This window comes from Stenotrophomonas nitritireducens, assembly GCF_050984405.1.
Taxonomy (GTDB): Bacteria; Pseudomonadota; Gammaproteobacteria; order Xanthomonadales; family Xanthomonadaceae; genus Stenotrophomonas; species Stenotrophomonas nitritireducens_B.
Genome location: NZ_CP158790.1, coordinates 2567885 through 2624364, shown reverse-complemented (window position 1 = coordinate 2624364; position 56480 = coordinate 2567885). Strand labels below are relative to the sequence as shown.

The 56480-nt window shown below is 67.1% G+C and carries 50 protein-coding genes and 3 pseudogenes (2 of these 53 running past the window's edge); 18 read left to right on the top strand and 35 right to left on the bottom strand.

Features of this window, described 5'->3' with window-relative positions:
• The 18 genes and pseudogenes from ABTV91_RS11635 to ABTV91_RS11550 form a co-directional block, all read right to left on the bottom strand.
• Positions 1–442 carry the 5' portion of a PilZ domain-containing protein gene (locus ABTV91_RS11635; protein ID WP_433851592.1) on the bottom strand. 143 nt of this gene lie to the left of the window's left edge, so only the first 442 of its 585 coding nucleotides appear in the window; it begins with the start codon at positions 440–442; its stop codon lies beyond the left edge, outside the window.
• The gene (locus ABTV91_RS11630) at positions 439–747 is read right to left on the bottom strand and encodes a hypothetical protein (RefSeq protein ID WP_433851591.1); all 309 of its coding nucleotides are present in this window, start codon (positions 745–747) and stop codon (positions 439–441) included. Before ABTV91_RS11630 ends, ABTV91_RS11635 begins: the two co-directional genes overlap by 4 nt.
• Before the next feature lie 2 nt (positions 748–749).
• Complete coding sequence (fliS, locus tag ABTV91_RS11625; protein ID WP_433851590.1) at positions 750–1169, bottom strand: flagellar export chaperone FliS; 420 nt, start codon at positions 1167–1169, stop codon at positions 750–752.
• A gap of 109 nt (positions 1170–1278) precedes the next feature.
• The gene (gene fliD / locus ABTV91_RS11620) at positions 1279–2640 is read right to left on the bottom strand and encodes a flagellar filament capping protein FliD (protein ID WP_433851589.1); all 1362 of its coding nucleotides are present in this window, start codon (positions 2638–2640) and stop codon (positions 1279–1281) included.
• Positions 2641–2868: 228 nt separating this feature from the next.
• Positions 2869–4086 carry a flagellin gene (locus ABTV91_RS11615; RefSeq protein ID WP_433851588.1) on the bottom strand — a complete coding sequence of 406 codons (1218 nt, stop codon included), beginning with the start codon at positions 4084–4086 and terminating at the stop codon, positions 2869–2871.
• Between the two features lie 315 nt (positions 4087–4401).
• Complete coding sequence (locus tag ABTV91_RS11610) at positions 4402–5619, bottom strand: flagellin (RefSeq protein WP_433851587.1); 1218 nt, start codon at positions 5617–5619, stop codon at positions 4402–4404.
• A gap of 67 nt (positions 5620–5686) precedes the next feature.
• Complete coding sequence (flgL, locus tag ABTV91_RS11605; RefSeq protein ID WP_433851586.1) at positions 5687–6889, bottom strand: flagellar hook-associated protein FlgL; 1203 nt, start codon at positions 6887–6889, stop codon at positions 5687–5689.
• The gene (gene flgK, locus ABTV91_RS11600; protein ID WP_433851585.1) at positions 6889–8772 is read right to left on the bottom strand and encodes a flagellar hook-associated protein FlgK; all 1884 of its coding nucleotides are present in this window, start codon (positions 8770–8772) and stop codon (positions 6889–6891) included. The genes flgL and flgK overlap by 1 nt, the downstream gene beginning before the upstream one ends.
• 11 nt (positions 8773–8783) lie before the next feature.
• Positions 8784–9991: pseudogene (gene flgJ / locus ABTV91_RS11595) on the bottom strand (flagellar assembly peptidoglycan hydrolase FlgJ).
• A 1-nt stretch (position 9992) separates the two neighbouring features.
• Positions 9993–11108: a flagellar basal body P-ring protein FlgI gene (locus ABTV91_RS11590; RefSeq protein WP_433851584.1), complete on the bottom strand. Its 1116-nt coding sequence runs from the start codon at positions 11106–11108 to the stop codon at positions 9993–9995.
• Between the two features lie 8 nt (positions 11109–11116).
• Positions 11117–11809, bottom strand: a complete 693-nt coding sequence (gene flgH, locus ABTV91_RS11585; RefSeq protein ID WP_433851583.1) for a flagellar basal body L-ring protein FlgH — start codon at positions 11807–11809, stop codon at positions 11117–11119.
• Positions 11810–11832: 23 nt separating this feature from the next.
• Positions 11833–12618 carry a flagellar basal-body rod protein FlgG gene (flgG, locus tag ABTV91_RS11580; RefSeq protein ID WP_055769066.1) on the bottom strand — a complete coding sequence of 262 codons (786 nt, stop codon included), beginning with the start codon at positions 12616–12618 and terminating at the stop codon, positions 11833–11835.
• Positions 12619–12718: 100 nt separating this feature from the next.
• On the bottom strand, positions 12719–13468 hold the full coding sequence (locus ABTV91_RS11575; RefSeq protein WP_433851582.1) for a flagellar basal body rod protein FlgF: 750 nt from the start codon (positions 13466–13468) through the stop codon (positions 12719–12721).
• A 128-nt stretch (positions 13469–13596) separates the two neighbouring features.
• The gene (flgE, locus tag ABTV91_RS11570) at positions 13597–14874 is read right to left on the bottom strand and encodes a flagellar hook protein FlgE (RefSeq protein ID WP_433851581.1); all 1278 of its coding nucleotides are present in this window, start codon (positions 14872–14874) and stop codon (positions 13597–13599) included.
• A gap of 38 nt (positions 14875–14912) precedes the next feature.
• Complete coding sequence (locus tag ABTV91_RS11565; protein ID WP_433851580.1) at positions 14913–15587, bottom strand: flagellar hook capping FlgD N-terminal domain-containing protein; 675 nt, start codon at positions 15585–15587, stop codon at positions 14913–14915.
• A 26-nt stretch (positions 15588–15613) separates the two neighbouring features.
• Positions 15614–16021 (bottom strand): flagellar basal body rod protein FlgC, encoded by a 408-nt coding sequence (gene flgC / locus ABTV91_RS11560; protein ID WP_433851579.1) that lies wholly within the window; start codon positions 16019–16021, stop codon positions 15614–15616.
• Between the two features lie 22 nt (positions 16022–16043).
• A complete protein-coding gene (gene flgB, locus ABTV91_RS11555) occupies positions 16044–16442 on the bottom strand; it encodes a flagellar basal body rod protein FlgB (RefSeq protein ID WP_433851578.1) in 399 nt (132 codons plus the stop codon).
• A 231-nt stretch (positions 16443–16673) separates the two neighbouring features.
• On the bottom strand, positions 16674–17618 hold the full coding sequence (locus ABTV91_RS11550; RefSeq protein ID WP_433851577.1) for a chemotaxis protein: 945 nt from the start codon (positions 17616–17618) through the stop codon (positions 16674–16676).
• Positions 17619–17899: 281 nt separating this feature from the next.
• On the opposite strand from ABTV91_RS11550, the gene flgA reads away from it, so the two are divergent.
• From flgA to ABTV91_RS11530, 4 genes are all read left to right on the top strand, one after another.
• The gene (gene flgA / locus ABTV91_RS11545; protein WP_433851576.1) at positions 17900–18544 is read left to right on the top strand and encodes a flagellar basal body P-ring formation chaperone FlgA; all 645 of its coding nucleotides are present in this window, start codon (positions 17900–17902) and stop codon (positions 18542–18544) included.
• 65 nt (positions 18545–18609) lie between these two features.
• Positions 18610–18912: a flagellar biosynthesis anti-sigma factor FlgM gene (gene flgM, locus ABTV91_RS11540; protein WP_433851575.1), complete on the top strand. Its 303-nt coding sequence runs from the start codon at positions 18610–18612 to the stop codon at positions 18910–18912.
• A gap of 2 nt (positions 18913–18914) precedes the next feature.
• Complete coding sequence (locus ABTV91_RS11535; protein WP_433854173.1) at positions 18915–19247, top strand: flagellar protein FlgN; 333 nt, start codon at positions 18915–18917, stop codon at positions 19245–19247.
• Positions 19248–19378: 131 nt separating this feature from the next.
• Positions 19379–20554: an ATP-binding protein gene (locus ABTV91_RS11530; protein WP_433851574.1), complete on the top strand. Its 1176-nt coding sequence runs from the start codon at positions 19379–19381 to the stop codon at positions 20552–20554.
• An 85-nt stretch (positions 20555–20639) separates the two neighbouring features.
• Here ABTV91_RS11530 and ABTV91_RS11525 read toward each other — a convergent pair whose 3' ends face one another.
• Both ABTV91_RS11525 and ABTV91_RS11520 read right to left on the bottom strand, forming a co-directional pair.
• On the bottom strand, positions 20640–22367 hold the full coding sequence (locus tag ABTV91_RS11525; RefSeq protein ID WP_433851573.1) for an EAL domain-containing protein: 1728 nt from the start codon (positions 22365–22367) through the stop codon (positions 20640–20642).
• 2 nt (positions 22368–22369) lie between these two features.
• Positions 22370–23101, bottom strand: a pseudogene (locus ABTV91_RS11520) (sensor histidine kinase); the annotation flags it as partial.
• A gap of 391 nt (positions 23102–23492) precedes the next feature.
• Between ABTV91_RS11520 and ABTV91_RS11515 the strand changes: the two are divergent.
• A pseudogene (locus ABTV91_RS11515) lies at positions 23493–26275 on the top strand (bifunctional diguanylate cyclase/phosphodiesterase).
• 777 nt (positions 26276–27052) lie between these two features.
• Here the strand turns inward: ABTV91_RS11515 and ABTV91_RS11510 are convergent.
• The 6 genes from ABTV91_RS11510 to ABTV91_RS11485 form a co-directional block, all read right to left on the bottom strand.
• Positions 27053–27217, bottom strand: a complete 165-nt coding sequence (locus ABTV91_RS11510) for a hypothetical protein (RefSeq protein WP_433851572.1) — start codon at positions 27215–27217, stop codon at positions 27053–27055.
• Between the two features lie 124 nt (positions 27218–27341).
• Entirely contained in the window at positions 27342–28532 is a 1191-nt protein-coding gene (locus ABTV91_RS11505; protein ID WP_433851571.1) for a methyl-accepting chemotaxis protein, read from the bottom strand.
• Between the two features lie 52 nt (positions 28533–28584).
• Positions 28585–29208 (bottom strand): high frequency lysogenization protein HflD, encoded by a 624-nt coding sequence (gene hflD, locus ABTV91_RS11500; protein ID WP_433851570.1) that lies wholly within the window; start codon positions 29206–29208, stop codon positions 28585–28587.
• Positions 29205–30338 carry a tRNA 2-thiouridine(34) synthase MnmA gene (gene mnmA / locus ABTV91_RS11495; protein WP_433851569.1) on the bottom strand — a complete coding sequence of 378 codons (1134 nt, stop codon included), beginning with the start codon at positions 30336–30338 and terminating at the stop codon, positions 29205–29207. Before mnmA ends, hflD begins: the two co-directional genes overlap by 4 nt.
• A complete protein-coding gene (locus ABTV91_RS11490) occupies positions 30335–30796 on the bottom strand; it encodes an NUDIX hydrolase (RefSeq protein ID WP_433851568.1) in 462 nt (153 codons plus the stop codon). The genes mnmA and ABTV91_RS11490 overlap by 4 nt, the downstream gene beginning before the upstream one ends.
• A gap of 2 nt (positions 30797–30798) precedes the next feature.
• On the bottom strand, positions 30799–31275 hold the full coding sequence (locus tag ABTV91_RS11485; RefSeq protein WP_433851567.1) for a hypothetical protein: 477 nt from the start codon (positions 31273–31275) through the stop codon (positions 30799–30801).
• Positions 31276–31380: 105 nt separating this feature from the next.
• On the opposite strand from ABTV91_RS11485, the gene clpS reads away from it, so the two are divergent.
• Both clpS and clpA read left to right on the top strand, forming a co-directional pair.
• Positions 31381–31701 (top strand): ATP-dependent Clp protease adapter ClpS, encoded by a 321-nt coding sequence (gene clpS, locus ABTV91_RS11480; protein WP_433851566.1) that lies wholly within the window; start codon positions 31381–31383, stop codon positions 31699–31701.
• 336 nt (positions 31702–32037) lie between these two features.
• Positions 32038–34317, top strand: coding sequence for an ATP-dependent Clp protease ATP-binding subunit ClpA (clpA, locus tag ABTV91_RS11475; RefSeq protein WP_433851565.1), 2280 nt, complete (start codon positions 32038–32040; stop codon positions 34315–34317).
• A 199-nt stretch (positions 34318–34516) separates the two neighbouring features.
• Here clpA and infA read toward each other — a convergent pair whose 3' ends face one another.
• From infA to trxB, 5 genes are all read right to left on the bottom strand, one after another.
• A complete protein-coding gene (gene infA, locus ABTV91_RS11470) occupies positions 34517–34735 on the bottom strand; it encodes a translation initiation factor IF-1 (RefSeq protein WP_005409596.1) in 219 nt (72 codons plus the stop codon).
• Between the two features lie 87 nt (positions 34736–34822).
• Positions 34823–35581 (bottom strand): leucyl/phenylalanyl-tRNA--protein transferase, encoded by a 759-nt coding sequence (gene aat / locus ABTV91_RS11465; RefSeq protein WP_433851564.1) that lies wholly within the window; start codon positions 35579–35581, stop codon positions 34823–34825.
• Positions 35578–36717, bottom strand: a complete 1140-nt coding sequence (locus ABTV91_RS11460; protein ID WP_433851563.1) for a GNAT family N-acetyltransferase — start codon at positions 36715–36717, stop codon at positions 35578–35580. The genes aat and ABTV91_RS11460 overlap by 4 nt, the downstream gene beginning before the upstream one ends.
• Positions 36714–37607, bottom strand: a complete 894-nt coding sequence (locus tag ABTV91_RS11455) for a metallophosphoesterase (RefSeq protein WP_433851562.1) — start codon at positions 37605–37607, stop codon at positions 36714–36716. Before ABTV91_RS11455 ends, ABTV91_RS11460 begins: the two co-directional genes overlap by 4 nt.
• A 24-nt stretch (positions 37608–37631) precedes the next feature.
• Positions 37632–38609: a thioredoxin-disulfide reductase gene (trxB, locus tag ABTV91_RS11450; RefSeq protein ID WP_433851561.1), complete on the bottom strand. Its 978-nt coding sequence runs from the start codon at positions 38607–38609 to the stop codon at positions 37632–37634.
• 289 nt (positions 38610–38898) lie between these two features.
• Here trxB and ABTV91_RS11445 point away from each other — a divergent pair, with 289 nt between their 5' ends.
• The 7 genes from ABTV91_RS11445 to ABTV91_RS11415 all read left to right on the top strand — a co-directional run bounded on the left by ABTV91_RS11445 (position 38899) and on the right by ABTV91_RS11415 (position 46710).
• Positions 38899–41253 carry a DNA translocase FtsK gene (locus ABTV91_RS11445; RefSeq protein ID WP_433851560.1) on the top strand — a complete coding sequence of 785 codons (2355 nt, stop codon included), beginning with the start codon at positions 38899–38901 and terminating at the stop codon, positions 41251–41253.
• A 78-nt stretch (positions 41254–41331) separates the two neighbouring features.
• The gene (lolA, locus tag ABTV91_RS11440; protein ID WP_433851559.1) at positions 41332–41982 is read left to right on the top strand and encodes an outer membrane lipoprotein chaperone LolA; all 651 of its coding nucleotides are present in this window, start codon (positions 41332–41334) and stop codon (positions 41980–41982) included.
• A gap of 139 nt (positions 41983–42121) precedes the next feature.
• Positions 42122–43429, top strand: coding sequence for a replication-associated recombination protein A (locus ABTV91_RS11435; RefSeq protein ID WP_433851558.1), 1308 nt, complete (start codon positions 42122–42124; stop codon positions 43427–43429).
• 65 nt (positions 43430–43494) lie between these two features.
• A complete protein-coding gene (gene crcB / locus ABTV91_RS11430; RefSeq protein ID WP_433851557.1) occupies positions 43495–43881 on the top strand; it encodes a fluoride efflux transporter CrcB in 387 nt (128 codons plus the stop codon).
• Between the two features lie 74 nt (positions 43882–43955).
• On the top strand, positions 43956–44975 hold the full coding sequence (locus tag ABTV91_RS11425) for a glucokinase (RefSeq protein WP_433851556.1): 1020 nt from the start codon (positions 43956–43958) through the stop codon (positions 44973–44975).
• Positions 44972–45976 carry a N(4)-(beta-N-acetylglucosaminyl)-L-asparaginase gene (locus ABTV91_RS11420; protein WP_433851555.1) on the top strand — a complete coding sequence of 335 codons (1005 nt, stop codon included), beginning with the start codon at positions 44972–44974 and terminating at the stop codon, positions 45974–45976. The genes ABTV91_RS11425 and ABTV91_RS11420 overlap by 4 nt, the downstream gene beginning before the upstream one ends.
• Positions 45973–46710 (top strand): copper homeostasis protein CutC, encoded by a 738-nt coding sequence (locus ABTV91_RS11415; RefSeq protein ID WP_433851554.1) that lies wholly within the window; start codon positions 45973–45975, stop codon positions 46708–46710. Before ABTV91_RS11420 ends, ABTV91_RS11415 begins: the two co-directional genes overlap by 4 nt.
• Positions 46711–47187: 477 nt before the next feature.
• Here the strand turns inward: ABTV91_RS11415 and ABTV91_RS11410 are convergent, their stop codons facing one another.
• Entirely contained in the window at positions 47188–47445 is a 258-nt protein-coding gene (locus ABTV91_RS11410; protein ID WP_433851553.1) for a hypothetical protein, read from the bottom strand.
• Between the two features lie 164 nt (positions 47446–47609).
• A complete protein-coding gene (locus ABTV91_RS11405) occupies positions 47610–48524 on the bottom strand; it encodes a DNA-binding protein (protein WP_433851552.1) in 915 nt (304 codons plus the stop codon).
• A gap of 104 nt (positions 48525–48628) precedes the next feature.
• Between ABTV91_RS11405 and ABTV91_RS11400 the strand changes: the two genes are divergently transcribed.
• The 4 genes from ABTV91_RS11400 (at position 48629) to ABTV91_RS11385 (ending at position 55426) form a co-directional block, all read left to right on the top strand.
• On the top strand, positions 48629–49714 hold the full coding sequence (locus ABTV91_RS11400; protein WP_433851551.1) for a site-specific integrase: 1086 nt from the start codon (positions 48629–48631) through the stop codon (positions 49712–49714).
• A 262-nt stretch (positions 49715–49976) separates the two neighbouring features.
• The gene (locus tag ABTV91_RS11395; RefSeq protein WP_433851550.1) at positions 49977–51830 is read left to right on the top strand and encodes an ABC-three component system protein; all 1854 of its coding nucleotides are present in this window, start codon (positions 49977–49979) and stop codon (positions 51828–51830) included.
• Positions 51831–51833: 3 nt separating this feature from the next.
• On the top strand, positions 51834–52442 hold the full coding sequence (locus ABTV91_RS11390) for an ABC-three component system middle component 1 (RefSeq protein WP_433851549.1): 609 nt from the start codon (positions 51834–51836) through the stop codon (positions 52440–52442).
• A complete protein-coding gene (locus ABTV91_RS11385) occupies positions 52439–55426 on the top strand; it encodes an AAA family ATPase (protein WP_433851548.1) in 2988 nt (995 codons plus the stop codon). Before ABTV91_RS11390 ends, ABTV91_RS11385 begins: the two co-directional genes overlap by 4 nt.
• Positions 55427–55581: 155 nt before the next feature.
• On the opposite strand, the gene ABTV91_RS11380 is transcribed toward ABTV91_RS11385, so the two are convergent.
• The gene (locus ABTV91_RS11380; RefSeq protein ID WP_433851547.1) at positions 55582–56397 is read right to left on the bottom strand and encodes a hypothetical protein; all 816 of its coding nucleotides are present in this window, start codon (positions 56395–56397) and stop codon (positions 55582–55584) included.
• A 71-nt stretch (positions 56398–56468) separates the two neighbouring features.
• Positions 56469–56480, bottom strand: the 3' portion of a protein-coding gene (locus ABTV91_RS11375) for a hypothetical protein (RefSeq protein WP_433851546.1). The gene runs 708 nt beyond the window's last position; the window shows 12 of its 720 coding nt (coding positions 709–720); the start codon falls outside the window, past its right edge; its stop codon occupies positions 56469–56471.

The window sequence follows — 56480 nt, the reverse complement described above, 5'->3', positions numbered from 1 at the left end:
GCACCTGCACCGGCAGCTCGATATGGTCCGGCAGCCAGTCCGCCGGCTGCAGGCGCACGATGCCGGCGCTGCCCTGGGCGGCGCCGGTGCGCTGCCCCAGTTCCAGCCGCAGGCCGCGGCGCGACCAGCGCACCGGGCGCAGCGGCAATGCCTGCACCGACTGGCGCAGCAGGCGCCCGAGCAGGACCAGCGCCAGGTCCATGCGCGCTTCCAGCCGCTGCAGCTGCGGGTTGCCGTCGCCGCCGCGGTCGTCGCCATCGTCGGTGCCGCGCGAGTCCTCCACCAGCGCCACGCTGCGCAGCAGCATCTCGGTCGCGCCGGCGCGGATAGCGGTGCTGCCGGGCTCGAACGCCGCCGGCAGGGCCACGTCGCAGGACAGGGTGTCCTCGAACAGTTCGGTTTCGGCCGGATGGTGCACGACGCTGGCGCCGGGTGCGTTCATGCCAGCGATTCGGCCTGCTGGTAGGCGTGCACCGCGCGCACGGACTGGCGCCCGGCGCGCAGCCGGGCCGCGGCGATGTCGCGGCGCACCAGCATGTCGGCCATCAACGACTGCTGCAGGGCCAGCAGGTTGCGCAGGCCGTTGGCGGCGGCCTGGACGCCGCAGGCCTCGACGAACTCGCGCAGGCGGCGGTCGTGCCCGGTGGCGATGCGTTCGGCCTCGGCGTGGTCTTCCTGCTCGACCGCGGCGCGCAGCGCCTCCAGGTCGTCGTGCAGCGCCTGCAGGGTGTGGTCGGTATCCATCATGTTCAGGCTCCGGCGACGGCGGGGCGTTGGCGCTGCTCGCCTGGGATCGCGTTCCAGGCCGATTCGATCTCGCCCATGAGCGAGAGCGATTCCTGCAGCGCGGCGACGTCGTTGTTGAGGTTGGCCTCGGTCAGGCGCTGGATGACGTAGTCGTACAGCGCCGACAGGTTGCCGGCGATCTCGCCGCCGGCCTCGTGGTCGAGCGAACCGTTGAGGTGGCCGATGATGGCGCAGGCCTCGCCGATGGACTTGCCCTTCATGGCCTGGTCGCCCTGGGCGAGGAAGGCCTCGGCACGGCGGATGCGCTCGTTGGCGCCTTCGAACAGGAGGGCCACCAGCTTGTGCGGATCGGCATCCACAACCTTGGTGGATACGCCGACCTTGCGGTACTGCTCGGCGTAGTTGCGGCTGGAACCGTACATGGGGAGAGTCTCCTGGGACCTGGCCGGCGCGCGATCCAGGCTGCGTCGGGGATGATGGGGGGATAACCGTGTATCGGCCGTCATGGCCGTTTACTTGAACGAGGGCGGTTTATTTCTGCAGGGCCGCCAGTTGCTGGGCCAGGTAGTTGCTGGTGCCCTGCATCTGCGCGACCAGCGCGTCCATGCTGGTGAACTGCTTGGTGTAGCGCGCCGACACCATCTCCATGCGCGCGTCCAGCGCGTCCAGGTCCTTCTCCAGCTTCTTGATCTGCTTGTTGAGCGCGTCGGTGCGCATGGTCAGCGTGCCGGTGCCGCTGTCCAGGTTGCTCTTCAGGACGGTGGACAGGCCGGTGGAGAGCTTGCCGTCCTTGCCCAGCAGGCTGGCCGCCGCGCCCGGGTTCTCGGCCAGGGTCTTGTCGAAGGTGCTGGCGTTGAAGGTCAGCGTGCCGTCGGTGTTGATGGCCAGTCCCAGCGCCTTCATGTCGACCACGTTGGCGCTGAGCTGCCCGCGCATCTGCTGCTGCATGCCGCGCACCAGCGAATCGCCGGTCAGGGTCGAGGCCTTCTTGTTGGTCGCGTCGTAGGCGCTGGAGTTCTTGAGCAGGCTGACCGAGGCGTTGTAGGCGCTGACGAAGGCCTGCAGGTTGATCTTCAGCGGCGCGTTGTCCTGCGTGACCGTCAGGGTCTTGGTGGTGCCCGCCTCGGCCTTGGTCAGGTTCAGGGTGATGCCGGGGATCAGGTCGCTGATGCTGTTGCTGCTGGATTCGCGCTCGAAGCCGTCCACGCGCACGCGCGCGTTGCTCGCGGCCACGGTCTGGCTCAGGCCGCCTGCGCTGCCGTCCCAGGTCAGGGCGGACAGGCCGCCGTTCCCGCCGCTGGCCGAAATCGTCAGCGCGCCCTTGGTGCCGGCGTTGACCGCGTTCAGCACCAGGTGCTGGCCGTCGTCGGCGGTAATGACGGTGGCGTTCACGCCCTTGCCGTTTGCCGCCTTGTTGATGGCGGCGGCGACATCGGCCAGGGTGCTGTCCGGTGAGATGTCCACGTTCAGGGTCTGGTCGTCCCAGGCGATCGTCAGCCGGCCGTCGCCGACCACGCCGTCGGCGGCGAAGGCGCCGGAGGTGAGTTTCTGCGGCTGCGCCAGGCTCAGCACCTCGACGTCGTAGGTGCCCGCCGCGGCGAGGGTCTTGCCGGTGGCGGCATCGGTCACCACGGTCGCGCCGAAGCCGCTGCCGTCAGGAACCGTGGCCTTGTAGGCGAGGTTGCTGGCGCTCTTGACCAAGGCGTCCAGCGACGACTGCAGGCTGCCCAGCGAGCTCTTGATGCTGCCCAGCGCCGAAAGTTTGGCGGTGGCCGCCGAGCCCTGCGTATTGATGCGGTCCGCGGCCGGCTTGCGCTCGTTGGCGACCAACTGCTTGACGAGGGTCGGAATGTCCAGACCGGAGCCGACAACGGAGAGGGAGGACGTGGCCATTTGGATTCCTTTTGCGCAAAGGGACACCCTTGCAGGCATCCGGATTATCGGCACGCGCCCGGGCTTCTTTAGCGCCGGCGCCGTGGAGATCACGTCCACGGTGCAAGACCCGTGCCGGCCGGCTCGTCCCCGGGCCATCCTGCCGGATGCCGCCCTCCCGAATGAACGAAACCCCCGCCATCGCTGGCGGGGGTTTCGTGGCTTTCCCTTGCGGTGGCGCCGGACGGATCAGCGCAGCAGGCTGAGCACGTTCTGGGTGGCGCTGTTGGCCTGGGCCAGCATGGCGGTACCGGCCTGCTGCAGGATCTGCGTGCGGGTCAGTTCGGCCGTTTCCTTGGCGTAGTCGGTGTCGCGGATGCGGCCGCGCGAAGCCGACAGGTTTTCCGAGGTGGTGGCCAGGTTGGAGATGGTGGAGCTGAAGCGGTTCTGGATCGCACCCATGTCGGCGCGCGAGCTGTTCACCGCGGTCAGGGCCTTGTCGACGATCTCCAGGGCCTGCTGGGCGCCCTTGAACGAGGAGATGTCCAGCTTGCCGGTCACCTGCGAGTCGCTCACGGCGGCGGCGGTCTGGGCGGTGAAGCCCGTGGCGCTGGTGGTGATGCCGGTGCTGGCGGTCGCGGTGCCGGCGGTGAAGCCGCTGACGAACTGGTCGCCCTTCACCGACTGGAAGGTCAGCGCGCCGCTGGCGGCATCGACCTTGGCGTAGACGCCGGTCTGGTCCATCTTGTCGTTGACCGCCGCGGCGATCTTCTTGTTGACGGCCAGCGCGTCGTCGCCGCTGTTGTACTTGACCTCGTCGATGTTGATGGTCTTGGCGGTGGCGCCGGCGGCGGTGCTGGTGACGCTGATGGTCATGCCGGTCACCGAACCGGCCGCGGTCGCGGCGCCGGAGGCGACGGCACCGGCAGCGACGTCGGTGGCGAAGTTCATCTTGCCCAGCGTATCGACGTTGGCGTCGACGATGCTGTTGATGCCGATGGTCTGGCCGGAGTCCGCACCCACCTGGAACAGGGCGCCGGAGAAGCTGCCGTCCAGCAGCTTGGTGCCGTTGAAGCTGGTCTGGTTGGCGACGCGGTCGATTTCCTTCAGCAGCTGGTTGACTTCGGCGTTCAGCGCGTCGCGGTCGCTCTGCGAGTTGGTGGCGTTGGACGACTGCACCGCCAGCTCACGGATGCGCTGCAGGTTGTTGCCGATTTCGACCATCGCGCCTTCGGCGGTCTGGGCCAGCGAGATGCCGTCGTTGGCGTTGCGGGTGGCAACGTCCAGGCCGCGGATCTGGGTGGTGAAGCGCTCGGAGATCGCCAGACCGGCGGCGTCGTCCTTGGCACTGTTGATGCGCATGCCCGAGGACAGGCGCTGGATGCTGGTCGCCAGGCTGGCACCGCTGGTGTTCAGGTTGCGCTGGGCGTTCAGCGACATGATGTTGGTGTTGATGACTTGTGCCATGATTCGGATTCCTGTTTGGCGTTTGATCCGGCAGCTCAACCTGACCGGTACTGAGTGCAGTGGAGGTGGCGTAGGGCGCCGCAGTACCGCTGCTGATACCAATAACGGCAGCACCGCCGGCAGCTTTAGGGCTGTCGGGAAAAACGGCAGGCCCACGGCCCGCCGGTGCCGCCGGGAACGGTCGTCATCAAGGAAACGGCGCGGAAACCCCTGGTTTCCGCGCCGTTGTTTCATCCGCCTCCCGGAACGCACGAGCCCCGGCGGGCCGGGGCTCGTGCGGTATGGCGCGCGCCGGCAAGCGGCGCGGCCCGGGCCTTACTTGAGCAGGTTGAGCACGTTCTGCGGGACCTGGTTGGCCTGGGCCAGCATGGCGGTGCCGGCCTGCTGCAGGATCTGCGTGCGGGTCAGCTCGGCCGTTTCCTTGGCGTAGTCGGCGTCGCGGATGCGGCTGCGCGAGGCGGACAGGTTTTCCGCGGTGGTGGACAGGTTGGCGATGGTGGAGGTGAAGCGGTTCTGGATCGCGCCCATTTCCGCGCGCGAGCCGCTCACCGCGGTCAGCGCCTTGTCCACGATCTCCAGCGCCTGCTGGGAACCGACGAACGAGGAGATGTCCAGGGTGCCGGCCACCTTCTGCTGGTTGACGTCGGCCACGGTCTGGTCGGCCAGGGCGGTGGCGTCGATGGTCACGCCCGTGGCCGCGGTGGCCGCGCCCTTGTTGAAGCCGCTGATGAACTGGTCGGCCTTGATCGCCTGCAGGGTGATCGCGCCGGTGGTGTTGTTGATCTCCGCGTAGACGCCGGACTGGTCCATCTTGTCGTTGATCGCGGCGGCGATCTTGCGGTTGATGGCCAGCGCGTCGTCGCCGCTGTTGTACTTGACCTCGTCGATGGTGATGGTCTTGGCGGTCGCGCCGGCGGCGGTGCCGGTGACGTTGAACTGGATGCCGGTGACCGAGCCGGCGGCGATGGCGGCGCCGGACGCGATGGTGGTGGGGCCGCTGGCGGCGGCGAAGTTCATCGTGCCCAGCGTGTCGATGTTGGTGTCGACGATGCTGTTGATGCCGATGGTCTGGCCGGCGTCGGCGCCGACCTGGAACAGCGCGCCGGCGAAGCTGCCGTCCAGCAGCTTGGTGCCGTTGAAGCTGGTCTGGTTGGAAACGCGGTCGATTTCCTTCAGCAGCTGGTTGACCTCGGCGTTCAGCGCTTCGCGGTCGCTCGGCGAGTTGGAGGCGTTGGACGACTGCACCGCCAGTTCGCGGATGCGCTGCAGGTTGTTGCTGATCTCGACCATCGCGCCTTCGGCGGTCTGCGCCAGCGAGATGCCGTCGTTGGCGTTGCGCACGGCCACGTCCAGGCCGCGGATCTGCGTGGTGAACCGCTCGGAGATCGCCAGGCCGGCGGCGTCGTCCCTGGCGCTGTTGATGCGCAGGCCCGAGGACAGACGCTGGATGCTGGTCGCCAGGCTGGCGCCGCTGGTGTTCAGGTTGCGCTGGGCGTTCAGCGACATGATGTTGGTGTTGATGACTTGTGCCATGGGACTTCTCCGTTGTGTTCGGGGCCTTGCGTGGTATGGGGAAGCAGTGCTTCTGCGTTGGTCTGGATCAGCGGATCATGTTGAACAGCGACATGGACTGCATTTGGGTGAAGATGGTCTGCGCGGCCTGCAGGGCGGCGCCTTCGAGCTTGTATTGGCCGATGGCCTCGGCGTAGTCGAGGTCGCGCAGCTGCGACAGCGAATCCTTCAGGCTGATGGCGTTGGCCTCGCGCAGCGAGGCGGCGTTGTCGATGGCGCTGAGCTGGGCGCCGCCGGATGCGCGCGAATCGATCATCTTTTCCGCGGCGCGGGCCACGTCGCGCAGGCTGGACTGCAGCACGTTCTGCTGCGCGGTACGGCCGGCGAGGGAAGACGTGTCCATCTGCAGCGCGCCGACCAGGCGGTCGATGGTGGAGAACACGTCGCGGTTGCCGGCCTGGCCGACGCTGAATTCGTCGCCGGCCGCCGGCACGCCGCTCATGCGCACGCGCAGGCCTTGGAACACGATGTCGTCGCCTTCGGCGTAGCTGCCGCTTCCGATCGGGTTGCCGCCGCTGTCGAGGATGTCGTAGGTATCCGGGCCGGTGAACTGCACGGTGAAGCTGTCGCCGGTCCAGGCCGCCGTGCCGTCGCGGCTGACGCCGGTCAGCACCGCCTGGCCGGCGTTGCCGGCCGCGGCGCTGCCGTCCACCGTGCCGTCGCCGGTGCGGATGCGCATGAAGATCTCGCTGCCCGGCAGCGCGTCCTGCACGAAGCTGCCCGGCGCGACTTCGACCTGGCGCTGGGTCTGGTCGCCGTTGTAGAGGATGGTGCCGCTGCTGGCCGAGAACGGGGCCACGCCGTCGGCAGTGCCGCCGAACAGGAAGCGACCGTTGCCGTCGGTGCTGTTGGCCAGCGACAGCAGCGATTCGCGGATCGAACGCAGTTCGGCGGAAACGCTCTTGCGGTCCTCGGCCGACAGCGCGGCGCTGTTGGCCTGGATGGTCAGGTCGGAGACGCGCTGCAGCAGTTCGCCGGCCTGGGCCAGCGCGTTCTCCTGCAGGCCAAGGCGGTTCTGCACGGTCGCGGCGTTGGCGCCGAGCTGGTCCAGCTCGGCCAGGACCCGGTCCATGCCCACCGCGGTGCCCGACGCGACCGGGTCGTCCTTGGCGGTGACCATCTTCTGCCCGGTGGCCAGCTGGCGTTCCAGGTGGTTGAGCTTGCTCTGCTTGGAAAGCATGAGGAAGACCGACTGGTCGTACATCATGCTGCTGGAGATACGGTTGTTCATCAGCCCACCGCCCGCAGGATCGATTGGAACATGGTGTCGGCCGTGGAAATCAGCTGCGAGGCGGCCTGGTAGGCCTGCTGCAGGCGGAGCATGTCCGCCGCTTCCTCGTCCAGGTTCACGCCGGAAACCGAGTCGCGCGTGGCCTGCGCGTTCTCGTTGATGACCTGCTGCGCCTGCAGCGAGTAGTCGGCCGCGCGCGCCGCCGCGCCGACCTGGGTGGTCAGGCCGCCGAGCGCGCCGTTGAGGGTGACGGTGCCGCCGTTGAACGCCTTGGCGTCCTCGACCTTGGCCAGGCGCGAGGCATTGCCGTTGTCGCTGGACCCGGCCGGGGTGCGGCTCACGGTGAAGGTGTCGCCGGCGGCCGGCTTGCCGTCCAGCACCAGGCTCCAGCCGTTGGCGCTGATGGTCTGGCCCGGGGTGTAGGCGTAGGGGCCGAGGCCGTCGATGGTGTAGTGGTCGGCGTCGATGAAATCGATGCTGGCCGGGTTGAGCAGGGCGGCGTCGGTCACGTCGGTGACGTCGAGCCTGCCGGCCACGCCGGTGCCGATGTTGCCCATGTCGGCCTTGACCCGCACCGGGTTGGCGGCGGCGATGCGCGACGGATCGGTGATCGCCACCGACAGGCCGTTCACGGCCGCGGCGGTGGGCTGCACCAGGAAGCGGTCGTTCAGCGCCGGCGTGCCGCCGACCACTAGCTCGATGCCGTTGACCACGAACGGATCCAGCGCGGTGCCGCTGCCGGTCATCGGCACCTGCGCGCCGGTATCGGTGCGCGTGGCCACCCAGTTGCTGCCGTCGAAGCGCAGCTGCAGGTTCTGGCCGTCGAGCGCGGCGGTGTCGCCGTAGCTGGCGCTGACGGTGGCGGTGCTGGCGCTGCTGTTGCCGCTGTGCGCGGCCACCTTCGGCGGGGCGAGGGCGAAGAAATCCACGCCCATGTCGCCGTACAGGTCCATGCCCTCGCGGTGGCTTTCGTTGAACGCCTGCGCCAGGCCGACCGCGATGCGGCCGAGTTCGGCCTGCGCCGGGGTCAGCACGGTGTCGCGGAATTCGATCAGGCCGCCGATGCTGCCGCCCAGCGCCTTGCCGTCCAGGGAGATGGTCTGGCCCAGCGTCTTGAGCGCCAGCTGCAGGCGTTCGGGCTGGAACGGGTCGGCCACCGTGGTCACCTGCGAGGCGGTGCTGCCCACCACCAGCGCGTGGCCGCCGGCCGAATACACATTCATGATGCCGCCGTCCTGGATGACGGCGGTGCCCCCGGTGTAGCCCACCAGCTGGGTGATCAGCTGGTCGCGGCGGTCGAGCAGGTCGGGCGCGGCGCGGTTGGCGTCGCTGCCGATGGCGCTGTTGATCTGCGCGATCTCCGCGGCCAGGCGGTTGATCTCGCTGGCGCCGGCGATCAGGCCGTTGTTGACCTCATGGCCGAGCGAATCCAGGTGGCCGGTCAGCTGCTTGAAGCGGTTGACCAGGTCGTTGGCGTTGTCGAGCATGCTGCGCCGGTCGGCGGCGCCGGCGGCGTTGGCCGACAGGCCGCTGACCGAGTCGAAGAAGTTGGACCAGATGCCGTTGAGGTTGGTCGCGCTGTCGGAGAACAGCGCATCCACGCGGTCGGACAAGCCGGAGAGCTGCTTCAGGCGGGCCAGCTCGCCGCTGCTGTCGAGCAGGCGGGAGATCGCCAGCTGGTCGGCGACGCGGCGGATGTCGGTGATCCTGGTGCCGTTGCCGACGTCGCCGTAGCCCACGTCGGTGGGGTTGCGCGTGGCGAAGTCGACCTTCTGCCGGCTGTAGCCGTCGGTCTTGATGTTGGCCACGTTGTGGCTGACGGTCGCCAGCGCCCGCTGGAAGGCGATGAGGGCACTGCTACCGGTGGAAAGAACGCTGGGCATCGGGAACTATCTCAACGACGGGTGAGGCCGGCCAGGCCGGTGGCATTGGCGAATGTCTGGCCGACGCGGGCGCCGGCCTGGCCGATGGCGGCCACGGCGCGCTCGATGGTCGGGCCGGCGGCGATGGCGGCGATCTTGGCCGCGTAGCCAGGATCGGTGGCGTAGCCGGCGCGCTGCAGGCCCAGCGCGAAACCGCGCACGTCGCTGCCGGCCTTGAGCGCGGCCTGGTAGCGGGGGCTGTTCTTGAGCATGCGCACGTAGTCGCCGAAGCTCTCGGCCGCCGAACCGTAGGCGCGGAAGCGCGCGGTCTGGCTCTGGCGCTGCCCGTCGACATATTCATGGGTCGCGGCGGTGGCGCTGTCTCCCTTCCAGCCGGTGGCCTTGATGCCGAACAGGTTGTGGCTGCTGGCGCCGTCCTGGCGACGGATGTGGCGCCGGCCCCAGCCGGTCTCCAGCGCGGCTTGGGCGACCAGCGCCCGCGGATTGACGCCGAGCTCGCGCGCGGCCTTCTCGGCATGCGGCCAGATGCTGGCGACGAAGCCTTCAGGCGTGTGCTTGCCGAGCTGGTCGGCGGCGGCATTGGCGGTAGCCACCTCGGTGGCGGCGCCGGGGTGGCCGGACCGACGCCGCTCCAGCGGTCGTTGGCCATCGCCCAGTCGGCGGCGGGCGGCGCGGCGATGTCGGCGGCCGCGCCGCGGCCGCCGATCGCCTGGTGCAGGCTGCCGCTGTCGCGGCCGGCGATCAGGTCAAGCATCTGTTCTTCCGGCATGGCCGGCACGTCGCCGCCAAAGGCGTCGTAGCTAGCTGCCGGGCTTGCCGGCAGGGGGCTTTCCACGAGACCGGCCTGCCGGGCAAGCCCGGCAGCTACGGGGGACAGGGCTTCGCGGTAGGCCTGCGCGGCCTTCGCCGCCGGCAGCAGCGAGGCATCCAGCGGCGGCTGCGCGTCGGTCTGGCCGCCGCCGCCCAGCTGGCGGGCGATCATCGCCGACAGGCCCAGGCCGCGGCCCTTGGTCATCGCCTCGGCGATGCGCTGGTCGTACATCTCGCGGAACATCTGGTTCTCGCCGGGAAACAGCGAGTCGCCGAAGCTGGCCGCGCGCATGCTCTTGATCAGCATCTGCGCGAACTGGCCCTCGAGCTGGCGCGCGACCTTGTCGATCTTGGCCGGGTCGTTGGCGACGACCGGATTCAGCTCCAGGGACGGGGCGGCGATGCGCATGTCAGATCACCTCCAGCTCGGCGCTCAGCGCGCCGGCCTGCTTGAGGGCTTCCAGGATCGCGATCAGGTCGCCGGGCGCGGCGCCGACTTCGTTCACCGCACGCACGATCTCGTCCAGCGTGGTGCCGCCGTCGAAGCGGAACATGCGGCTGCCTTCGTTGCTGGCGGTGATGGTGGACTGCGGCGCGACCACGGTCTGGCCGCCGCCGAAGGCGTCGGGCTGGCTGACCTGGGTCGATTCGCTGACGGTCACCGTCAGCGAACCGTGCGCGATCGCGGCCGGGCTGACCCGCACCTGCGCGCCGATCACCACGGTGCCGGTACGCGAATTGACCACCACCCGCGCCGGCGCGGTGCCGGGCGAGAGCTCGATGTTCTCGATGCGCGCGAGCAGGCCGATGCGCGCGCCCTGGTCGGTAGGCGCCTGCACCGCCACGGTGACGCCGTCCACGGCGCGCGCGGCGCCCTCGCCGAAGGCGTTGTTCAGCGCCGCGACCATGCGCGCGACGGTGGTGAAATCGTTCTGGTGCAGGTTCAGGGTGATCTCGCCGCTGGCGCCGAACACGTCGGGCAGGGCGCGCTCGACCGTCGCGCCGCCGGGAATGCGGCCCACGCTGGGCACGTTCACCGACACCCGCGAACCGTCCTTGCCCTGCGCGCCGAAGCCGCCGACCACCAGGTTGCCCTGGGCGATGGCGTAGACCTGTCCGTCGGCGCCCTTGAGCGGGGCCATCAGCAGCGAGCCGCCGCGCAGCGAGACCGCGTTGCCGATGGAGGACACGGTGATGTCGATGGTCTGGCCGGGCTTGGCGAACGGCGGCAGCTCGGCGTGGATCGCCACGGCCGCCACGTTCTTCAGCTGCGGGTTGACGTTCGGCGGAATGTTGACGCCCAGTTCGCCGAGCATGTTCTTCAGGCTCTGCACGGTGAACGGCGCCTGGCTGGTGCGGTCGCCGCTGCCGTCCAGGCCGACCACCAGGCCGTAGCCGACCAGCGCGTTGCCGCGCACGCCGCCGACCTGGGCCAGGTCCTTGATGCGCTCGGCGTGGGCGGGCAGGGCGCAGGCGGCCGCCAGCAGCAGGGCGGCGGCGTGGCGCAGGAATGCGGGAATCGTCATGGCCATGCTCAGAACGGCGCCAGCGCCGAATTGAAGAAGCGCCCCAGCCAGCCCATCGCGTTGGACTGCGCCACCGCGCCGCGGCCGCCGTAGGCGATGCGCGCGTCGGCGACCTTGCTGGAGGGAATGGTGTTGTCGGTGGCGATGTCGGCCGAGCGCACGATGCCCTGGATCTGCACCAGTTCGTCGCCCTGGTTCAGGCGCAGGTTCTTCTGGCCCTGCACCACCAGGTTGCCGTTGGGCAGGCGCTGGACCACGGTCACGGTCACGCTGCCCTGCAGGCGGTTGCTCTGGGCGCTGCTGCCCTTGCCGGTGAAGTCGCGTTCGCCGCTGGCGCTGGCGGCCAGCACGTCCTTGCCGCCCAGGGTCACCGGCGCGCCGAACAGGGTCGGCGAGCCGATTTCCATGCTGGATTTCTTGCCGATGGCGGTGTTGGCGCTGGTCGTGGCCGAGGTGCTCTCGACCAGGGTGATGGTCAGCAGGTCGCCGACATCGCGGGCGCGGCGGTCGCCATAGAGGTTCAGGCCCGGGCCGGCGGCGTAGATCGCGCCGGCGGACGGTTCGGCCGAAGGCGCGGCCACCGGCACCACCGGCGCCATGGCCGGGTAGGGGCGTACGTCGCCGGCGACCACGCAGCCGGCCAGCAGCACCAGGCTGCCGGCGACGCAGGAAAGACGGAGGGCGTTGGACAGGCGGGCCATGGCGGGTTCCGGAAGCGGGACGGTCAGACGTTGTTGTTGAGGTAGCCGAGCATCGAATCGGTGGTGGAGATGGCCTTGGCGTTCATCTCGTAGGCGCGCTGGGTTTCGATCATCGACACCAGCTCTTCCACCACGTTGACGTTGCTGCCCTCCAGCGCGCCCTGCACGATGCCGCCCAGGCCGTTGAGGCCGGGGGTGCCGTTCTGCGCGGGGCCGGAGGCGGTGGTCTCCAGGTACAGGTTCTCGCCCTTGGCCTGCAGGCCAGCGGGGTTGATGAAGTCGGTCAGCGTCAGCGAGCCGATCTCGACCGAGGCGGCGTCGCCGGCCATCTTCACGCTGACCGTGCCGTCCGCGCCGATGGTCAGCGACTGCGCGCCCTCGGGGATCTGGATGCCCGGCTGCACCGGGTAGCCGCTGTTGGTGACCAGCTCGCCCTGCGGGCTCATCTGGAAACTGCCGTCGCGGGTATAGGCCGAGCTGCCGTCGGGCAGCATCACCTCGAAGAAGCCGCGGCCGTTGACCATCACGTCCAGGGCGCGGCCGGTCTGCTGCTGGCCGCCCTGCTGGAAGTTCTTGGACGTGGCCACCACGCGCACGCCGGTGCCCAGCTGCAGGCCGGTCGGCAGCTGCGTCTGCGCCGAGGAGGAACCGCCGGGCTGGCGCACCTGCTGGTACAGCAGGTCCTCGAAGCTGGCGCGGTCCTGCTTGAAGCCGGTGGTGTTGGTGTTGGCCAGATTGTTGGAGACGACGGACATGCGCGTCTGCTGCGCATCCAGGCCGGTCTTGGCGACCCACAGTGCCTGATTCATGAGCGGTTCCTCTGCTGCTGGTGCCGGCCCTCAGGGCCTTTGCAGGATGTAATGCATGGGCTGTGCCAGATCCGCGCGCCAATCGGCCGGCGCGGCGGCATCAGCCGTTCAGGCGCAGCAGCGTGTTGGCGCTGCGCGCGTTCTCGTCGCCGTGCTTGATGACCTTGACCTGCATCTCGAACTGGCGCTGCAGCTGGATCATCTGCACCAGCGCGCCGGCGGCGTCGACGTTGCTGGACTCGAGCACGCCGCTGTCCAGCGCCTTGCCCTGGACCTGGGCGAAGGGCTGCTGCGGGTCGCTGTTGCGCATCAGGCCGTCCAGCCCGCGCTGCAGGCGCTCGTCCGGCGCCTGCACCACGCGCAGCCGCCCGACCATGGCCATGGTCTGCGGGCCTTCGCCCAGCGGGATGACCGACAGCGTGCCGTCGTGGCCGATCTCGATGGCCTGGTGCGGCGGCACCGCCACCGGGTTGCCGTTCTCGTCGAGCACGGCGTTGCCTTCGGCGGTGACCAGCTGGCCGTTGGGCGTGAGCGTCAACGCGCCGGCGCGGGTGTAGGCCTCCGACCCGTCGGTCGCCTGCACCGCCAGCCAGCTGCCCGGCTGCAGCGACAGGTCCAGCGCGTTGCTGGTGATCTGCTGCGCGCCGATGCGGCGGTTGAAGCCGGCGTCCACGTGCAGGGCGTCGATGCGCGAGGCGTAGCCCTGGCCCTGGATCGGGAAGGCTTCGGTGTTGGCCAGCGCTTCCTTGAAACCGGGGGTGTCGGCATTGGCCAGGTTGTGCGACACGGTGGCCTGCGCCTGCAGCGAGGCGCGGGCGCCGGTCATGGCGACGTAGAGGGCTTTGTCCATGGGGAACGGGGACCGGGGAAGGGGGAATGACGGAACGCCGTGGGCGGAGGCAGCGGAAGCGGGAGCGGGGCAGGGCGGAAAGCCTCCGCACCGTGTCACTCCCCGTTCCCGCTTCCCCGTTCCCCGCCTTAGCGGATGTTGATCACCGTCTGGGTGATCTGGTCCTGGGTCGAGAGCATCTGCGCGTTGGCCTGGAAGTTGCGCTGCGCGGTGATCATGTTGACCAGCTGCTGGGTCAGGTCGACCGTGGAGGCTTCCAGCGAGCCGGCCTGGATCTGGCCCAGGTCCGAGCTGCCGGGGGAGCCGATGCGCGGCGTGCCGGAGGCGTAGGTCTCGGTCCACAGGTTGTTGCCCTGGCTCAGCAGGCCCTGCGGGTTGTTGAAGTTGGTCAGCGCGACCTGGCCCAGCGCCACGTCCACGCCGTTGGAATAACGCGCGTAGACCACGCCCTGCTCGGAGATGTTGATCTCGTTGAGCTTGCCCGAGGCATAGCCGTCCTGCCCGGTGTTGTACTGGTTGAACTTCTCGCCGTACTGGGTGGAACCGGAGATGTCCAGGTTCATCACCAGCTGGCCGGCGCCGGTGGTCGGGGTGAAGGTGCCCAGGTCGATGCGGCCGTTGGCCGGCGCGGTCAGGGCGCCGCTGTCGGAGAACTGCAGCGTGGTCGGGGTGCCGATGACCGCCGGAACCGGTGGCGTGGCGTTCGGGTTGCCCGGCACGCTGCCGGTGTTGACCGGCACGCCGTCCACGAAGTTGTAGACCTGCCATTCGTTGGGATTGGCGGTCTTGACGAAGTACGAGGTCTGCACATGGCTGACGCCCAGCGAATCGAACACGGTGATGCCGCCGCTGGAGAAGTTGTAGCTGTTGCTGCTGGCCGGATCGAAGGGCGTGATCGTCGGCGCCTCGGCGTTGGCCGGCAGGGTGAAGGAGAGCTCGACCTGGCTGGTCGGGCGCGGTGGGCTGTCGCTGCTGAGCAGGCGCAGGTCGCTCAGGCCGCCGTCGAAGCGGGTGCCGTCGGCGCTGGGCGCGTACACCTGCAGGCGCGCGCCCTGCGGGTTGATCACATAGCCGTTCTTGTCGGCCTGGAAATTGCCGGCGCGCGAGTAGACGCGGCTGCCGTTCATGTTGAGGGTGAAGAAGCCTTCGCCCTCGATGGCCAGGTCCAGGCTGCGCCCGGTCTGGTCGATGTTGCCCTGCGAGAACTGCTGGGCGACGTTGGTCAGGCGCGCGCCCGAGCCGATCGCGTTGCCGAGCAGGCCGTAGCCGGTGGCGTTGAGCACGTTGGCGAACTCGGCGCGCGATTCCTTGAAGCCGACGGTGTTGACGTTGGCGATGTTGTTGGCGGTGACGTTCAGGTCCGCGTTGGCGGCGCTGATGCCCGACAGGGAAGTGTTGAAGCCCATGGCGAAACTCCTTGGGGAATCCGTGGAAGGTGTGGGGCTCAGCTGACGCGGAGCACGTAGTCGAGCGGGGCCGCGCCCAGCCCCTTGAGGTTCAGATAGAGCCCGTCCGAACCGACGGTCACGCTCTCCACTTCGGCCTGCACGTAGGTGCTGAGCTTGGTCTGCTTGCCGCTGTCGTCGGTGTAGGTGGCCGCCAGGGTGTAGGCGCCGGCCGGCATGCGCTTGCCGTTGGCGTCGGTGCCGTCCCACTGGAACGGCACTTCGCCGGCGGCCTCGGCCGGGACGCTCAGCTGGGTGACCTTGTTGCCGTTGGCGTCGGTGACGTCCACGGTGATGGTGCCGGCGCCCGGCGCGGCCAGCGTGCCGCCGGTTTCGCCCTCCTCGCCGAGCAGGAACTTGGTCGACGGCACCAGGACGTCGTGGCCGATCATGGCCGCGCCGCGCAGGATCTGGTCGCCGGCCATCGACTCCTGGAAGCCGCTGACGGTCTTGTTCAGATCGGTGATGCCCTGGACCGTGGACAGCTGCGCCATCTGCGCGACCATCTGGCTGTTGTCCATCGGCTTGAGCGGATCCTGGTGCTGCAGCTGGGTGGTCATCAGGCGCAGGAAATCGGCCTGGTCCAGCGCGTCCTTCTTCTTGGTGTTCTGCGTGGCCGGGGCATTGAGCCCGAGCGCGCCGAACAGGTCGTTATTGGTGTTGATGCTGCTCATGACAGTGCGGTCCCGTGGCGGCCGGCTCAGCGGCCCATGGTCAGGGTGGCCAGGGTCAGTTCCTTGGCGGTGTTGAGCATTTCCACGCCGGCCTGGTAATTGCGCGAGGTGGAAATGAGATTGACCATCTGCGCGACGGGATCGATGTCCGGCGAGTAGATGTAGCCATCGCCGTCGGCCAGCGGATGGTTGGGCTCGTAGCGCTTGAGCGGCGGCGCATCGCTCTGCGAAACCTCCTTGACCTCCACGCGGGTCAGGCGCGGGTCCTCGCGGCTGGTGACCGCCTGGAAGATCGGCTCCAGCGGCTTGTAGGCCGCCTCGGCCGAGCCGGCCACCGTGTCGGCGTTGGACAGGTTGGAGGCGATGGTGCTCATGCGCACCGACTGCGCCTGCAGCGCCGAGCCGGCGATATCGAAAATAGGCAGGTTGCTCATGGGTGTCTCCGTGGCGGCCGGCTTACTGGCCGGTGATCGCGGTCAGCAGGCTGCGCACCTTCGACTCGACGAAACTCAGCGAGGCGCGGTACTCCAGCGCGGCGCGGCCGTAGGCGGCGCGTTCGGCGTCCGGGTCGACGGTGTTGCCGTCGAGGCTGGGCTGCACGCCGGGGCGCAGCACCTGGAACGGATTGAGGCCGTCGCCGCCGATCCGGTAGTGCTGCTCGGCGGTGGTCGCCAGCAGGCCGTTGCCGTCCAGCCCCTGGGCATTGCGCAGGGCGGCGTCGAAGTCCAGGTCGCGCGCCTTGTAGCCGGGCGTGTCGGCGTTGGCCAGGTTGCCGGCGATCAGCTTCATGCGCTGCTCGCGCAACGGCATGGCCTGGGCATGGACGCCCAGATAGTTGGAGATGAGGTTGGGCATGGCGCGCCTCCCGGGGGAACGATGCCCGGGAAGCTGCAAGCGGTGTGCCAGAAGGGCAGGAACGAGGGGGGAGGAACGAGGAACGAGAGACGGCAGAAGCAATCTCTTGTTGGATTGAGATACGCGGCGAAACTCGGAGAGAGGCGGGTTCTACCAGTGCAGGCTGCCCCCGTCAGATGACGGCCGCCCCGCTTTATCTCGTTCCTCGTTCCTCTCCTCTCGTTCCTTGTTTCAAGCCACCTCGGCCACCTGGCGCAGGCGGTGCAGCACGAAGTCGGCCAGTTCGTGCGGGCTGTACTTGGCCACGAAGGCGTTGGCGCCGACGCGTTCGACCATGGCGTTGTTGAAGACGCCGGACAGGGAGGTGTGCAGCAGCACGTACAGCCCGGCCAGCCCGGGGTGCCGGCGGATTTCCGTCGTCAGGGTGTAACCGTCCATGGCCGGCATCTCGATGTCGGAGATGACCATGGCGTAGCGTTCGGCCGGATTCTCGCCGGCGGCGTGGATCTGCAGCAGGTGGTCCAGCGCCTGCTTGCCGTCCGACAGCAGGGTCGCGGTCACGCCCAGCTGGTCCAGCACGCTGCGGATCTGCTGACGGGCCACGCGCGAATCGTCCACCACCAGCACCTGCATCGGCGGCGCGTCGGAAGGCAGCGCCATCGACGGGTCCAGCACCGCCTCCTTGCTCACCTGGGCGATATCGGCCAGCACGCTTTCCACGTCGATGACCTGGATCAGCTCGCCCTGGAAACGGGTGACCGCGGTGAGGTAGCTGGACTCGGCGCCCAGTTCCGGCGGCGGCTGGATGTCCTCCACCGCGATGTTGACGATGCGTTCCACACCGCTGACCAGAAAGCCCTGCACCGAACGGTTGAACTCGGTGACCACCAGATAGCCGGGCGAGGTGTCGGCCTCCGGCTCGCGCTCGGGGTGGCCGATGGCCAGGCCCAGGTCCAGCACCGGCACCGAACGGCCGCGCACGTCGGCCACGCCGGAGAACTGCACCGGCAGGCCGGGGACCAGGAACAGCGGCGGGCGCCGCAGCACTTCCTGGACCTTGAACACGTTGACGCCAAAAAGCTGACGGCCGCCAAGGCGGAACAGCAGCAGGGCCAGTCGGTTGTGGCCGGCCAGCCGGGTGCGCTGGTCGATGCGGTTGAGCAGGTCATGTGACATGCAGCCGGTATCGGCAGGCCGGGGCCAGGACTTGAGGCCCGGGACGACGAACCGTTGGACGCGAATGAAGAACGGGAGATTAAAGAAGAGTCATGGACAAGGATGCGGACCGTCGGCCGGGTTTCCGCCCGGGGAAAAGGCCCGCCCCACGGCCCGGCGCCCGCAGAATGAAACGGACCACGCTCCGCCTTCTCTCGTTTCTCGTTCCTGTTCACGCGTTCCTGCCCCGCTGGCACGCCGCTTGCAGGAAAGGGGTGACCTCATCCATGGCGGAGTCGCCCATGCGCCTGTTGGCCCTGTTGTGTCTGTTGCTGGCGGTTCCTGCCGGGGCCGGCGATTTCCAGTCCCTGGCCTCGATCCGCGCGGCCGCGCTGTCCACGCTGGACCCGGCCACCGACGGTGAGGCCAGCGTCGACGCCGGTCTGCGCCTGCCGGCGTGCCCGGTCGCGCTGCAGGCCCGGGCCACCGGCAACCGCACGGTGGAGGTGGGGTGCCCGCAGGCCGGCGGCTGGAAGCTGTTCGTGCCGGTGACGGTGCGCCGCGAGCAGGACGTGCTGGTGCTGGCCCGCGGCGTCGCCGCTGGAGAAGTGCTGGCCGCGGCCGATATGGGAAGCGTGCGTCGCGACACCGCGCGCATCGCCGGTGCGGTATTGTCCGACCCGAAATCGGCCATCGGCCGGGTGGCGCGGCGTGCGATGGGTGCCGGTACGCTGTTGTCGGCCACCGACCTGGTCGCGCCGCGTATCATCCGTCGCGGAGACAGCGTCGCGCTGGTGTCCCGGCGCGGCGGCGTCGAGGTCCGGGTAGCCGGCAAGGCGCTGGCCGATGCCGGCGAGGCCGAGCGGGTGCCGGTGGAGAACCTCTCCTCGCGGCGGGTGGTGCAGGGCATCGCGACCTCCACCGGCGACGTACTGGTTTCCCGATAGATTCCGCTAAAGATCGCTTCCGGGTTGCCGTTAACCCCTGTGTACCGAATCAGGACTTCCATCACATGAGCCAGAAAATCGACGGCGGGATCACGGCAGGCGCCCAGGTGCGCCCGGTCGCCACGCCCACCAAGGCCGCCCCAGCCGGCGGACCCGAGGCCCGTCCGGTCGAGGCCGCCGACAGCGTGCGCCTGACCGGAGAAGCCACCACCCTGCAGGCCCTGCAGCGCGAACTGTCCACCGCCCCGGCGATCGACACGGCCCGCGTGCAGGCCGTGCGCGAAGCGCTGGAGAACGGCAGCTACCGGATCGACCCGGACGCCATCGCCAGGCGCATGCTGGACCTGGACGAGCAGCTGCACGCATGAAGCTGGCCGTGGCCGACCCCTTGCAGCAGCTGAGCGACGCGCTCGACGGAGAGCGCCAGGCGCTGGTCGAGCACGACGTGCAGGCGCTGGTGGCGGCTACGAGCCTGAAACTGGAGGCGCTGCGCATCCTCGAGGCGCGGCCGCCGCTGGAACACGCCGAACGGCTGCGCGAACTGGCCGAACGCAACCGCGCCAATGGCGCGCTGCTGGCCCGCCGCCGGCGCGAGGTCAGCTGGGCGCTGCGCCAGCTCGGCCGCAGCGAAGCCTCTTCGGCCTACGACGCCAAGGGCCAGGCCCACCTGCTGCACACCCGCAAGCCGCTGGCCGTCGCCTGAGGGCGCACCGCCGCGTTCCGGCGCCGGTGCGCCGATGCATCCGCGGTTATAGTGGACGCCCGTTCCACTGATCCACCGCCCCCGTGGCCGACACCGCTTCCGCTCCGCTCGCGCCCCTTCCGTCGCCCGCCATGCTGCATGCATTGAGCGACCGCATGCGCGACGGCATGCTCCTGTTCAACGACACCGGCGAAGTAGCCCTGGCCAACAGCGCCGTGCGCGAGCTGTTCGGCGCGCAGGGCGGGGACGCGGCCGGACTGGGCCGTCGCCTGGTCGACCTGCTGCCGCCGGTGGCGCTGGCGCAGGCCAGGGAATCGGGCAGCTGGAGCGGCAGCCTGCCGCTGGGCGACCGTGCGGTGATCGTGCACCTCTACCACCACGACGCGGCCGGCGAGCGCGCCTGCCTGGCCCTGTTTCGCCACATCGACGGGCAGGAAGACTACGAGAACGAACTGCAGCGCCGCCATGCCGAACTACGCCAGGCCTACCTGCGCCTCAACGGCGCGCAGGAGAAGCTGCTGCAGTCGGAGAAGATGGCGTCCATCGGCCAGCTTGCCGCGGGCGTGGCCCACGAGATCAACAACCCGATCGGCTACGTGCATTCCAACCTGGGCAGCCTGCAGGAGTACCTGCGCAGCCTGTTCACCGTGATCGAGGCCTACGAACGTGCACTGCGCGCGCCCGATCCGAAGGCGCTGGTCCCGGAGATCGACGACATCCGCGACCGTCTGGACATCGACTTCATCAGCCGCGACCTGCCGCAGTTGATGGCCGAGTCGCGCGAGGGCATCGAGCGGGTGACGCGCATCGTGCGCGACCTGAAGGATTTCTCCTATTCCGGGCGCGACGAGTCATGGAAGCTGGCCGACCTGCACGCGGGCCTGGAATCGACCATCAACATCATCTGGAACGAGCTCAAGTACAAGGTCACCCTGGAGCGCCGCTATGGCGAACTGCCGATGGTCGAGTGCCTGCCGTCGGAACTGAACCAGGTGTACATGAACATGCTGCTCAACGCCGGCCACGCCGTCGCCGAACGCGGCCACATCGTGGTCAGCACTGGCGTGCAGGGCGAGGAGGTGTGGATCGAGTTCCAGGACAACGGTTCGGGCATCTCGCCGGAACTGCGCCAGCGCATCTTCGATCCGTTCTTCACCACCAAGCCGGTGGGCAGCGGCACCGGACTGGGCCTGTCGATCTCCTACGGCATCGTCAACAAGCACCACGGCCGCATCGACCTGGACAGCACGCTGGGCGAAGGCTCGCGCTTCCGCATCGTGCTGCCTGTCCGGCAGCCCAAAAGCTAGGAACTAGTGGAGAGGAACGAGGAACCAGAGAAGGCAAAGGCCGGCTTTGAGGTACCCGCTTTTTGCTTTCTCTGGTTCCTCGTTCCTATTCACTCGTTCCTGGCTTGCGCTTCTCATCGTGGGTGCGGAACGCCTGGCGGATGTGCTCGCGCAGTTCGTCGTCGTTCCAGGGCTTGGTCAGGAAACGGTAGATCGCGCCGCGGTTGATCGCGTCGGTGACGGTATTGAGGTCGGTGTAGCCGGACAGCACCAGGCGGATCGTGTCCGGGTAGAGCATCTTCACCCGGCCCAGGAACTCGGTGCCGCTCATGTCGCTCATGCGCTGGTCGGACAGGATCACCTGCACGTCGTTGATCGCCAGCAGGTCGAAGGCGTCGCGCACGTTGCCGGCGGCCAGGATGCGGTAACCGTCGCGGCGGAACAGGCGCACCAGCGAGCGCAGCACGTTCTCCTCGTCGTCCAGCAGCAGCAGGGTGCGGTCCGGCCGGGTCTCGGCGAAGGCTTCCGGACGCAGGTAGCGGCGGCGCAGGGTCATGCCGGCCGCTTCGGCCGACATCGGTTCGCCGAACAGATAGCCTTGGAATACGTCGCAGTCGTTGCGGCGCAGGAAGCCCAGCTGCGCCTGCGACTCCACGCCGTTGGCGATCACGGTCATGCCCAGCTGGTGGCCCATGGCGATGATCGCGCGGGAGATCGCGGCCTCGCGGTTGGCCGCCGGCGCGCTCTTGATGAAGCTGCGGTCGATCTTGAGCTTGTCCACCGGATAGCGCACCAGCGCGCTGAGGCTGGAATCGCCGGTGCCGAAATTGTCCAGGCTCAGGCTGATGCCTTCGTTGCGCAGGTTGGCCAGGGTCTCGTAGACGAAGTTGACGTTGTTGGTCAGCGCGCTTTCGTTGATCTCCAGGGTCAGCATTCGCGCCGGCACGCCGGTGGACTGCAGCAGCGCCATGACCTCGGCGAAGAAGCTGGGCCGCAGCAGTTGCAGCGTGGAGACGTTCACCGCGATGTTGAAGTCGTCGAACCCCTGGTCGCGCCAGACGCGCGCCTGGCGCAGGGTCATCTCCAGCACCCAGGCGCCGATCTGCACGATGATCCCCAGCCGTTCGGCGGTGCGCATGAAGCGCTCCGGCACCAGCATGCCCAGCGTCGGCGACTGCCAGCGCAGCAGCGCCTCCATGCCCACGACGTGGCCGTCGCGGGCGCTGACCAGCGGCTGGTAGCGCAGGCGCAGCTCGCCGTTCTCGATGGCGTCCACCAGCTGCCGCGAAATGATGCTCTCGCTGTGCGCGCTGAGCGGCTTGTGCAGCATGTGCACCTGCACCACGTTGCCGCCTTCGCGGCCGGCCTGGTGTAGGGCGTCCTCGGCCAGGTCGAGCAGGCGGCTCGGGTCGGTGGCGTGTTCCGGGCACAGCGATACGCCGATCTTCGCGGTCAGGAACAGGGTGTAGGGCAGCACCGACAGCGGCAGCTCCATCTGCTGGCGCAGCTGCTCGGCCATTTCCTCGGGCAGGGGCACGCCGCCGGTGCGCGGGATGGCCAGCACGAATTCGTCGCTGCCATGCCGCCACAGCCGGCCGCGGCCACGCAGGTGGTCGCCCAGGCGCTGCGCGATCAGCACCAGCGCCTGGTCGCCGACCTCCGCGCTCATGTTCTCGTTGACCGAGGCGAAGTGGTCGATGTCCAGGTGCAGCAGCATCAGCGGCGTGCCGCCGCCGGCGGCGTCGGCGACCATCGCGGCCAGTTCCGGATTGCCGGCGCCCAGCCGGGGCGGGGCGGATGCTTCGGTGACCGGCTGCGGGGCGGGGTTCCACATCCTCAGGCTCCCTGGCAGGCGGCGGCCTGCGGCATGCGGTAGGGCAGGTGCAGTTCGACCCGGGTGCCTTCGCCCGGCGCGGTATGGATGCGCAGCCAGCCGCCGACGCTCTGCGCGCGCTCGCGCATCACCACCAGCCCCAGCCCGCGCGGACCATCGGGGTCGAAGCCTTCGCCGTCATCGACCACGCGCAGCCGCAGGCGGCCGCCGCCGTCGTCCTCAAGGCACAGCTGCACCTGGCTGGCCAGCGCATGGCGCAGGGCGTTGGTCAGGCTTTCCTGGGCGATGCGGAAACAGGCCTGCTCGACCTCGTTGTCCGGGCGCTGCGGCAGGTCCTCCACCTCCATCCGCAGTTCCACCGGCGAGGAGCGGAACAGCTGCCCCGCCTGCCAGCGCAGCGCCGCTTCCAGCCCGAGCGCGTCCAGCTGCGGCGGGCGCAGCAGCATCGACAGGTTGCGCAGGCGCACCACGGTACTGTCGACCAGCTCCACGATCTGGCCCAGGTCCTCCCGGCGCCGCTGCGCATCGTCCTCGTCCATCGCCGCGTGCGCGGCCAGCTTGATCGCGGTGACGGCCTGGCCGATGTCGTCGTGCAGGTCGCGGGAAATGGCCCGGCGCTCGTCCTCCTGCACCGAGAACAGGCGCCCGGCCATGGCCTGCAGCTCCCGGTTTCCCGTTTCCAGCGCCTTGCGGCTGGTTTCGAGCTCGGCCAGGTCGCGTGCCGCCAGCAGCCGCACCTGGCCCAGGCGGGGAAGGAGCAGGAGCAGGGCCAGCGCCATGTACAGAGCCACCAGCACGACGGAGGTCACAGTCCAGGCCAGCGGATGGGCCGGAATCGCCGCCCAGGCCCAGGGCAGCAGCCCGCACAGCAGGATCAGCGCGCCGCCGCCGGCCACCACGCCGTAGGTGGTGCGCTGCAGGCATGCCATCGCCAGGTCCGTTGATGCGGGGTGCCGCGGGTGGGAGGAGCCGTTGTGCATGTTCCGTGGCGGTACGCCGTGATCTATCCCCGGACATCTTAGCGGGCCGTGCCCGGGAGCGATGACGCAGTACTCAATTTCCATCCGGGGCTGCCGTTATCGATAGGGTTCCCGGACCTCGGGTGGATGACTGGAGCGGTAGCGCGTGGATCAGGGCGTGATTGCGAGCATGATGGGCCACCCGATGGAGGGGGCGATCGTGCTGCTCGATCCGGAGGGCCATCCATTGGCGGCCAACGCCGCGGCCCGCACGCTGGACCTGCCGCACGGGCTGCAGGCCCATCGCCACGCCCTGCTCGGACTGCGCGAGCGCGTCGCCGCGCAGGGGCTGTTGCCCTGTTCGGTTCCGGCCGGCGGGCAGCGCCTGGATGGTTTCCTGAGCGCTGCGCGGTCGCCGGGCGGCGCGGTCTGCGCCTATGTCTATACCGCCGCGCCGGCCGCTCCGCTGGCCGACGGGCGCTGGGCCCGGCTGCTGCATGAAGCCGGGCATGGCGTGTGGGAATGGGACGTGCCGGCCAACCTGCTGGCCCACCTGGAGGACCAGGCGGGGCAGGGCATCGCGCCCGGCACGGTGCAGGAATGGCTGGACCAGGTCCATCCCGCCGACCGTCCCGCGCAGCGGGCGGCGCTGCAGGCGCACCTGCACGATGCGTCCATGCCCTACGCCTGCCGCCTGCGCGTCCGCCGCGGCGACGGCAACTGGCACGTGGTGCAGGATCACGGCCAGGTGGTGGCGCGCACGGCCGACGGCCAGCCGCTGCGCATCGGCGGCATCCGCATCGAGATCGGCCCGCAGGACACCCACGACGCCGGCGCGCACGAACAGCAGGCGCAACTGCGCCACCTGCAGCGCATCGCCGGCCTCGGCACCTGGTCCTGGGAGCGGGAAGGTGCCCGTTTCCGCTGGTCCGAAGAACTGCACGCCGCGGTCGGCCGCGCGCCCGGCAGCCTGCCCGGCGACCGCCGCTGGCTGGGCCTGCTCGACGGCGCCCGCGCGCAGGTGCTGGCGGCCTGGCGGCGGTGCACCGCGAAGGCCAGCCGCACGGTTTCGACCTGGTGCTGGCGCCCGGCCCGATGGAATCGGGCAGCCTGCACCTGCGGGTCTGGATGCACCCCGAGCACGATGCCGCCGGGCGCGTGCGGCGGGTGGTCGGGCAGCTGCAGAACGTCACCGAACAGCGCCAGACCGACGCGCTGATCCGCTGGCGCACCGAGCTGCTCAACCGCGTGTCCGCGCTCGGCCGCATCGGCGGCTGCGAGATCGAGGTCGCCACCCGCGGCATGCTCTGGACCGACGAGTGCTACCGCATCCATGGCCTGCGCAAGGAGCCGGTCACGCTGGAACAGGCGCTGGCGCTCTACACGCAGGATTCGCGCGACAGTTTCGAGGCCGCGCTGACCCGCATCGCCGGCGGTGGCCTGCCCGAGCAGCTGGACCTGTGCTTCTACCGGCATTCCGGGCAGCGCGTGTGGGTGCAGGTGCAGGTCGAGCTGGACCGCCGCGAGGGCCTGCCGGAGCGGTTCGTGGTGCTGTTCCGCGACATCACCCGCGAGCGCGAGGCCAACGAACGCATCGAACTGCTGGCCCACTACGACCTGCTGACCGGGCTGCCCAACCGCATCCTGCTGCGCGAGCAGGCCGAGGAGGCCATCGCCGAATCGCGCCGCAACGGCCGGGTGCTGGCGATGCTGTTCGTCGACCTGGACGGCTTCAAGTCGATCAACGACACCTTCGGCCACGCCACCGGCGACATGCTGCTCAAGGCCGCCGCCGCGCGGCTGCACCAGAGCCTGCGCAACGCCGACCTGTTCGCGCGCTTCAACGGCGACGAGTTCGTCGTCGTGCTGCGCGACCTGGCCGACCCGGCCGACGCCGGCCACGTCGCGCGCAAGCTGATCGCCTCGCTGGCCTCGCCGCTGCATCGCGGCGACACCACGCTGAAGGTCGGCGCCAGCGTCGGCATCGCGCTGGCCGACGACGCCCACCACGACTTCGACACGCTGCTGCGCGCGGCCGATGCGGCCATGCACGCGGCCAAGGAAGCCGGGCGCAACACCTACCAGTACTACAGCCAGGACGCGCTGGCCGGCATCCAGCGGCGCCTGCAGATCGAGCACGCGCTGCATGGCGCGCTCGAGCGCGAGGAGTTCCAGCTGGTCTACCAGCCGCTGGTCAACGTCGACCCGTCGCGGCCGCCGGCCATCGAGGCGCTGCTGCGCTGGGTCTGCCCGGAGCTGGGGCCGTGCAGCCCGGCCGAGTTCATCCCGGTGGCCGAGAAATGCGGGGAGATCGCCCGCATCGGCGAGTGGGTGCTGGACGAGGCCTGCCGCCAGGCCGCGGTCTGGCAGGCGGCGGGGCTGGCGTTCGAGCGCATCGCCGTCAACGTCTCGGCCATGCAGCTGCGCGAGCGCGGCTTCGCCGAGCAGGTGATCGCCATCTGCGAGCGCCACCGCTGGCCACCGCAACGGCTGGAACTGGAGCTGACCGAATCGGCGCTGATCCGCGACAGCGACGCGCTGCGCCAGTGCTTCGACACCTTTGAAAGCAACGGCGTGCTGCTGGCCGTGGACGACTTCGGCACCGGTTTCTCCAACCTGCATTACCTGAACCGGTTCCCGGTGCAGCGCCTGAAGATCGACCGCAGCTTCGTCCAGCGCATGCTGCACGACGCCGGCACCGCCGAGGTGACCCAGGCCATCGTCCACCTGGGCCACGCGCTGGGCATGCTGGTGGTGGCCGAAGGCGTGGAGACGCGCCAGGAGGAAGCGCTGCTGCTGCGCCAGGGCTGCGACGAGATCCAGGGCTACCTGTACTCGCGTCCGCTGCCGTCGCGGGACATGGCGCAGTGGCTGCGCCAGTGCGCCAGCGACGACAGCCAGAACCCGCCACTGCCGCTGCCGGCGGACAGGCCGGTTGCGGCGCTCTGATCGAGCCCATGCGGGGCCGGTCCACGCCGGCCCGCGCCTTGCACTACCGGTTCAAGCTTGCCGTCTCCTGTAGCGGCTCTCTTCTTTCTTCATGCATGCCTGTATCCGGGTGATGCGGACATTGCTGTCGGCGATGTCTGAAGCGCCGGACGCTCTCGGATCGGCCATCCCTCTTTCCTGCACCTGATGCCTGGCTTCCCCGTGCGCCCGGGAAGGTAGAGGCCCATGCCGCGGATGGGAGTTGCCGACTGACCCGACGCACCGTGGACTACGAGGTCAAAAGGCTGCCGCCTCCCCGTAGCGGCTCTCTTCTTTTTCATGCATGCCTGTATCCGGATGATGCGGGCATTGCTGTCGGCGATGTCTGAAACGCCGGAATGCTCTCGGGATCGGCAATCCCTCTTTCCTGCACCTGATGCCTGGCTTCCCGTGCGAGGCCTATGCGGCGGATAGGAGTTACCGGCGGGGCCTGCCGCACCGTGCGCGGCTTGAAGCCGTGCTTCGCCATCGGGTCGACCGACAGGGGCCGCCATTGCGGGAAACGGGGATTACGTGGCCGGCACGGCAGGGGGCGGATGGCCACGGATGCGCTGCGCGTGGTTCCCGATCGGACCGCTGCCGACGCTCCATGTACGGGCACGCCGATCCGACGGATCGCAGCCCCGGCGGAGCCCATTTCCATGGCGGATGTGGATTCGAGGCAGGTTTCCCGCAGCGCACACCGGATGCCACGTCATCGCGACAGGGACGGCAGGCGCGTGCGCGCCGGTCGCGGCGTCAGAGCGCGAGATCCCAGGCGACCAGGATCGACACCAGGTCGTCCTGCCCGGGTGCAGCGGCTTCCTGCAGCCGCGCGGCGTCGGCCAGTTCCTGCTGCGCCAGCATCTCCAGCGCCGCCAGCCGCTCCAGCGCCGGGGTGGGGCGCGGAGCGCCAGCGCCCATCAGTCCCGGCGGGACGGCGGCCGCAGGCGCGTCGTCCGCCATGGCGGCGGCCTGCGCGGAAGAGGCGGCCTGCAACGACGAAACCCCGGCCGGAGCCGGGGTCGGTGCATCGCCGCGTGGGGAATCAGAACAGTTCAACCGTTCCCGCACCCATGCTCTGCTGCGCCACCGGCTTGTGCGGCGGACGCTCCCACTCGCTGCGCATCTCGCGCAGGCGGCTGCCGGTACGCTGCAGCGCGGCCACCAGCTCGCTGTCCAGCACGCCGCCACTGCGATGCAGCAGTTCCTGCAGCGCCACGGCCTCGCGGTTGATCGCGGTCAGGCGGTCCAGGTGGGTGTGCACGCCGCCCAGCGCCTGGGTGGCGATGTCCTCGAACTGCAGGGCGCGCACCGCTTCGGCGACGCTGCTGTCGATGGCGCGGCCGCATTCGGAGATCTCGCGCATGCCGTCGCCCAGCGAGCTGTTGATCGCCGCCACGTTGTCCAGCATGGCCGCCGCCTCATGGCGCGCCTCGCGGGAGCGGTCCATGTCGCGCGAGGCCATGTGCGAAACCGTCTCGCGGACCTTGGCGATGGCGTCCTTGGAGCTGTGCGCCAGCTTGCGGATCTGCTCGTTGAAGGTGGTCGAACGCTCGGACAGGTTGCGCACCTCGTCGGCGACCACGGCGAATCCACGTCCGGCCTCGCCGGCGCGCGCGGCCTCGATGGCGGCGTTGAGCGCCAGCAGGTTGGTCTGGTCGGCGATGGACTTCACGTCCTCCAGCAGGGCGAAGATGCCGTCCAGGTGCTGCGCCATCTGGTCGATGTGCTGCACGGTGTTGCTGCTCTGGCCGCTGACCTGCTCCAGCGCCTCGACCAGCTGTTCCATCTGGTGGCTGGCGTGCTGGGCGAAACGGGCCACGTCCACGCCACCGCCGCCTTCCTCGCCGGCGCGGTCGACGATGCGGGCCAGCGCCTGGCTCTGCTGGCGCGACTTGCGGTTCATCGCATCGAAGCTGCTGCCCAGCCCGGACACGGCCTGGCGGATCAGCTCGCGGGCGCGCTCGATCTCGCCGCGCGAACCGTCGATTTCGTTGCTGACGAAGCTGCGCAGTTCGTTGAGCAGCTGGTCCTGCTCCTTGAGCACGCGGGCATGCTCGGGGGAGCGCTGCGACTGGCTGTGGACGCTCCAGTAGGCGAACACCAGCCAGCTCAGGACCATGGTGGTCATGATCGCCCAGACCACGGCGGAGGGCCATGCGAACGCCGCGGCCAGCGGCAGCAGGAGAGTGAGGGCCAGCGGGGCGGCCAGGCGGATAGCAATGCGTGAATACATGGACGTTCTCGGGAGAGTCACGATTGCAGTATCGGCCGGGTGGGTCCGGTCTTTAGCCGCCGCCGCGCAGTCGCCGTCCGATCGCTTCGAGCATGGCCTTGCGCGAGAACAGGAAGTCCCAGTAGCTGCCGCCGAGCTGGCGCCACAGCACCGCCGAACGCACCGCGGCCAGCAGCAGGGCGCGGATCTCGGCGACCACCCCGGCCTGCCCGAGGTAATGCGGATTGCCCTGCACCATGATGCGCGGCTTGAGCTGGCTGATGGTCTCCGCGTACAGGCCGCCCATCGCCGCCAGCACGTCGGGATGGGCCGGGTCGCCGAGCTCGCCGGCCCGCGCCGCGGCGGCTGCGATGCCGGCCTGGACCTTGGCCACCGTCGCGCCGTCGCGCACGAAGCGGCGTTCCAGCTGCATCACCGACAGCGCCAGGCGCGGCAGCAGGTCGTCCTTGCCCTGGTTGCCGAAATAGTCGCGCAGCAGCCGCAGCCCGGCCTCCACCTGGCGCCCGTCGCCATAGACGGCGGCGGGCGAGGGGGCGTCGATGCGGATCACGCTGTCCATGGCGGTGCGCACCACGGCGGCGTCGGAATGGCCGGTCTCGGCGATGCGCCGCACCTGCTGCAGGGCCTGGGCGATGCCGGCCAGTGCCAGTACGCGGTCGTCGAAGGAAAAACTCATGCTTGCCTCTCGGGGGGAACGGGCCTGGACGCTCGCTGTTCCAGCGGCGCGTCGGTGGCGGCGATCACCGCGCCGCCCAGGCATTGGGCACCGTCATACAGCACCAGCGACTGGCCGGGCGTGACCGCCCGCTGCGGCCGGTCGAAATCGACCTGCAGGGTGCCGTCGTCGCGCACGGTCACGGCGCAGGGCTCGTCCGGCTGCCGGTAACGGGTCTGCGCGGTGCAGCGGAAGCCGGCGGCGGGCGCGCCCCCGGCGATCCAGTGCATGGATTCGGTCTGCAGGCGGTTGGACTGCAGCCAGGGGCTGTCGTGGCCCTGGTCCACGTACAGGATGTTGGCCGCCACGTCCTTGCCGACCACGTACCAGGGGGCGGCCGGCCGGCCGCGCACGCCGCCGATGTTCAGGCCTTCGCGCTGGCCCAGGGTGAAATAGAACACGCCTGGATGGCGGCCGATGGGCTGCCCGTGCGGATCGCGGATCTCGCCTTCGCGGGCGGGAAGGTACTGGCCGAGGAACTGGCGGAAATCGCGCTCACCGATGAAGCAGATGCCGGTCGAGTCCTTCTTGGCGTGGGTCGGCAGCCCGGCCTCCTGGGCGATGCGGCGCAGCTGGCTCTTTTCCAGGTGGCCGATCGGGAACAGCGTGGCGGCCAGCTGTTCCTGCCCCAGCTGGTGCAGGAAATAGCTCTGGTCCTTGCCGCGGTCGGCCCCGCGCAGCAGGCGCCAGCGGCCGCCGGACTGCTCCACCTGGGCGTAATGCCCGGTGGCGATGCGCCCGGCGCCCAGCTCGCGGGCGGCGTCCAGGAAGTGCTTGAACTTGACCTCGCGGTTGCACAGCACGTCCGGGTTCGGCGTGCGCCCGGCCGCGTACTCGGCCAGGAAGTGTTCGAACACGCCCTGCCAGTACTCGGCGGAGAAATCGCGGAAATGGAAGGGAATGCCCAGCCGGCCGCAGACCGCCACCGCGTCGCGGCGGTCGTCTTCCGCCCTGCATTCACCGGAGCCGTCGTCCGCCCAGTTCTGCATGAACAGGCCGGCGACATCCAGCCCCTGCTGGACCAAGACGAGGGCGGCGACGGAGGAGTCCACGCCGCCGGACACGCCGACGACCACGCCGGGGCGGCTCACGGCACCTGCCTCAGCACCGACAGCGGGAAACGCTGCCCGGCCAGCCAGTCCGACACGGCCTGCCAGACCAGTGGGCTGCGCAGCCGCGCCATGTCGGCCTGCAGCGCGGCCGGGGTCAGCCACAGCGCCTGCACGATGCCGGTATCCAGCGGTTGATCCGGGTAATGCCGTACCGGCTCGGCGGCGAAGGCGAAGCGCAGGAACGACTTGCCGTCCGGTGCGCCCCATTGGTAGGCGCCGATGAAGGCGGTCGGCCGCACCTCCCAGCCGGTTTCCTCGCGCGTCTCGCGCACCGCGGCCTCGACCAGGCTTTCGCCCGCTTCCAGGTGGCCGGCCGGCTGGTTCAGCACCCGGCGGCCGTGTTTTTCTTCCTCCACGAGCAGCAGCTGCCCGGCGCGGGACACCACGGTGGCCACGGTGACGCGTGGCGCCCAGCGCTGGGAGTGCAACGCGTTCACCCTCAGTACTCGTCCTTGGCCGTCAGTTCCAGCTCGATGGCATCGGCGCTCTTGATCGCCGCGTCGATGGCGTCGCTGAGCACGTCGGCCTTGGCGTCGGCGTCGATCTTGACCACGAACATGGCCATGTCGCCCTGCTTGACCCAGCTGCCGAGCTTGGAATCGTTGGAATCCTCGAGCAGGCGGTTGGCGACCAGCGCCGGCAGCTGCGGGCCGGAGGACTTGTAGCCCGGCGACCAGATCTCGCGGATGCGGTGGGCGCCGTAGGTCTCGACCGAGGAGCGCACGAACACCAGCTGGGTGCGCTCGTCCTCCATGTCGAACACCATGCGGTAGTCGCCGTCGTCGTCGACCTCGTACTTGTATTCCAGCGACTCGAGCAGCTTCCCGACCGCGGCGTCCGGTTCGCCGGCAAACGCCGTTCCGGCCATGCAGCCCAACACGCCCGCCACCATCATTCCAGTCACGTACTTCTTCATGCTTTCCCTGCGGGATTGGTTGATCAGGCGCAAATTGTGCTTTGACGGGGGCGTTCACGTCCAATTCGGCGCGGTACGCCGGGGCCACCCGGTATAATTCGGCGCATGCCCCGCAAGCTCCAACACGAGAACGACCACGGCCTGCTGGTCGACCCCGGCAAGCCCGAGGTCGCGCCGCCGCCGCTGTACCAGGTGATGCTGCTGAACGACGACTACACCCCGATGGATTTCGTGGTGGCCGTGCTGCAGAACTTCTTCGCCATGGACCTGGACAAGGCCACCCAGGTGATGCTGCACGTCCATACCCGGGGGCGCGGCATCTGCGGGGTCTACAGCCGCGAGGTCGCCGAGACCAAGGTCGCCCAGGTCAACGAGTTCTCGCGCATGAACCAGCATCCCCTGCTGTGCACGATGGAGAAGGCCTGACCGGCACCTCCACCGGCCGCGCCTGCATCGTCCCCGCATCCCCGACACCGGCGGCCCGCACCGTTCCGCGCATGGACACGGCGGCGGCATTGCCGTGGCCGGGCCGGCACCCATGTGGAGAGGGCGGGCGTCCGGCGCGGCTGTCGCCAGACCCCGATGCCCCGCAGCCAATGCCGTCCCGTGGGGTAGGGATCCGCCGCTGATGGCGGCCCGGCCCGAACGGATCCCCAACCCTTGGGCATACTGCTAACGCCGTCTGAACACCGGCATCCGGTAGGGTGATGGAAAACGTGCAGTCAGGCCGCATATTGTCTCGAACCGCAGTCGGAGTCCCCCATGTTCAGCAAAGACCTCGAACAGACGATTGGCCAGTGCTACAAGCGCGCCCGCGAGGCACGTCATGAATTCATGACGGTCGAACACCTGCTGCTCGCCCTGCTGGAGAACCCCTCCGCGCAGGCGGTACTGAAAGCCTGCGGCGCCGACCTGGATCGCCTGCGCCAGGACCTGGAACAGGCCGTGGAGACCTCGGTCTCGCGCCTGGCCGACGACGACGGCCGCGACACCCAGCCCACGCTGGGCTTCCAGCGCGTGCTGCAGCGCGCCGTCTACCACGTGCAGTCCTCCGGCAAGAAGGAGGTCACCGGCGCCAACGTGCTGGTGGCGATCTTCGGCGAGAAGGATTCGCACGCGGTCTATTACCTCAACCAGCAGGACGTGACCCGGCTGGACATCGTCAACTACCTGTCGCACGGCATCGCCAAGTCCGGCGACGACGGCGACGCCTCGCCGTCCATCGACGGCGAGGGCCGCACCGAGGGCGGGGAGGGCGAGGCCAAGGGCGACGCGCTGGCCGAGTACGCCAGCAACCTCAACGAACAGGCCCGGGCCGGCCGCATCGACCCGCTGGTCGGCCGCGGCGACGAGATCGAGCGCACCATCCAGGTGCTGTGCCGCCGCCGCAAGAACAACCCGCTGTACGTGGGCGAGGCCGGCGTGGGCAAGACCGCCATCGCCGAAGGGCTGGCCAAGCGCATCGTCGACGGCGAGGTGCCCGAGGTGCTGGCCGACGCGGTGATCTACTCGCTCGACCTGGGCGCGCTGGTCGCCGGCACCAAGTACCGGGGCGATTTCGAGAAGCGCCTGAAGGGCGTGCTGACCGCGTTGAAGAAGGTGCCGGGCGCGGTGCTGTTCATCGACGAGATCCACACCATCATCGGCGCCGGCTCGGCCTCGGGCGGCACCATGGACGCCTCCAACCTGATCAAGCCGGCGCTGGCCTCGGGCGAACTGCGCTGCATCGGCTCGACCACGTTCCAGGAATACCGCGGCATCTTCGAGAAGGACCGGGCGCTGGCGCGCCGCTTCCAGAAGATCGACATCGTCGAGCCGACCGTGGGCGAAGCCTACGAGATCCTCAAGGGCCTGCGTCCCAAGTACGAGACCCACCACGGCGTGACCTACGCCGACGACGCGCTGCAGGCTGCGGTCGACCTTTCGGTCAAGCATATCGGCGACCGCCTGCTGCCGGACAAGGCCATCGACGTCATCGACGAGGCCGGCGCGCGCCAGCGGCTGCTGCCCGAGGCCGAACGCAAGGCGACCATCGACGTCGAGGAGGTCGAGGCCATCGTCGCCAAGATGGCGCGCATCCCCGCCAAGCAGGTCACCGCGACCGACAAGGACGTGCTGCAGCACCTGGAGCGCAACCTGAAGATGGTGATCTTCGGCCAGGACCCGGCGATCGAATCGCTGGCCTCGGCGATCAAGCTGTCGCGCTCGGGCCTGGGCAATCCGGAGAAGCCGATAGGCAACTTCCTGTTCGCCGGCCCGACCGGCGTGGGCAAGACCGAGGTCACCCGCCAGCTCGCGCTGCAGCTGGGCATCGAGCTGGTGCGCTTCGACATGAGCGAGTACATGGAGCCGCATTCGGTCAGCCGCCTGATCGGCGCGCCCCCGGGCTATGTCGGTTTCGACCAGGGCGGCCTGCTGACCGAGAAGATCGTCAAGACGCCGCACTGCGTGCTGCTGCTGGACGAGGTGGAGAAGGCGCACCCGGACATCTTCAACATCCTGCTGCAGGTCATGGACCGCGGCATCCTCACCGACACCAATGGCCGCGAAGCCAACTTCAAGAACGTGATCCTGGTGATGACCACCAACGCCGGCGCGGCGCAGGCGTCGCGGCGCTCGATCGGCTTCACCCGCCAGGACCACGCCACCGATGCGATGGAGGTGATCCGCAAGAGCTTCACGCCGGAATTCCGCAACCGCCTCGACGCGGTGGTGCAGTTCCAGGCGCTGGGCTTCGACCACATCCTGCGGGTGGTGGACAAGTTCCTGATCGAGCTGGAGATGCTGCTGCAGGACAAGCACGTCTCGCTGTCGGCCACTCCGGCCGCGCGCAACTGGCTGGCCCACCATGGTTTCGACCCGCAGATGGGCGCGCGGCCGATGTCGCGGGTCATCCAGGACCAGATCAAGCGCCCGTTGGCCGACGAGCTGCTGTTCGGCAAGCTGGTGGGCGGCGGCAAGGTCAGCATCGACGTGCGCGATGGCGAACTGGTAGTGGAAACCGAAGCCGAACCGGAGCACCTACTGCCGGCGACGGTCTGAGGAAGGAGCGGGGAGGTGGGAGCAGGGAAGCGGGAGGCGGGCGCAAAGGGGCGGAAGGAACTGCTCCGCTCCGCCAGGTGGAACAGGCCAGACCGCGCTCACCAGGCCCACCACCTTCCCGGCTCCCCTTTCCCTTGCATCACAGCCACGCAAAAAAGCCAGCCCAGGGCTGGCTTTCCGGGATATCCGGCTACCGCGCTTACTTCATGCGGTAGGTGATGCGCCCCTTGGTCAGGTCGTACGGCGTCATTTCAACCTTGACGCGGTCGCCGGTAAGGATGCGGATGTAGTTCTTGCGCATGCGGCCGGAAATGTGGGCGATGATCTCGTGCCCGTTTTCCAGTCGAACGCGGAAAGTGGTGTTCGGCAGCGTCTCGCTGACGGTGCCTTCGAACTCGATGGAGTCGTCTTTCGACATGTAATCCTGTGCGGTTCTGCGGATGGCCTTTTCAGGCCCGGAAGCCGGGTATTTTACCCCGCGCCGCCGAATCATGCAAAGTTTGCGTTAAACGGCGGCCCGGCCCGCCAGTACCGCCGCCGGCCAGCGGCCGAAACGCCGCGTCCAGCTCCCGGCAGGTTCCGTTTCCGCCGCCTGGACCAAGGCCCGCACCTGCGCCAGGAACGCCTCGCGCGGCAGATGCCCGGCGCCCATGCGCAGCAGGTGCGGGTTCTCGACCTGGGCGTCGATCAGCGGCCAGCCCCAGCCGTGCAGGGCATGCGCCAGCGCGGCCAGGGCCACCTTGGAACCGCCGCTGCGCCCGCTGAACATGCTTTCGCCGAAGAACATCCGGCCGATGGCCACGCCGTAGATGCCGCCGACCAGCTCCCCGCCATCGAAGACCTCCACCGAATGCGCGTACCCGAGCCGGTGCAGTTCTTCATAGGCGCATTGCATGCCGGCAGTAATCCAGGTGCCTTCCTGGCCCGGGCGCGGCGTGCTGGCGCAGGCCTGCACGACCTCGGCGAACGCGGTATCGGCGGCGACCGTCCAGGCGCTGGAACGCAGCTCGCGGCGGAAGCGCGAGGACAGGCGCACGCCATCGGTGCGGAACACCATGCGCGGGTCGGGCGACCACCACAGGATCGGCTGCCCTTCGGAGAACCACGGGAAGATGCCGCCGGCATAGGCGTTGAGCAGCCGCACCGGCGACAGGTCGCCGCCGATGGCGAGCAGGCCGTCGGGTTCGTGCAGCGCCAGTTCCGCCGGCGGGAACGGCGCACCGGGATCGGGCGGCAGCAGGAACGGATGCATCGCCGGTTTCATGGCTCGTCCCCACTCCTGAAAGGCGAGTGTCGCTGCAGCGCCTGCGCATAGCGGGCGACATCGCGCGCTTCCCGCGCGCACCAGTCGCGCAGCGCCTGGCGGAACTGCGGATCGGCGATCCAGTGCCGGCTGCGCACTTCGGCGGGAAGGAAGCCGCGCGCCAGTTTGTGTTCGCCCTGCGCGCCCGGCTCGAAGCGCTGCAGTCCCTCGCGCAGGCAGTAGTCGATGCCCTGATAGTAGCAGGTCTCGAAGTGCAGGCCGGGCAGGGCGGCGCCGCCCCAGTAGCGGCCGTACAGCGTGTCGCCGCCACGCAGGCACAGCGCGCCGGCGAGCGGTTCGCCGTCCTGCTCGGCGAGGAAGAGCACCAGCTGGCGCGGCAGGGTCTGGGCCAGGTGGCGCAGGAACGGCAGGGTCAGCGCCGGCGCGTTGCCGTACTCGGCGAAGGTCTGCAGGTAGAAACCGTGCATGGCGCGCAGGTCGTCGGCCGACGCCTCGTCGCCGTGCACGACGCGGAAGCGGATGCCGGCACGCGCGACCCGGGCGCGTTCCTGGCGGATGTTCTTGCGGCGCTTGTGGTCCATCGCCGCGAGGAAATCGCCGAAATCCCGCCAGCCCGGTTGCCGGCGCCACTGGAACTGCACATCCACCCGCCGCAGCCAGTCCGCGTCGAAGGCCACGTCCTCGTCCACGCCGTGGAAATTGACGTGGGCCGAGGACAGCCCGGCGTCCTGCACGTACCCGACGATGGCCCGCAGCAACCCGCGCCTGTCCGCCTCGTCGTGGGCCAGCAGGCGCGGACCGGTGACCGGCGAATAGGGAATGGCGCCCAGCCACTTGGGGAAGTATTCCTGCCCGTGCCGCGCGTAGGCGTTCGCCCAGGCGTGGTCGAATACGAACTCGCCATGCGAGTTCTCCTTCAGGTAGCCCGGCACCGCGGCCACCAGTTCATCGCCGCGCCACAGCGTGACGTGCCGGGGCTGCCAGCCCCATTCCGGGCGCAGGCAGCCGTGCCGTTCCAGCCCGGCAAGGAAGGCGTGGCTGACGAAGGGATTGCACCGGTCGTGCAGGGCGTCCCATTGCGCCGCTTCCACCAGCGCGATGGACGGGAGCACGCGCGGTTCCAGAGCCGGGGTCATGGCCGCAGCTGCAGCACGTCGATGGTGGGCGGGTTGAACAGCCGCAGCGGCAGGCCGACTTCGCCCACGCCGCGCGTGGTGAACACCCGCACCGGACCGGCCGCGGCGGGGGCGATCTGCTCGCCGCGATCGAAGCCGTGGGCGCTGGGGATGACCTTGCGGTACAGCCATGGAATGCGGATCTGTCCGCCATGGGTATGCCCGGCGAGGACGATCGCCGCCTCGCCGGGCCGCAGTTCCATGGCGCTGTCGGGATTGTGCGCGACGACGATCGCCGGCGTCGGGGCCGACGCCGTGCGCAGGAAGCCCGGATCGTCCTTTCCCGCCCAGCGGTCGCCCAGTCCCGCCCAGCGGATGCCGCGCGCGTCGGTGAAGACCATGCCCTCGACGACGCGCACGCCATGCGCGCGCAGCGCCTCGCGCAGCGGCACGTCGATGTCGGGGCCGGGCGCCTGCTGGTCGTGGTTGCCCAGCACGGCATAGACGGGGACACGCAACGCCGACAGCGGCGCGAACGCCTCGGACAGCACCAGCCGCTGCGGTTCGTAGGTCAGGTCGCCGGCGATGACCACCGCATCCACCGGCAGCGCATCGAGCCGTTCCACCAGCCGCTCGAGGAAGCGGCGGTCCTTGTAGGCGCCCAGGTGGATGTCGCTGACCAGGGCGATGCGGGCCTGCATGCCGGTGCCGCGCAGCTCGGTGTGGTCCACCCGGATCAGCTGCGGTTCGACGAACCGCGCCCACGCGAACACGCCGCAGCCCAGCAGCAGGACCGCGAGCACGGCGCGGTGGCGCCGGTCGCGGCGCCACCGCCACAGCAGACAGGCGACGGCGGGAACCACCAGCCAACTGCCGTGGAACAGCAGCTGCTTGGCGAATACCTTGTCCATGCCGGGCTGCCGGGGCGACCGCGATCAGCCGCCCTGCGCGTCCAGGAAGCGCTCGGCGTCGAGCGCGGCCATGCAGCCGAAGCCGGCCGAAGTGATGGCCTGGCGGTAATGCTGGTCGGCGACGTCGCCGGCGGCGAACACGCCTTCGACCGAGGTCATGGTGGCGTTGCCGCCCAGGCCCGAGCGGATCTCCAGGTAACCGTTGTTCATCGCCAACTGGCCCTTGAACAGGTCGGTATTGGGCTGGTGGCCGATGGCGACGAAGAAGCCGTGCGCGGCGATGTCGCGGGTGCTGCCGTCCTGGGTGGACTTCACCCGCACGCCGGTCACGCCCATCTCGTTGCCCAGCACCTCGTCGACCTGGTGGTGCCACACGGTTTCGATCTTGCCGGCGGCGACCTTGGCGAACAGCTTGTCCTGCATGATCTTTTCCGCCTTGAGCGTGTCGCGGCGGTGCACCAGGTAGACCTTGCGGGCGATGTTGGACAGGTACAGCGCTTCTTCCACGGCGGTATTGCCGCCGCCGACCACGACCACGTCTTGGTCCTTGTAGAAGAAGCCGTCGCAGGTGGCGCAGGCCGACACGCCGCGCCCCTTGAACGCTTCCTCGGACGGGATGCCCAGGTACTTGGCGGTGGCGCCGGTGGCGACGATCAGCGCGTCGCAGGTGTATTCGGCGCTGTCGCCGATCAGCCGGAACGGGCGCTGCGAGAGGTCGGCGGTATGGATGTGGTCGAACACCACTTCGGTGTCGAAGCGCTCGGCATGGGCCTGCATGCGCGCCATCAGGTCCGGCCCCATCAGGCCATGGGCGTCGCCCGGCCAGTTGTCCACCTCGGTGGTGGTCATCAGCTGGCCGCCCTGCTGCAGGCCGGTGATCACCACCGGCTTGAGGTTGGCGCGCGCGGCATAGACCGCGGCGGTCCAGCCGGCGGGGCCGGAGCCGAGGATGACGAGCTTCTGGTGGCGGGTGGGCAGGGACGGGGCGCTGGAAGTGCTCATGTATACTCGCGGAAGTCGGAATTGGCGGCGCGATCGCGGTGCATGGCGACCGTCCGGGCAGGTCATAGAGTGGCGACCGGGCCCCGGTGAATCAAGGCGCAGGAATGGAACTGCGCGACCCGCAGGACCGCTCCCGCGCAGCCGCCGCACGCCCGCACGCGCTTTCCCGATGCCCCACGATGCCGTTGCCCGCCTGTTCTCCGGCAGGGCGGCGAACGGGCGGATGAAACGTCGTCGCCTGTCGTTTAATATCAATCACTAACCGTGCATTTCTAAGGTCTGGTCCAAGGTGGCGAAACAGGTCCCGGAACGTGACAAAGGCGCTGGCGGCACTGCGCGCAGGCAGGCCGCCGCAGCGGATGCTCCGCGCCGCAACAAGCTGTGGCGCGACCTGGCGCTGATCGCGATCGCGCCGGCGCTGTTGTACCTGCTGGCAAGTCTGTTCACCTATTCCCCGACCGATCCGGGCTGGTCGCAGGCCGGATCGGTGGTCGCGCCCATCCACAACATGGGCGGCAGGGTGGGGGCGTGGATCGCCGACGTGCTGCGCCAGCTGTTCGGCTATGTCGCCTATCTGATTCCGCTGATGCTGGCGGCGGTCGCGTGGATCGCCATGTTCGGGCTCAACCGCGAGGACCGCGGCCAGGACGATCTCGGCCCGGCGCTGCGGCTGGTGGGCATCGTCGGCTTCCTGATCGGCGCCACCGGCTTCCTCTACCTGCGCCTGGCGCCGGGCGACGTCGCCCGCGCCGGCGGCGGCCTCGGCGTGCTGGTCGGCAAATCGCTGCAGAGCGGCTTCGGCCCGGTCGGCAGCAACCTGTTCCTGCTGGTGCTGCTGCTGACCTCGATCACCCTGGCCACCGGGCTGTCGTGGTTCCTGGTGATGGAGAAGATCGGCAAGTGGGTGCTGGCGCTGGGCCCTCTGCTGGACAAGAAGAAGGAACAGGCCAGCGAGTGGCAGCAGACCCGTGCGCTGCGCGAGGAGCGCGAGGAAGTGCGCAAGGTCGATGCCGAAGTGCGCGCCAAACGCGAGCCGGTGAAGATCGAACCGCGCCCGGCGCCGGTGATCGAGAAGAGCGAGCGCGCCAAGCGCGAGACGCAGATCCCGATGTTCCAGGGGGTCAACGGCGACGGCTCGGACCTGCCGCCGCTGGCGCTGCTGGACGACCCCAGGCCGCAGCCCAAGGGCTACGACGAGCAGACCCTGGAAACGCTGTCGCGGCAGATTGAGTTCAAGCTCAAGGATTTCCGCATCGACGCGCAGGTGGTCGGCGCCTATCCCGGCCCGGTCATCACCCGTTTCGAGATCGAGCCGGCGCCGGGCATCAAGGTCAGCCAGATCAGCTCGCTGGACAAGGACATCGCCCGCGGCCTCTCGGTGAAGTCGGTGCGCGTGGTCGACGTGATCCCGGGCAAGTCGGTGATCGGCCTGGAAATCCCCAACGTCACCCGCGAGATGATCTTCCTGTCCGAGCTGCTGCGCTCGAAGGAATACGACAAGTCGGCCAGCGTGCTGACCCTTGCGCTGGGCAAGGACATCGCCGGCCGACCGACCGTGGCCGACCTGGCGCGCATGCCGCACCTGCTGGTCGCCGGCACCACCGGCTCGGGCAAGTCGGTGGCGGTCAACGCCATGGTGCTGAGCCTGCTGTACAAGGCCAGCCCGAAAGACCTGCGCATGCTGATGATCGACCCGAAGATGCTCGAGCTGAGCGTCTACCAGGGCATCCCGCACCTGCTGGCGCCGGTGGTCACCGACATGAAGGAGGCCGCCAACGGCCTGCGCTGGTGCGTGGCCGAGATGGAGCGCCGCTACAAGCTGATGAGCGCGGTGGGCGTGCGCAACCTGGCCGGCTTCAACAAGAAGATCAAGGACGCCATCGACGCCGGCCAGCCGCTGATGGACCCGCTGTTCAAGCCGAACCCGGAAATGGGCGAGGTGCCGCGCCAGCTCGAGCCGCTGCCGTTCATCGTCATCTTCATCGACGAATTCGCCGACATGATGATGATCGTCGGCAAGAAGGTCGAGGAGCTGATCGCGCGCCTTGCGCAGAAGGCGCGCGCGGCCGGCATCCACCTGATCCTGGCCACGCAGCGTCCGTCGGTGGACGTCATCACCGGCCTGATCAAGGCCAACATCCCCACCCGCATCGCCTTCCAGGTCAGCTCCAAGATCGACTCGCGCACCATCCTGGACCAGTCCGGCGCCGAGGCGCTGCTGGGCAACGGCGACATGCTGTACCTGCCGCCGGGTACCGCCATGCCGGACCGCGTGCACGGCGCCTTCGTCTCCGACGAGGAAGTGCACCGCGTGGTCGAGCACCTCAAGGCCAGCGGCCCGGCCGACTACATCGAAGGCGTGCTGGACGAGGTGCAGACCATGGGCGACGGCGTGGTGGTCGGCGCTACCGGCCTGCCGGAGAGCGGCGGCAACGGTGGCGACGAATCCGACCCACTGTACGACGAGGCGCTGCGCATCGTCACCGAAACCCGCCGCGCCTCGATCTCCGGCGTGCAGCGCCGGCTGAAGATCGGCTATAACCGAGCCGCGCGCCTGATCGAGGCGATGGAAGCGGCCGGCGTGGTCAGTGCGCCGGAACACAATGGCGACCGCAGCGTGCTGGCGCCGCCACCGCCCAAGTGAGGGCAGGGGCGGCGGTCGAGCATGATTGCCGCCCATTCAGTTCCATCCGGGCAGACTCTGCCCATCCTCCGTCCACCGATGACAACTGCCATGAATGCCTTCCTGCGCCCCACGTTGATCGCCGTGACCCTGGCCGCCGCCGGCTTCGCCGCCAGCGCGCATGCAGGCGCGCGCGACGACCTGAAGACCTTCACCAACGGCCTGCGCGGCCTGGACGGGCAGTTCAGCCAGCAGGTGTTCGATGCCCGCGGCAAGCTCAAGGAATCGTCCAGCGGCCGCGTCGCGCTGTCGGCGCCGCGCCTGTTCCGCTGGGAATACACCCGCCCGCATCCGCAGCTGATCGTGGCCGACGGCAGCAAGGTCTGGGTCTACGAGCCCGACCTGGAGCAGGCCACCGTGCGCGACCAAGGCGAGGAAGAACAGAACAGCCCGCTGACCGCGCTGATCAACCCCGCGCAGCTGGAGCGCCAGTACGACGTCAGCGAGGAAGCCGCGCCGCGCGACGGCCTGCAGTGGCTGTCGCTGAGTCCCAAGCGCGAGACGGACGCCAGTTTCCAGTACGCCGCGCTCGGCTTCGGCCAGGGCGGGCTGGGGCGCATGGAAGTGGTCGATGCGGTGGGGCAGCGCACCGTGATCGAGTTCAGCGGCTGGAAGAAGAACCCGACCTTCACCGCGGGCACCTTCCGCTTCACGCCACCGAAGGACGTGGACGTCATCGGCGAGCGGTAAGCGTGCCCGGAAGATGCCGGCCACGGGCCGGCATCCTCGCGGATCGGGGGGACGGCCACGCTAGAATGCGGGGGTGGCCAGATCCAGAAACACGTTCTCCGAACCTCCTGCCGACCTGCTGAGCGCGGACCGGGAAGGCATGCGTCCGCTCGCCGAGCGCATGCGCCCGCGCACGCTCGACGAGATGGTCGGGCAGAAGCGCCTGCTGGCGCCCAACACCGCCCTGCGCCGCGCCATCGAATCCGGTCGCGTCCATTCCATGGTGCTGTGGGGGCCGCCCGGCTGCGGCAAGACCACCCTGGCGCTGTTGCTGGCGCGTTACGCCGATGCCGAGTTCCGCGCGATATCGGCGGTGCTGTCGGGCCTGCCGGAAGTGCGGCAGGTGCTGGCCGAGGCCGCGCAGCGCTTCGCCGAAGGCCGGCGCACCGTACTGTTCGTCGACGAGGTGCACCGCTTCAACAAGTCGCAGCAGGACGCCTTCCTGCCGCACATCGAGCGCGGCACCATCATCTTCGTCGGCGCCACCACCGAAAACCCGTCCTTCGAGCTGAACTCGGCGCTGCTGTCGCGCTGCCGCGTGCACGTGCTCGAGGCGGTGTCGCCCGAGGACGTGGCCGAAGCGCTGCAGCGCGCACTGGAAGACAAGGAGCGTGGCCTTGGCGAGGAGGACATCCGCGTCTCGCACGAATCGCTGCTGGAAATCGCCCGCGCCGCCGACGGCGACGTGCGCCGTGCCCTGACCCTGCTGGAAATCGCCGCGGAACTGGCGGTGGGCGAGGGCGGTCAAATCACCCCCGAAACCCTGCTGCAGGTGCTGGCCGACCGCACGCGCCGCTTCGACAAGGGCGGCGAGCAGTTCTACGACCAGATCTCGGCGCTGCACAAGTCGGTGCGCAGCTCCAACCCGGACGGCGCGATCTACTGGCTGGCGCGCATGCTCGACGGCGGCTGCGACCCGTCCTACCTCCTGCGCCGGCTGACCATCATGGCGGTGGAAGACGTCGGCCTGGCCGACCCGCGCGCCCTGGAAATGGCGATCAACGTCTGGAACGCCTACGACCGCATCGGCGCCCCGGAAGGCAACATCGCCCTGTCCAACCTGGTCGTCTACCTGGCCAGCACCGCCAAGTCGAACGCCGCCTATGCCGCGCTGAACGCCGCCCGCGCTGATGTCGCCGAGCTCGGTTCGATGCCGGTGCCGATGCACCTGCGCAACGCGCCGACGCGGCTGATGAAGACCCTCGGCTACGGCAAGGGCTACCAGTACGACCATGACGTCGAAGGCGGCATCGCCCTCGACCAGACCGCGTTCCCCGACGAGATGGGCGAGCGCGTGTACTACCGGCCGGTCGAGCGCGGGCTGGAGATCAAGCTCAAGGAAAAGCTCGACCGCCTGCGCGCGACGCGTGGGCAGGCCGGGGCCGCCGCCGGCAAGCCGCAGGAATGAACAGGCACCGCGTCCCGACGCACCCGGCCGGGACGCTCCATGACCAGAGCAGGAGACAGCACGCGATGTGGCTTTCCTTTGTGGCGATAGGCGTCGGCGCGGCGATCGGCGCGTGGCTGCGGTTCGGCCTGAGCGTCTGGTTGAACCCGATCCATCCCACCGTTCCGCTGGGCACGCTGGCTGCCAACCTGCTCGGCGGCTATGTCATCGGCCTGGCGCTGGCCTGGTTCGCGGTGCGTCCGGACATCGCGCCGCAGTGGCGGCTTTTCGTCGTCACCGGCCTGCTCGGTGGTCTGACCACTTTCTCCACGTTCTCCGCCGAAGTCGTGCAACTGTTCCTGCGCCAGCAGCTGGGCTGGGCGCTGGCGACCATGGGCCTGCACCTGGCGGGCTCGCTGTCGATGACCGCGCTGGGCTGGGCCACCTGGCGCATGCTGCGCCCCTTGGCGTGACCCGGCTTTCCAACGCATGATCCGCTTTCCATTTGGAACGATTGAAAGACGACATGCCGGTAGAGCAGGGCGCAATGAACGAACCGGTGGCGGCAACGACCATCATCGGCGCTGACGTCGGCGGCACCTATGCCCGCCTGGGCTGGACCACGCTGCGGCCGGGCGAGCCGATCCAGGTCAACGGCTTCCGCCGTTACGCCTGCGCGGACCACCCGAGCCTGGCGGCGATCCTGCGCGACTACGCGGACAGCCTGCGCGGCGACGCGTCCATTCCTCCCGTCGGCCGCGCGGTCGTGGCCATCGCCGGACTGCTCGATGGCGACCACCTGCTCAACACCAACCTGGCGTGGGATGTCTCGCTGGCCGATACGCGCCTCCAGGCGGGCCTTGGCGAACTGGAACTGATCAACGATTTCGTGGCCGTGGCCCAGGCCATTCCGCATGTCGAACCGGAAGCGCTGCACGCGTTGTCGGGCGATACCCGGCATCGCCCGCATGGCCCGGCACTGGTGCTGGGCCCGGGCACCGGCCTGGGCGTGGCCGTGCGCCTGGAAAACAGCCAGCCGCCGGTGCTGGCCAGCGAAGGCGGGCATGCCTCGCTGGCCGCCGGCAACCTGCTGGAACTGGACGTGCTGCGCGTGCTGCTGCAGCGCCATGGGCACGTCGACAGCGAACGCATCCTGTCCGGCCCCGGGTTGATGACGCTGTACACGTGCCTGTGCGAGCGCGAAGGCGCCGCTCCGCGCTGGGATACGCCAGCCGCGCTGGTGGAAGCCGCGCGCAACGGCAGCGACCGGATCGCGACCGCCAGCACCCGCGCGTTCTGCGGCTGGCTGGGCAGCGTCGCCGGCGACCTGGCGCTCACCTTCGGCGCGCGTTCGGTCTACCTCACCGGCGGCATCACCGGCCACCTCGCCGACTGGTTGCACGAAGGCGATTTCCAGCGGCGCTTCCTCGCCAAGGGCGTGCTTTCACCGGCCCTGCAGCACGTCCCGGTGTGGCGCATCGACGACGGCGAACTGGGCGTGCTCGGCGCGCTTGCCTGGCATGCGGACGACGCCTGCCGCCCCAACACAACCGGAGAAACCCCATGAACACACGCAGGCAGTTCCTGCAGACCTCCATGCTGCTGGCCGCGGCCGGCGCCACGCCGCGCCTGGTGGCATCGCCGGCGTCGGCCGATGGCGCGCGCGTGGTTTCAACCTGGGACTTCGGCGTCGGCGCCAACCAGGCCGCATGGAAAGTGCTGTCGACCGGCGGCAGTGCGCTGGACGCGGTGGAGGCGGGCGCCCGCTGGGCGGAAAGCGACCTGTGCAATCCCACCGTCGGACGCTGCGGCAACCCCGACCACGACGGCATCCTGACCCTGGATTCCAGCATCATGGACGGCGACGGCCGCTGCGGCTCGGTCGCCGCGCTCAGCGACATCCTGCATCCGGTATCGGTCGCGCGCCGGGTGATGGAGCAGACCCCGCACGTGATGCTGGTGGGCGAGGGCGCCCAGCAGTTCGCCGTGCAGCAGGGCTTCGAGCGCCGCAAGCTGCTGACCCCGGAAGCCGAAAACGCCTGGCGCGAATGGCTCAAGACCGAGCATTACGCACCGCAGATCAACGCCGAACGCCGCGGTCGCCCCGGCGACAAGGACAACCACGACACCCTGGGCATCCTCGCCATCGATGCGAAGGGACGCATGGCCGGCGCCTGCACCACCAGCGGCATGGCCTTCAAGATGCACGGCCGCGTCGGCGACAGCCCGATCATCGGCGCCGGCCTGTACGTCGACAACGAAGTCGGCGCGGCCACGGCCTCGGGCATGGGCGAGGAAATGATCCGCAACGCCGCCTCCTTCCTGGTGGTCGAGCTGATGCGCCAGGGGCGCTCGCCGGCCGACGCCTGCCGCGAAGCCATCGAACGGGTAGTGCACAAGCGCCCGGAAGCCAGCCGCACCCTGCAGGTATGCTTCCTGGCAATGAACCGGAACGGCGAAGTCGGCGCCTACGCGCTGCATCGCGGCTTCGTCTACGCCGTATGCGATTCCCGCAGGCAGGACGCGCTGCTGGATTCCACTTCCGTCTACGCCAGCGAACAGGCATGAGCGGACGCCGCCTGCTGGAGATCGCCAGCAACTCCGTCGCATCGGCCATGGCTGCGCAGGCCGGTGGCGCCGACCGGATCGAGCTGTTCGACAACCTCGCGCAGGGCGGCACCACGCCGTCGCGCGGCAGCGTCGCCGTGGCCCGCGACGGCCTGCGGATTCCGTTGTTCGTCCTGATCCGGCCGCGACCGGGCGATTTCCACTACGACGCCCAGGAAGCCGACATCATGCTGCGCGACATCGAAAGCTGCCGGCAGCTGGGATGCGACGGCGTGGTGATCGGCGCGCTGGAGGCCGACGGCGCCGTGGATGTCCCGTTGTGCCGTGAACTGGTCGCCGCCGCAGGACCGCTCGGCATCACCTTCCATCGCGCCTTCGACGCCGCCCGCGACCTGCCGGCGGCGATGGAGCAGATCATCGGCCTGGGCTGCCACCGCATCCTCAGCTCCGGCGGCGCCGCCAGCGCGATGGCCGGCAGTCCCATGCTGCGGCAACTGGCCACACAGGCCGCCGGCCGCATCCGCCTGATGGCCGGCGCCGGCCTCGACGCAGCCAACATCGCCGACGTCGCGACGCAAAGCGGCTGCGACGAGCTACATGCATCAGCCAAGTCGGTACGCCTGTCGGCCATGCGCCACCGCAATCCGTCGCTGATCGGACTGGAGAACGACTGGGTGCAGTCGGGTGTGGAACAGGTGGGCGCGCTGCGGCGGGCGCTGGATTTGACTGGATAGTGGACGGGTTGGCTGCACAGCGCTGTACCGGCGCAGCTTGCGGGATCTGAATTTTACATAATATACATTATGCGAAATGATCGTTGCCCGCCTGCGCTGGGTCTGGCTCTGGATCACGTCTTGCCTGCCGCAACGTCCACCCCGCAAGGACGAGATTCAGGTGTTCACCGCAGAGAATCTTGGGCGATCCCGGCAGAGACTCGGGGAAATCGACGCAAATGTTGCTGAGCAGTTGTGAACGTACGCAGACATTTGCGGTACAAGATGAACGCGATGCAGAAAAAACAGACACTTTTACCCAGCCCACAGTGCTATGGCGATCTTCATCAGCGAGCATCTATCGCTTCGCCGCTGCTTCGATCGCAGTGTACGTCGGCCGCGTGTTGCTCAGCGCGTTCTAGCGGGTACTGACTCTGCACATCCAGGGCACAGAGCGCGCTCACCGATAGGTACACCTGAGATGTTCCGCCCTGTAATTCACGGCCGCTGCAGTTGAAGCTCGTCGGACGCTTGGTCGATCAATGCATCAATTTTGTCACCAAGCTCGTTAGTGACGTCGGCCTGTAAATACCAGTAGAGGCGAAGTCCGCCCCGCTTCTCTTTGATGTCGGTGATCTGGAAAGAACTTCGCTGGCCGGGGGCGAGTAAGTACCAGATATCCGAAAGAAGTTGATCAATCCGCGGGGTCCAATCCGCGGGGGCGCAGATCGGGGGCACATTCTGAAAGTGATGCATAACCTAAGTCCCTTTTAACTGAACGGTGGCCGGTCTCGGCCAAGCCTCTTGTGGCGCCATTGACGGGCGCCATGCGGCGATCAGTTAGGCCTGTATTCGTAGGCAGGGCTTGCTTGCTGTTGACATGCTGAGAGGCTAGCAGGTTTGGAGTTCAGTGACTTGATTTATGATTCGCGCCGCTTGGTACGAACGGTTTTCTGAGGCCTTTTAACTGTTTTAGTGCTTTTTATGGCTGTCTCAAGAGCGGCTGACAAGCCTCGCAGTCTCTCTAGCTCTTGCTCGAGCGCGTCAGCTCGGGTGCGCTGAACCGCCCTTTCCCGCTCAGCCGCTGCGGCACTGGTTCTCAGTACCTCCATTTGAACACTTGAGTGAGCTTGCTTGGAGGCACTCTCGTTGGTCATTGCGAGCAGTTGCGCCCGCAGGTCTTTGATTTCTTGGCGCGCTCGATCCACTTCAGCCAGAGCTCGGTTTTCGACAGATCTGGCGTGCTCAGCCAAGCTCTCGCGCTCAGATCTCGCCAGTTCTTGCAGCTGCTGAAGTCGTGCATCCAATTCGTGTCGTGAGGTCGCCGCCTGATCAAGGAGATGGTTGGCATCTGCCCTTTGCTGGCTCAGTTCGTCAATCTGGGCCTGCATCTGGCTCACAAGGCGCTGAAGTTCTACGACCTGCGTAGAAGCAAGTCGCTCGGCCTGAAGGGCGGCTTCTGTCTTGCTTCGGAGCTCTGCAGCCTCATTGGCGAAGGTTTGCCGCAGGGCGAGAAGTTCGTCGTATTCCGCTGAAAGCGCCTGACGCGTATCGGCGAACTCCTGCAAAACCAGTTCACGGGCATGCTCCAAGGCGAGCTGCCACCACTGACCGGCCAGCTTGGCCAGGGCCGCCGGCGCATCCTTCAAATCCGTGCGCTCGGGCTGGAGTCGCGTTCCGAGTGCTTTCCACCAGGTTTCCAGCCAGCGCGTGACCGTATTGGGCGAACCGGTGCCCAGGTGAGCGCGGATACGCTCCACCGTCGGGCGCTCGCCAATGGCCACCAGCTCGTCAGCAGCGGTGTGGACGTCGGATTCGGTGATGCCACGGGCCATGCAACTGTCTCCTGTCTCGGCGCCCTACTCTGCTGACAACGTACTCACGATAAGTGATGATTATCGTGGGTATGAGCTCGATTTCGTAGTATACATTACATAGTATGAAAGATAATTCTACGATTCCCGTCCTCGCCGTGACGGCTACCACCTTGGTGCTGCCCGAACAGCTGGCTCAACAGGCCGCCGATGCAGTGCGCGAACTGCTGGCCGAAGCCGCCGCCGAGAACACCACCCGCAGCTATAGCAGCGCCCTGCGCTATTGGGCTGGCTGGCATGCGGCGCGCTACGGCGTCGAGCTGGCCTTGCCGGTGCCCGAAGCCACCGTGCTGCAGTTCGTGGTCGACCACGTGCAACGCCGGTCGGCTGAAGGCGAACTGGCGTGGGAGTTGCCGCCGGCCGTCGATCAAGCACTGGTGGCGGCTGGGCTGAAAGCCAAGCTCGGCCCGTGGACGTTGGCCACGGTGCGCCATCGCGTTGCCGTGCTGTCCACCGCGCACCGGCTTAAGCAAGCGACCAATCCCTGTGAGCAGCCGGCGATTCGCACCGTGCTCAGCCGTGCCGCCCGGGCCGCGGTCAAGCGCGGCGAGCGGCCACGTAAGAAGACCGCCATCGCCCTGCCCGAACTGGAGGCGCTGCTGGCCACGTGCGACGACAGTTTGGAAGGGATCCGTGACCGCGCCCTGCTCTGCTTCGGGTTTGCCAGTGGCGGCCGCCGGCGCAGCGAGATCGCCGCCGCCGACCTGCGCGACCTGCGCCGGATCGGCGAGGTGGGCTACATCTACCGCCTGGAACACAGCAAGACCCAGCAGGCCGGCGTCACCACCACCTCGACCCCGGACAAGCCGGTGCTGGATCGGGCGGCGGTGGCCCTGCAAGACTGGCTGGAGGCGTCCGGGATCACCGAGGGGGCAATTTTCCGGCGGCTATGGAAACAGCGCATCGGCCCTGCCCTCTCCCCCGCCGCTGTCGGGGAGATCGTGCAGCGGCGGGCGCGCCTTGCTGGGCTGGATGGGGATTTTGGCGGGCACAGCCTCAGGTCGGGGTTTGTGACCGAGGCCAGCCGCCAAGGGGTAGCGCTTCCGGCGATTATGCAGCTGACCGAGCACCGGTCGGTGGCGAGTGTTGTGGGGTATTTCCAGGCTGGATGCGCCTCCACCAATCCCGCTGCTCACTTGCTGGATGACTGACTAGAGGAAGTAACAGCCTGGCACCCAGGGTAAGGCCGGGGGGCCTCCGGTAGAGGGGCCTATTCAACGAGTGCCCTACCCCATCGCGCTCCTGGGCGAAGATCTGCGAAGGCGGAATGGAAGTGCCAGCAGCTTAAGCCCGGTTGCGACGCGCACGCGCGAATGCACCCTGCTATTCTCAAACGGGATTTGCTGGGCTCCATCGAGGAGACTTGGCGCCTGTGCCACGAGCTAGGGCCGAACGCTGGCCAAGGAAAGGGGAATGCTCAAAAGATTTCGACTGGAACGCACCGGCGTCTACGAGAAGCTGGTGATTGCCAATCGCGTATCACGCGCTCTTGACGATTTTATCGAGGGGCGGCAGTCATTGATCGCGATGGGTGCCGAACAAGGCGGCATCCCACATTGGGATGACATCGTCATCGAGCACAGCGATGGGTTGTTTGAACACATACAAATTAAGCGGCAGGCGTCTGACTTTGACGGAACCAACACCGTTAGCGCGCCTGCCATCAAAACTCTCTCCGAATTTGATAAGACCATTGAGAGTCTAGGTAGCTGGGCCAGAAATCCTGGAACAACGCCGCGAAAGTTTGTCTTCACTGTTCCTGGCCTAAATACTCAAATTAAGAAAGATTACTTAGTCAGACAGTTTGAAGAGCTTTGCAGTGTTTGTCGCACGACAGGGGCAACTGCCGAGGCGTTGGCGGCTCGAAATGATGGGCCAACTACCAATGCATATCGATGGCTTACGACGTGGTGCGGATTTGACGATTGGGCACACATCCTATCTGCGCTGAAGCAGCTTACAATCGAGCCCGCAGGAGTTGAAAGCAAGCTGCGCGACGATGCGCTGCACTTGCTGAATCGCCATTTCACTTCAGGCGCTGCGGCACTGGCCGAGATACAGACTTACGTCGTCACAGAGATGTCGGATGTCTCAGCGGTGGCATGCAGGCCGCTGCTTAAAACCCTGCACCACCTTGCACGCCCCGAGTTGGCCACATGGACGCAATATCAGTTCGAGAACGCGATGGCCGGCTGGAACGTGTCTGGCACGCACGACCTTGTCACCGATGGCGTTGAGGCAGCGCCTCAGGTTGTCGAACAACTTTGGAAAACCTGTGGAGCTACACGAAAGCTACGTGTGTCTGCCACATGCCCTCAGAATGATCCAAACGGCAACTCGCTAACCAGCGTGATTCTCCGTCTGGCCTTGCATTTGCAGGGAAGTAGCCAAGCCCTCCTCCTTGAGGAAGCTGGTTGGCGCGCCAGGGCGAGCCAGGAGCTTGGGCACACGCTCGGCGTGGGAGAAAGCGACTTCGATCATTTGACTTGGATAGAAAACGTCAATCCGCCTAGCCAAGCTGCCCCCAGACCCATCAAAGGATTTGCTCAGGCCGACGAAGAGGCAAGCCAGCTAACGCTAGCGATGGATGCGGTCGTCTGGGCGCAGATAGTTGACAAGATCGAGCCGCGACTCGCGGCCATTCAAGACCCGGACCTTCGGAGAGAGATGTATCAACTGTGGGAGGCGTGGCGCGACGAACTTGCACAGAACGTTGAACTTAGGGCAAGCCTCTTTGCAAGAATGATGTATGCCCCCGGCGAGAAGCGCATCCATGCTAAGGCTCTGCGCGTTGGCCCAAGGTCCACCGATCTTTTGACTGACGCCCTCGAGACTCTTCTTTTCGTTGCGGTGGGTCTCGACGTCAATAACCCAAGCTGGCAGCAGTTCGGCACCTTCGGCGATGTGAATGTCATCGCCCTTAGGCGTTGGTCGGGCCCATCAGACCAAGCGGCTACCGTATGCGAGTTACCCTCCCATGGCCTGACGGCCTTGTTAGGAGCGGATACCTCTTCGATAGTTATCTTGTCTGGTGTAGAAGATTCCGCTTCAGAGGTTCTTGATGTCGGACTTGCTGACGATGCAGATGCAACCATGAGCATGGCGACGCCTCGTCGCCCTAGAATGTTGGTGACTCGATCCTCTTCGACGCGTCAGCGCCTACGGAATGGAAACTTGACCACGGTGAGGGCGCATTTCCGTCAGCTTTGGCGGGCGACGGAAGACGCTCGTGATACAGCTATCCGCGCCTACGCGAGCGGAGGATAAATCATGAATATTGATAGCTTTGTCTTAGCCATATCTAATCGCGCTCAAGGCCGATTTGCTTTCAACGAGGCCGAAGTTTCGCTCGACTCGATTGTGGATACGCCCGGAAACATCAGGCTCTCGCAACGCGTCTGCCGCCTTCGTCGCGAGGGTATGGAGTCAGGATGGCGCACTATTCTGATAGCGGAACTCGACTTCGTCGACGACGGGGTCCAAGCTGCATACGCTTGGGCGGCCGACGTCAGAGAACACATGGCTGAACCGGAAACCGCAGACCTGTATCTGTTTCTATTGATACGTGGCATTCCTGACGAAGAGGCCGCCCGGATCGAGACTGATGACAGTTTTTGTCGCAAGTTCGTATGGCGGACCAAGGAATCAGCCGTCGACATGCTCGATCGCACTTTCCTGGCCAGACCACTCAATGACGACTCTAGTGGCGATTTCTCCGACCCCCTTCAGACAGCGCTGGGTGCTGTCGCAACCGACCACCCATGGACACGAGCGCATCTTTCGGTATGGCGCGACCTATTAGTCTCGGGAAAGGCAGGAGCTGAACTCGCCCAGGCGCTCTCATCAACTCTTTCAACGAATCGCGAGAGGCAGCCATGACCACGCTCGCATCGGTTACGCTATCCAATGTCCGCCGTTTTGGCAAAGACGTAAAGGTCGACCTCAGTCCCGGAGCAACGGTGCTACTTGCCCCCAATGGGACTGGCAAGACTGCCTTCTTCGAAGCAATTGAGTTCGCACTGACTGGGATGGTTTCCAGACTAGGTAGCGATCTCACTCCTCTCATTCGTGATTCACAAGCACTTGCTGAAGTAAGACTTCAGTTCACTGATGTGGAGCGCGCAGTGACCTTAAGGCGAGGCGGTAAGCCGACGACGAACGGTGACTTGACAACGGTTTTCGGGGCAACGGAGGCGGAAGACATACCCTACTTGCTTCGTCTAACTCATCTGCTAGACCAGCGAGAGCGAGATTGGTTCGTGCAGGCTGACGAAAAAACTGCGGGCTCGCACCTCGCCCGTTTGCCTATTGGCCGCGATGGATCAGTTGCTAGCTCCGTTCTTACTGGAGCCAGACGTAGTGTCACCGAGTCTCTGAATCAGGCTTCTCTCAGCCTTAGCTCTTTAACCAGCTCGCTGAACGAATGGAACTCGTTTATTGAAGCCCGAGATGCGTCCATCGTCGAGATGCGACTCCCGCTGACACCACAATCCGACATCGCCGACGGCCTTCGCTCAATTTTGGAGTCAGTTGCAAGCATTACGCTCCCTGCATTCACCGGCATAACCTCGCTTGCTTCAGGTCAGGAAGTTCTCCTACAAGCAGTCAATGCCCGTATAGAAGCTGTCCAGCGCCGGGCTTCTGATGTAGCTGGTGCTTCTGGCCTGATGGAAACTTACACATCTGAACGTGAGAGAGTTTCGCGCCTTGAGGCAGATCGTGCCGCCGTCACCGAGAGTGCCAAGGAACCGCGACTGCTGATCGAGCGCTTATCGCAAGAGTTGACACAGTGCGGAGATCAGCTTGATGCCATAGGTAAAGTTCGCTCAGAACTAGACAGTTATGCCCAGCGGGCAATCGATGTTGCTCATGCCAAGGAGCAGCTTGATAGAAGTACAGCGCTGTTCTCTCAAGTAGCGAAGCAAGTTGAGCTTTTCGAGTCCGAATTGGCCGGCCTGCTGGCGCGACGCCAAGTAATGGAGCAGGCGGTTCAGGCTCATGAAAGTTTCAGATCGAGAGAGCGTTCAATCGCGCGTGCCGAGACTGAGCTTTCTGCAACGCAGGAACTAGTTGATAAGTGGCGTGAGTATAGCTCGTCTCTCGGCGGGCTCCATGGGAAGATTGAAGCTTCGCATCGAGAACTTGAGCAGTTAGGAAGGGCATATCAGGAGGCAGTCGCATTGCATGCAGCTTGCGACCGCGCCGCAGGTGATGCGAAGGGAAAGGTGAATGGCATCGCTTCCACGGTTGATGCAATGCGTAAGGCTGTATCTCTAGTTGCAGCAAATCTCGGAGCGGACCGGAACGACTGCCCCGTCTGTGGAGTTGATCACGGGGCTGGCGAGCTCCGCCGTCGTCTGCAGAACTCGCTGGAAGCCATTGATCCTAGCCTAGCGGCGGCGGAGCGCGAGCTTCATGATGCTCTCTCGCAACTTCGTGCCGCTGACAGCCAAGTAGCGAAGGCGAAGACGCAGGTTCAGGATGCGCGGAACGCTCTCGCACAGTACCAAGTGCAAGCTAGTGCACTTACGAGCGAGATCGATGCAATTCGATCGGATCCCCTTGTCTCCTCTGAGTCTTCTGCGAGCGCGCTAGCAGCTCTCAACGCCAAAGCCGAGCAGTTGCGCGTTGCACGCAGCACTCTAATGGTCGATTTCAATAGCTTAGATCCCGAGCCAAGCGCGGAAGATTTGCTGGCAACTAGATCTGCGTTTGAGCGAGGCGCCCAGAAGCTAGAAGAGATCAGGCGATCTTCCGTAGAAGTCAGGTCCGATTTGTCGCGATCGACGCAGCGCTATGCTTCGCTATCGGTAGATTTCTCGCAAGATAGATCAATTGAGCAGATCTCATCTGAGATCGTAAGTGCGGATCAGCGACGCTCTGCGATGGAGGATACCAAAGCGCGTCTATCTGCCGACATCGAGAGAGAGCGTGCGCGCCTTGCAGCTATCGAGCTCCAGGCTGTCAGAATTGAGCGCGACCTTGGAAGCGCTCGCTCGCGAATCGCTGAGATCCGCTCAACGTGGACTCAGCTTGAGCTGCCTGGTGAACCTTCGGCTGAGATCGGATCGGTCGTAGAACTTCAACTTAGCGCCGAGCGCGCCACACTTGAACGTCGGAGGACTCAACTTACCGAGTATGGAATTGAGATCGGAAGATGGCGGACAAGCGAGCAGAATCGCGTAGCGCAGAACATTATCGACTTGCGTCGAGGTGACAGGACCGAGGCTGATTTTTCACAACAGCTCCAGGAGACGATCTCTAAAGAGCGAGCAAGAATTGGCGATCTCTCCAAGCTCTCGACGGCACTCGATTCACTGTCGAGCGTGCTATCAGCGGAGATCGGCGACATACACGACAGGGTTGTTGCGATTGTTCCGAGATGGCAATCCCTTCTAAAGCGAATCGTAAGAGACCAGCGATTTGCGAGCACCGATCTAAATTTCTACAGCCATTACAAAAAGCAGCACGCTTCGGTACTGATCCCGCTTCATGGTGCAACCGTGGCTGCGCCAACTGTTGCAAGTGAAGCACAGATGACAGACTTGCAACTAACCTTCCTCTTATCTATGGCCCTTAGTCATCGGTGGTCGACTTGGCGTGGCTTATTGTTGGATGATCCCACGCAGCATCATGACCTCGTGCATGCGTCGTCCGTGTTCGATGTACTCCGCGATTACGTAATTGAGCATGGCTTCCAAGTTGTTATTGCGACGCACGATGCGCTCCAGGCGCGCTTCTTGATGCGCAAGCTTCAGAATGACGGCGTGGCCTCAAGGCTATGGACGCTTGTTCCGACCGCCGAGGGCGTCACAGCCGTTGCGGATGGTTCGCGGAAACGGGGCAGACCGACCGCTGGGTAGCCGTTTTGGTTGTCTTCTCGCCTTTTCTTCAGCGTTCACTCGCAGAGGGATTTGGGACTCTGTTGCCACTCCGTACCGGTGATAAATCTTCCTAATCACATCTTACGCCGTTGGCTCCCGACGGACGTAGATGATGTATACATCGTCTGTGCAGCTCAGGGGCGAGGACGCGAGCGACTGCCGAAGAAGTTCTCAATTCGACGAAGCACTTCCGACATTCTCAACGCAACCACCACGCCGCATCGTTCATCTTGCTCTAAGATAACTCCGACGACCTTCTGAGGTTGTATCGGACTACCAGAGTTAGACAGGCCTGCGAAAATCATTGGGCCTCCACTCAGTCCTCTGTGGCCAATAGTATTGTCTTCCATCCCGTCGTCAAACATAGAGCGTGCGCCGCGCAGCATCGCAACATGACTGCGCGAGGACATGCCGCGCTCTTCGAAGTAGCTAACAGGAACATCTTCCATGTCAGCATATTGAACTCTGACCGGGCTAAGCCGCTTGCGAGATAAATCTGTAGGTTTAATGCTCTTGTTCTTTGAGGTCGGGAATCCAATAATTGTCATCATTCTTTCCGAACTTTCGTCGGGCGCTTGATCCTCAATTTGGCTTGACGAGATAGCCGGGACCTTGCACGCCTCCTCTTCCGTCAATTCGTGTAAGGCCAAGTCAATGGGATCTTCTTCACGCCCCAACTCACCTGCTTCAGAAACGTACCATTCGCCTTGCACTTGCACCAATCGCTCTTGGCTTGTCGTGGCAAAAGCTAGCGTTCTATCGTCAGAATAATGATCGATAACATGTGCCGCTGTGATTAAGAATTTTCGGTTATGGTGTTCGATAGAGAAGCAGGTTCCAATGTGAACCGGCGATCCCCCAATTTCAAATCTATAGATCGGAAAAATTGCGTGCGCAAAATTATTCAGAGAGTTTCGCGTCATGTAATTTATTAGCTCTTTAGATTCCATGCAGCAAGTGTCCTCCCGGTTTTAATTGAGCTGTAAAATCTAAGCCAATTTAGTAATTGGCGTCAGTAAGATTAATTTGACTG

Excerpts from the sequence above, each read along its gene's own strand:
- ABTV91_RS11420 (WP_433851555.1), top strand. The coding sequence starts at position 44,972 with ATGAACACACGCAGGCAGTTCCTGCAGACCTCCATGCTGCTGGCCGCG.
- ABTV91_RS11630 (WP_433851591.1), bottom strand. The coding sequence starts at position 747 with ATGATGGATACCGACCACACCCTGCAGGCGCTGCACGACGACCTGGAG.
- flgK (WP_433851585.1), bottom strand. The coding sequence starts at position 8,772 with ATGCCCAGCGTTCTTTCCACCGGTAGCAGTGCCCTCATCGCCTTCCAG.
- ABTV91_RS11530 (WP_433851574.1), top strand. The coding sequence starts at position 19,379 with ATGCTGCATGCATTGAGCGACCGCATGCGCGACGGCATGCTCCTGTTC.
- flgM (WP_433851575.1), top strand. The coding sequence starts at position 18,610 with ATGAGCCAGAAAATCGACGGCGGGATCACGGCAGGCGCCCAGGTGCGC.
- fliD (WP_433851589.1), bottom strand. The coding sequence starts at position 2,640 with ATGGCCACGTCCTCCCTCTCCGTTGTCGGCTCCGGTCTGGACATTCCG.
- flgC (WP_433851579.1), bottom strand. The coding sequence starts at position 16,021 with ATGAGCAACCTGCCTATTTTCGATATCGCCGGCTCGGCGCTGCAGGCG.
- ABTV91_RS11565 (WP_433851580.1), bottom strand. The coding sequence starts at position 15,587 with ATGAGCAGCATCAACACCAATAACGACCTGTTCGGCGCGCTCGGGCTC.
- flgB (WP_433851578.1), bottom strand. The coding sequence starts at position 16,442 with ATGCCCAACCTCATCTCCAACTATCTGGGCGTCCATGCCCAGGCCATG.
- ABTV91_RS11400 (WP_433851551.1), top strand. The coding sequence starts at position 48,629 with ATGAAAGATAATTCTACGATTCCCGTCCTCGCCGTGACGGCTACCACC.
- ABTV91_RS11610 (WP_433851587.1), bottom strand. The coding sequence starts at position 5,619 with ATGGCACAAGTCATCAACACCAACATCATGTCGCTGAACGCCCAGCGC.
- ABTV91_RS11415 (WP_433851554.1), top strand. The coding sequence starts at position 45,973 with ATGAGCGGACGCCGCCTGCTGGAGATCGCCAGCAACTCCGTCGCATCG.
- ABTV91_RS11550 (WP_433851577.1), bottom strand. The coding sequence starts at position 17,618 with ATGTCACATGACCTGCTCAACCGCATCGACCAGCGCACCCGGCTGGCC.
- ABTV91_RS11410 (WP_433851553.1), bottom strand. The coding sequence starts at position 47,445 with ATGCATCACTTTCAGAATGTGCCCCCGATCTGCGCCCCCGCGGATTGG.
- flgL (WP_433851586.1), bottom strand. The coding sequence starts at position 6,889 with ATGAACAACCGTATCTCCAGCAGCATGATGTACGACCAGTCGGTCTTC.
- ABTV91_RS11615 (WP_433851588.1), bottom strand. The coding sequence starts at position 4,086 with ATGGCACAAGTCATCAACACCAACATCATGTCGCTGAACGCCCAGCGC.
- flgE (WP_433851581.1), bottom strand. The coding sequence starts at position 14,874 with ATGGGCTTCAACACTTCCCTGTCGGGCATCAGCGCCGCCAACGCGGAC.
- hflD (WP_433851570.1), bottom strand. The coding sequence starts at position 29,208 with ATGAGTTTTTCCTTCGACGACCGCGTACTGGCACTGGCCGGCATCGCC.
- ABTV91_RS11385 (WP_433851548.1), top strand. The coding sequence starts at position 52,439 with ATGACCACGCTCGCATCGGTTACGCTATCCAATGTCCGCCGTTTTGGC.
- fliS (WP_433851590.1), bottom strand. The coding sequence starts at position 1,169 with ATGTACGGTTCCAGCCGCAACTACGCCGAGCAGTACCGCAAGGTCGGC.
- flgA (WP_433851576.1), top strand. The coding sequence starts at position 17,900 with ATGCGCCTGTTGGCCCTGTTGTGTCTGTTGCTGGCGGTTCCTGCCGGG.
- ABTV91_RS11510 (WP_433851572.1), bottom strand. The coding sequence starts at position 27,217 with ATGGGCGCTGGCGCTCCGCGCCCCACCCCGGCGCTGGAGCGGCTGGCG.
- clpA (WP_433851565.1), top strand. The coding sequence starts at position 32,038 with ATGTTCAGCAAAGACCTCGAACAGACGATTGGCCAGTGCTACAAGCGC.
- clpS (WP_433851566.1), top strand. The coding sequence starts at position 31,381 with ATGCCCCGCAAGCTCCAACACGAGAACGACCACGGCCTGCTGGTCGAC.
- ABTV91_RS11525 (WP_433851573.1), bottom strand. The coding sequence starts at position 22,367 with ATGTGGAACCCCGCCCCGCAGCCGGTCACCGAAGCATCCGCCCCGCCC.
- crcB (WP_433851557.1), top strand. The coding sequence starts at position 43,495 with ATGTGGCTTTCCTTTGTGGCGATAGGCGTCGGCGCGGCGATCGGCGCG.
- ABTV91_RS11460 (WP_433851563.1), bottom strand. The coding sequence starts at position 36,717 with ATGACCCCGGCTCTGGAACCGCGCGTGCTCCCGTCCATCGCGCTGGTG.
- aat (WP_433851564.1), bottom strand. The coding sequence starts at position 35,581 with ATGAAACCGGCGATGCATCCGTTCCTGCTGCCGCCCGATCCCGGTGCG.
- flgG (WP_055769066.1), bottom strand. The coding sequence starts at position 12,618 with ATGAATCAGGCACTGTGGGTCGCCAAGACCGGCCTGGATGCGCAGCAG.
- ABTV91_RS11380 (WP_433851547.1), bottom strand. The coding sequence starts at position 56,397 with ATGGAATCTAAAGAGCTAATAAATTACATGACGCGAAACTCTCTGAAT.
- ABTV91_RS11425 (WP_433851556.1), top strand. The coding sequence starts at position 43,956 with ATGAACGAACCGGTGGCGGCAACGACCATCATCGGCGCTGACGTCGGC.
- ABTV91_RS11505 (WP_433851571.1), bottom strand. The coding sequence starts at position 28,532 with ATGTATTCACGCATTGCTATCCGCCTGGCCGCCCCGCTGGCCCTCACT.
- ABTV91_RS11590 (WP_433851584.1), bottom strand. The coding sequence starts at position 11,108 with ATGACGATTCCCGCATTCCTGCGCCACGCCGCCGCCCTGCTGCTGGCG.
- trxB (WP_433851561.1), bottom strand. The coding sequence starts at position 38,609 with ATGAGCACTTCCAGCGCCCCGTCCCTGCCCACCCGCCACCAGAAGCTC.
- flgH (WP_433851583.1), bottom strand. The coding sequence starts at position 11,809 with ATGGCCCGCCTGTCCAACGCCCTCCGTCTTTCCTGCGTCGCCGGCAGC.
- ABTV91_RS11435 (WP_433851558.1), top strand. The coding sequence starts at position 42,122 with ATGCGTCCGCTCGCCGAGCGCATGCGCCCGCGCACGCTCGACGAGATG.
- ABTV91_RS11485 (WP_433851567.1), bottom strand. The coding sequence starts at position 31,275 with ATGAAGAAGTACGTGACTGGAATGATGGTGGCGGGCGTGTTGGGCTGC.
- ABTV91_RS11455 (WP_433851562.1), bottom strand. The coding sequence starts at position 37,607 with ATGGACAAGGTATTCGCCAAGCAGCTGCTGTTCCACGGCAGTTGGCTG.
- ABTV91_RS11575 (WP_433851582.1), bottom strand. The coding sequence starts at position 13,468 with ATGGACAAAGCCCTCTACGTCGCCATGACCGGCGCCCGCGCCTCGCTG.
- ABTV91_RS11390 (WP_433851549.1), top strand. The coding sequence starts at position 51,834 with ATGAATATTGATAGCTTTGTCTTAGCCATATCTAATCGCGCTCAAGGC.
- infA (WP_005409596.1), bottom strand. The coding sequence starts at position 34,735 with ATGTCGAAAGACGACTCCATCGAGTTCGAAGGCACCGTCAGCGAGACG.
- ABTV91_RS11405 (WP_433851552.1), bottom strand. The coding sequence starts at position 48,524 with ATGGCCCGTGGCATCACCGAATCCGACGTCCACACCGCTGCTGACGAG.
- ABTV91_RS11395 (WP_433851550.1), top strand. The coding sequence starts at position 49,977 with ATGCTCAAAAGATTTCGACTGGAACGCACCGGCGTCTACGAGAAGCTG.
- lolA (WP_433851559.1), top strand. The coding sequence starts at position 41,332 with ATGACAACTGCCATGAATGCCTTCCTGCGCCCCACGTTGATCGCCGTG.